Source organism: Sporofaciens sp. St.21A7 (assembly GCF_059728535.1).
The window spans coordinates 4,255,478-4,310,027 of sequence record NZ_BAAGFN010000001.1 but is presented as its reverse complement, the minus strand read 5'-3'; the positions used below and the strand labels follow the sequence as shown (position 1 = coordinate 4,310,027).

General features: G+C 45.9%; 66 protein-coding genes and 2 tRNA genes (2 of these 68 cut by a window edge). 40 read left to right on the top strand and 28 right to left on the bottom strand.

The genetic code is table 11. The features are described 5' to 3' along the window. The 4 genes from AC6I3O_RS21265 to AC6I3O_RS21250 form a co-directional block, all read left to right on the top strand. Positions 1-368 carry the 3' portion of a DNA-directed RNA polymerase subunit alpha gene (locus tag AC6I3O_RS21265; RefSeq protein WP_497852586.1) on the top strand. The gene continues 592 nt to the left of window position 1, outside the view, so 368 of the gene's 960 nt are visible here — the last part of the coding sequence; its start codon lies beyond the left edge, outside the window; the stop codon is at positions 366-368. A 92-nt stretch (positions 369-460) separates the two neighbouring features. Next, positions 461-997: a bL17 family ribosomal protein gene (locus AC6I3O_RS21260; protein WP_497852585.1), complete on the top strand. Its 537-nt coding sequence runs from the start codon at positions 461-463 to the stop codon at positions 995-997. Between the two features lie 194 nt (positions 998-1,191). Next, positions 1,192-3,024 (top strand): NAD(P)-binding protein, encoded by a 1,833-nt coding sequence (locus AC6I3O_RS21255; protein ID WP_497852584.1) that lies wholly within the window; start codon positions 1,192-1,194, stop codon positions 3,022-3,024. Next, positions 3,018-4,748 carry a [FeFe] hydrogenase, group A gene (locus tag AC6I3O_RS21250; protein WP_497852583.1) on the top strand — a complete coding sequence of 577 codons (1,731 nt, stop codon included), beginning with the start codon at positions 3,018-3,020 and terminating at the stop codon, positions 4,746-4,748. Before AC6I3O_RS21255 ends, AC6I3O_RS21250 begins: the two co-directional genes overlap by 7 nt. Positions 4,749-4,942: 194 nt before the next feature. Here AC6I3O_RS21250 and AC6I3O_RS21245 read toward each other — a convergent pair whose 3' ends face one another. Continuing rightward, complete coding sequence (locus AC6I3O_RS21245) at positions 4,943-6,073, bottom strand: coiled-coil domain-containing protein (RefSeq protein WP_497852582.1); 1,131 nt, start codon at positions 6,071-6,073, stop codon at positions 4,943-4,945. Positions 6,074-6,258: 185 nt separating this feature from the next. Here AC6I3O_RS21245 and AC6I3O_RS21240 point away from each other — a divergent pair, with 185 nt between their 5' ends. The 7 genes from AC6I3O_RS21240 to pepI all read left to right on the top strand — a co-directional run bounded on the left by AC6I3O_RS21240 (position 6,259) and on the right by pepI (position 12,244). Further along, positions 6,259-6,828, top strand: coding sequence for a hypothetical protein (locus AC6I3O_RS21240; protein WP_497852581.1), 570 nt, complete (start codon positions 6,259-6,261; stop codon positions 6,826-6,828). Then, positions 6,812-7,642, top strand: coding sequence for a Cof-type HAD-IIB family hydrolase (locus AC6I3O_RS21235; protein ID WP_497852580.1), 831 nt, complete (start codon positions 6,812-6,814; stop codon positions 7,640-7,642). Before AC6I3O_RS21240 ends, AC6I3O_RS21235 begins: the two co-directional genes overlap by 17 nt. Positions 7,643-7,666: 24 nt before the next feature. Beyond that, positions 7,667-8,494, top strand: a complete 828-nt coding sequence (locus AC6I3O_RS21230) for an undecaprenyl-diphosphate phosphatase (RefSeq protein WP_497852579.1) — start codon at positions 7,667-7,669, stop codon at positions 8,492-8,494. A 183-nt stretch (positions 8,495-8,677) separates the two neighbouring features. Continuing rightward, positions 8,678-9,583, top strand: a complete 906-nt coding sequence (locus tag AC6I3O_RS21225; protein ID WP_497852578.1) for an ABC transporter substrate-binding protein — start codon at positions 8,678-8,680, stop codon at positions 9,581-9,583. Between the two features lie 13 nt (positions 9,584-9,596). After that, positions 9,597-10,307: an amino acid ABC transporter permease gene (locus AC6I3O_RS21220; protein ID WP_497852577.1), complete on the top strand. Its 711-nt coding sequence runs from the start codon at positions 9,597-9,599 to the stop codon at positions 10,305-10,307. Next, positions 10,291-11,118, top strand: a complete 828-nt coding sequence (locus AC6I3O_RS21215; RefSeq protein ID WP_497852576.1) for an amino acid ABC transporter ATP-binding protein — start codon at positions 10,291-10,293, stop codon at positions 11,116-11,118. The genes AC6I3O_RS21220 and AC6I3O_RS21215 overlap by 17 nt, the downstream gene beginning before the upstream one ends. 238 nt (positions 11,119-11,356) lie before the next feature. Then, positions 11,357-12,244: a proline iminopeptidase gene (gene pepI, locus AC6I3O_RS21210; RefSeq protein ID WP_497853553.1), complete on the top strand. Its 888-nt coding sequence runs from the start codon at positions 11,357-11,359 to the stop codon at positions 12,242-12,244. Positions 12,245-12,391: 147 nt separating this feature from the next. On the opposite strand, the gene AC6I3O_RS21205 is transcribed toward pepI, so the two are convergent. Continuing rightward, positions 12,392-13,111, bottom strand: coding sequence for a response regulator (locus tag AC6I3O_RS21205; RefSeq protein WP_497852575.1), 720 nt, complete (start codon positions 13,109-13,111; stop codon positions 12,392-12,394). A 24-nt stretch (positions 13,112-13,135) separates the two neighbouring features. Further along, on the bottom strand, positions 13,136-14,188 hold the full coding sequence (locus AC6I3O_RS21200; RefSeq protein ID WP_497852574.1) for a sensor histidine kinase: 1,053 nt from the start codon (positions 14,186-14,188) through the stop codon (positions 13,136-13,138). A gap of 212 nt (positions 14,189-14,400) precedes the next feature. On the opposite strand from AC6I3O_RS21200, the gene AC6I3O_RS21195 reads away from it, so the two are divergent. Next, positions 14,401-15,183, top strand: coding sequence for a polysaccharide deacetylase family protein (locus AC6I3O_RS21195; protein ID WP_497852573.1), 783 nt, complete (start codon positions 14,401-14,403; stop codon positions 15,181-15,183). Positions 15,184-15,214: 31 nt separating this feature from the next. Next, positions 15,215-15,463 (top strand): TM1266 family iron-only hydrogenase system putative regulator, encoded by a 249-nt coding sequence (locus tag AC6I3O_RS21190; RefSeq protein ID WP_497852572.1) that lies wholly within the window; start codon positions 15,215-15,217, stop codon positions 15,461-15,463. A gap of 17 nt (positions 15,464-15,480) precedes the next feature. Here the strand turns inward: AC6I3O_RS21190 and pduL are convergent, their stop codons facing one another. After that, a complete protein-coding gene (pduL, locus tag AC6I3O_RS21185; RefSeq protein ID WP_497852571.1) occupies positions 15,481-16,125 on the bottom strand; it encodes a phosphate propanoyltransferase in 645 nt (214 codons plus the stop codon). Between the two features lie 152 nt (positions 16,126-16,277). On the opposite strand from pduL, the gene AC6I3O_RS21180 reads away from it, so the two are divergent. The 7 genes from AC6I3O_RS21180 (at position 16,278) to AC6I3O_RS21150 (ending at position 21,169) form a co-directional block, all read left to right on the top strand. Then, the gene (locus AC6I3O_RS21180) at positions 16,278-16,490 is read left to right on the top strand and encodes a hypothetical protein (protein ID WP_497852570.1); all 213 of its coding nucleotides are present in this window, start codon (positions 16,278-16,280) and stop codon (positions 16,488-16,490) included. Between the two features lie 265 nt (positions 16,491-16,755). Next, the gene (glnA, locus tag AC6I3O_RS21175) at positions 16,756-18,087 is read left to right on the top strand and encodes a type I glutamate--ammonia ligase (protein ID WP_497852569.1); all 1,332 of its coding nucleotides are present in this window, start codon (positions 16,756-16,758) and stop codon (positions 18,085-18,087) included. Positions 18,088-18,106: 19 nt separating this feature from the next. Then, positions 18,107-18,655 carry an ANTAR domain-containing response regulator gene (locus AC6I3O_RS21170; protein ID WP_497852568.1) on the top strand — a complete coding sequence of 183 codons (549 nt, stop codon included), beginning with the start codon at positions 18,107-18,109 and terminating at the stop codon, positions 18,653-18,655. Between the two features lie 39 nt (positions 18,656-18,694). Continuing rightward, positions 18,695-19,609, top strand: coding sequence for a diaminopimelate epimerase (gene dapF, locus AC6I3O_RS21165; protein ID WP_497852567.1), 915 nt, complete (start codon positions 18,695-18,697; stop codon positions 19,607-19,609). Next, the gene (locus AC6I3O_RS21160) at positions 19,602-20,816 is read left to right on the top strand and encodes an LL-diaminopimelate aminotransferase (protein WP_497852566.1); all 1,215 of its coding nucleotides are present in this window, start codon (positions 19,602-19,604) and stop codon (positions 20,814-20,816) included. The genes dapF and AC6I3O_RS21160 overlap by 8 nt, the downstream gene beginning before the upstream one ends. 146 nt (positions 20,817-20,962) lie before the next feature. Further along, positions 20,963-21,033: transfer RNA gene (locus AC6I3O_RS21155), tRNA-Gln, on the top strand. Positions 21,034-21,095: 62 nt separating this feature from the next. Continuing rightward, positions 21,096-21,169 (top strand) — tRNA-Pro (locus AC6I3O_RS21150). A gap of 169 nt (positions 21,170-21,338) precedes the next feature. Here AC6I3O_RS21150 and AC6I3O_RS21145 read toward each other — a convergent pair. The 3 genes from AC6I3O_RS21145 to AC6I3O_RS21135 all read right to left on the bottom strand — a co-directional run bounded on the left by AC6I3O_RS21145 (position 21,339) and on the right by AC6I3O_RS21135 (position 23,504). After that, positions 21,339-22,574 carry a tyrosine-type recombinase/integrase gene (locus tag AC6I3O_RS21145; RefSeq protein WP_286153033.1) on the bottom strand — a complete coding sequence of 412 codons (1,236 nt, stop codon included), beginning with the start codon at positions 22,572-22,574 and terminating at the stop codon, positions 21,339-21,341. A 71-nt stretch (positions 22,575-22,645) separates the two neighbouring features. Beyond that, entirely contained in the window at positions 22,646-22,822 is a 177-nt protein-coding gene (locus tag AC6I3O_RS21140) for a helix-turn-helix domain-containing protein (protein WP_286153034.1), read from the bottom strand. Between the two features lie 364 nt (positions 22,823-23,186). Further along, positions 23,187-23,504: a helix-turn-helix domain-containing protein gene (locus tag AC6I3O_RS21135; protein ID WP_497852565.1), complete on the bottom strand. Its 318-nt coding sequence runs from the start codon at positions 23,502-23,504 to the stop codon at positions 23,187-23,189. Between the two features lie 273 nt (positions 23,505-23,777). On the opposite strand from AC6I3O_RS21135, the gene AC6I3O_RS21130 reads away from it, so the two are divergent. The 13 genes from AC6I3O_RS21130 to AC6I3O_RS21070 all read left to right on the top strand — a co-directional run bounded on the left by AC6I3O_RS21130 (position 23,778) and on the right by AC6I3O_RS21070 (position 36,233). Further along, positions 23,778-23,963: a 2-ketoisovalerate ferredoxin oxidoreductase gene (locus tag AC6I3O_RS21130; RefSeq protein ID WP_286153036.1), complete on the top strand. Its 186-nt coding sequence runs from the start codon at positions 23,778-23,780 to the stop codon at positions 23,961-23,963. Between the two features lie 453 nt (positions 23,964-24,416). Continuing rightward, complete coding sequence (locus AC6I3O_RS21125) at positions 24,417-25,559, top strand: transposase (protein WP_497852564.1); 1,143 nt, start codon at positions 24,417-24,419, stop codon at positions 25,557-25,559. Between the two features lie 61 nt (positions 25,560-25,620). After that, positions 25,621-26,664: a YqaJ viral recombinase family nuclease gene (locus AC6I3O_RS21120; protein ID WP_497852563.1), complete on the top strand. Its 1,044-nt coding sequence runs from the start codon at positions 25,621-25,623 to the stop codon at positions 26,662-26,664. After that, complete coding sequence (locus AC6I3O_RS21115; protein WP_286153039.1) at positions 26,664-27,065, top strand: DUF7768 domain-containing protein; 402 nt, start codon at positions 26,664-26,666, stop codon at positions 27,063-27,065. The genes AC6I3O_RS21120 and AC6I3O_RS21115 overlap by 1 nt, the downstream gene beginning before the upstream one ends. Beyond that, positions 27,043-29,277, top strand: a complete 2,235-nt coding sequence (recD2, locus tag AC6I3O_RS21110; RefSeq protein WP_497852562.1) for an SF1B family DNA helicase RecD2 — start codon at positions 27,043-27,045, stop codon at positions 29,275-29,277. The genes AC6I3O_RS21115 and recD2 overlap by 23 nt, the downstream gene beginning before the upstream one ends. Positions 29,278-29,415: 138 nt before the next feature. Then, positions 29,416-29,706: a PLC family EF-hand domain-containing protein gene (locus tag AC6I3O_RS21105; protein ID WP_497852561.1), complete on the top strand. Its 291-nt coding sequence runs from the start codon at positions 29,416-29,418 to the stop codon at positions 29,704-29,706. Positions 29,707-29,953: 247 nt separating this feature from the next. Beyond that, positions 29,954-31,060: a hypothetical protein gene (locus AC6I3O_RS21100; RefSeq protein ID WP_497852560.1), complete on the top strand. Its 1,107-nt coding sequence runs from the start codon at positions 29,954-29,956 to the stop codon at positions 31,058-31,060. A 159-nt stretch (positions 31,061-31,219) separates the two neighbouring features. Next, entirely contained in the window at positions 31,220-32,443 is a 1,224-nt protein-coding gene (locus AC6I3O_RS21095) for a CHC2 zinc finger domain-containing protein (RefSeq protein ID WP_497852559.1), read from the top strand. An 88-nt stretch (positions 32,444-32,531) separates the two neighbouring features. Then, a complete protein-coding gene (gene srtB / locus AC6I3O_RS21090) occupies positions 32,532-33,326 on the top strand; it encodes a class B sortase (RefSeq protein ID WP_497852558.1) in 795 nt (264 codons plus the stop codon). 16 nt (positions 33,327-33,342) lie between these two features. Beyond that, on the top strand, positions 33,343-33,756 hold the full coding sequence (locus AC6I3O_RS21085) for a hypothetical protein (protein ID WP_497852557.1): 414 nt from the start codon (positions 33,343-33,345) through the stop codon (positions 33,754-33,756). Positions 33,757-33,814: 58 nt separating this feature from the next. Then, positions 33,815-34,699, top strand: a complete 885-nt coding sequence (locus AC6I3O_RS21080) for an RpnC/YadD family protein (protein ID WP_497852556.1) — start codon at positions 33,815-33,817, stop codon at positions 34,697-34,699. A gap of 224 nt (positions 34,700-34,923) precedes the next feature. Continuing rightward, a complete protein-coding gene (locus tag AC6I3O_RS21075) occupies positions 34,924-35,856 on the top strand; it encodes a ParM/StbA family protein (RefSeq protein ID WP_289302200.1) in 933 nt (310 codons plus the stop codon). Between the two features lie 5 nt (positions 35,857-35,861). Beyond that, positions 35,862-36,233 (top strand): hypothetical protein, encoded by a 372-nt coding sequence (locus AC6I3O_RS21070; protein ID WP_289302201.1) that lies wholly within the window; start codon positions 35,862-35,864, stop codon positions 36,231-36,233. A gap of 165 nt (positions 36,234-36,398) precedes the next feature. On the opposite strand, the gene AC6I3O_RS21065 is transcribed toward AC6I3O_RS21070, so the two are convergent. Continuing rightward, the gene (locus AC6I3O_RS21065; protein ID WP_289302203.1) at positions 36,399-36,728 is read right to left on the bottom strand and encodes a helix-turn-helix transcriptional regulator; all 330 of its coding nucleotides are present in this window, start codon (positions 36,726-36,728) and stop codon (positions 36,399-36,401) included. Positions 36,729-37,126: 398 nt separating this feature from the next. Between AC6I3O_RS21065 and AC6I3O_RS21060 the strand changes: the two genes are divergently transcribed. The 5 genes from AC6I3O_RS21060 (at position 37,127) to AC6I3O_RS21040 (ending at position 39,264) form a co-directional block, all read left to right on the top strand. Beyond that, entirely contained in the window at positions 37,127-37,564 is a 438-nt protein-coding gene (locus tag AC6I3O_RS21060; protein WP_289302204.1) for a sigma factor-like helix-turn-helix DNA-binding protein, read from the top strand. Continuing rightward, positions 37,564-37,752, top strand: coding sequence for a helix-turn-helix domain-containing protein (locus tag AC6I3O_RS21055; RefSeq protein WP_497852555.1), 189 nt, complete (start codon positions 37,564-37,566; stop codon positions 37,750-37,752). The genes AC6I3O_RS21060 and AC6I3O_RS21055 overlap by 1 nt, the downstream gene beginning before the upstream one ends. 237 nt (positions 37,753-37,989) lie before the next feature. Further along, positions 37,990-38,652, top strand: coding sequence for a recombinase family protein (locus AC6I3O_RS21050; protein WP_497852554.1), 663 nt, complete (start codon positions 37,990-37,992; stop codon positions 38,650-38,652). 49 nt (positions 38,653-38,701) lie between these two features. Then, positions 38,702-38,923, top strand: coding sequence for a DUF5348 domain-containing protein (locus AC6I3O_RS21045; RefSeq protein WP_497852553.1), 222 nt, complete (start codon positions 38,702-38,704; stop codon positions 38,921-38,923). 35 nt (positions 38,924-38,958) lie between these two features. Beyond that, positions 38,959-39,264 (top strand): hypothetical protein, encoded by a 306-nt coding sequence (locus AC6I3O_RS21040; RefSeq protein WP_160278525.1) that lies wholly within the window; start codon positions 38,959-38,961, stop codon positions 39,262-39,264. Positions 39,265-39,465: 201 nt separating this feature from the next. On the opposite strand, the gene AC6I3O_RS21035 is transcribed toward AC6I3O_RS21040, so the two are convergent. The 9 genes from AC6I3O_RS21035 to AC6I3O_RS20995 form a co-directional block, all read right to left on the bottom strand. Further along, on the bottom strand, positions 39,466-39,663 hold the full coding sequence (locus tag AC6I3O_RS21035) for a hypothetical protein (RefSeq protein WP_497852552.1): 198 nt from the start codon (positions 39,661-39,663) through the stop codon (positions 39,466-39,468). A gap of 147 nt (positions 39,664-39,810) precedes the next feature. After that, positions 39,811-40,521 (bottom strand): YkgJ family cysteine cluster protein, encoded by a 711-nt coding sequence (locus AC6I3O_RS21030; protein ID WP_497852551.1) that lies wholly within the window; start codon positions 40,519-40,521, stop codon positions 39,811-39,813. Between the two features lie 16 nt (positions 40,522-40,537). Continuing rightward, a complete protein-coding gene (locus AC6I3O_RS21025) occupies positions 40,538-41,209 on the bottom strand; it encodes a YkgJ family cysteine cluster protein (RefSeq protein WP_497852550.1) in 672 nt (223 codons plus the stop codon). Positions 41,210-41,251: 42 nt separating this feature from the next. After that, the gene (locus AC6I3O_RS21020; protein ID WP_497852549.1) at positions 41,252-41,956 is read right to left on the bottom strand and encodes a phosphoadenosine phosphosulfate reductase; all 705 of its coding nucleotides are present in this window, start codon (positions 41,954-41,956) and stop codon (positions 41,252-41,254) included. Between the two features lie 221 nt (positions 41,957-42,177). Then, positions 42,178-42,633: an LPD11 domain-containing protein gene (locus tag AC6I3O_RS21015; protein WP_497852548.1), complete on the bottom strand. Its 456-nt coding sequence runs from the start codon at positions 42,631-42,633 to the stop codon at positions 42,178-42,180. Beyond that, on the bottom strand, positions 42,630-43,334 hold the full coding sequence (locus tag AC6I3O_RS21010; protein ID WP_497852547.1) for a hypothetical protein: 705 nt from the start codon (positions 43,332-43,334) through the stop codon (positions 42,630-42,632). Before AC6I3O_RS21010 ends, AC6I3O_RS21015 begins: the two co-directional genes overlap by 4 nt. A gap of 62 nt (positions 43,335-43,396) precedes the next feature. Next, a complete protein-coding gene (locus AC6I3O_RS21005) occupies positions 43,397-43,780 on the bottom strand; it encodes a hypothetical protein (RefSeq protein ID WP_497852546.1) in 384 nt (127 codons plus the stop codon). A gap of 32 nt (positions 43,781-43,812) precedes the next feature. Next, the gene (ligA, locus tag AC6I3O_RS21000; RefSeq protein ID WP_497852545.1) at positions 43,813-45,813 is read right to left on the bottom strand and encodes an NAD-dependent DNA ligase LigA; all 2,001 of its coding nucleotides are present in this window, start codon (positions 45,811-45,813) and stop codon (positions 43,813-43,815) included. Between the two features lie 36 nt (positions 45,814-45,849). After that, positions 45,850-46,791: a DUF5688 family protein gene (locus AC6I3O_RS20995; RefSeq protein ID WP_497852544.1), complete on the bottom strand. Its 942-nt coding sequence runs from the start codon at positions 46,789-46,791 to the stop codon at positions 45,850-45,852. Between the two features lie 412 nt (positions 46,792-47,203). Between AC6I3O_RS20995 and AC6I3O_RS20990 the strand changes: the two genes are divergently transcribed. Further along, entirely contained in the window at positions 47,204-47,845 is a 642-nt protein-coding gene (locus AC6I3O_RS20990) for a GNAT family N-acetyltransferase (protein WP_497852543.1), read from the top strand. Between the two features lie 59 nt (positions 47,846-47,904). After that, positions 47,905-48,519 (top strand): GNAT family N-acetyltransferase, encoded by a 615-nt coding sequence (locus AC6I3O_RS20985; protein ID WP_497852542.1) that lies wholly within the window; start codon positions 47,905-47,907, stop codon positions 48,517-48,519. A gap of 29 nt (positions 48,520-48,548) precedes the next feature. Here AC6I3O_RS20985 and AC6I3O_RS20980 read toward each other — a convergent pair whose 3' ends face one another. From AC6I3O_RS20980 to AC6I3O_RS20930, 11 genes are all read right to left on the bottom strand, one after another. Continuing rightward, positions 48,549-48,740: a PIN domain-containing protein gene (locus AC6I3O_RS20980; protein WP_497852541.1), complete on the bottom strand. Its 192-nt coding sequence runs from the start codon at positions 48,738-48,740 to the stop codon at positions 48,549-48,551. An 84-nt stretch (positions 48,741-48,824) separates the two neighbouring features. Beyond that, on the bottom strand, positions 48,825-49,076 hold the full coding sequence (locus AC6I3O_RS20975) for a hypothetical protein (protein ID WP_497852540.1): 252 nt from the start codon (positions 49,074-49,076) through the stop codon (positions 48,825-48,827). Between the two features lie 19 nt (positions 49,077-49,095). Further along, positions 49,096-49,686: a hypothetical protein gene (locus AC6I3O_RS20970; RefSeq protein WP_497852539.1), complete on the bottom strand. Its 591-nt coding sequence runs from the start codon at positions 49,684-49,686 to the stop codon at positions 49,096-49,098. Beyond that, positions 49,686-50,186, bottom strand: coding sequence for a hypothetical protein (locus tag AC6I3O_RS20965; RefSeq protein WP_497852538.1), 501 nt, complete (start codon positions 50,184-50,186; stop codon positions 49,686-49,688). The genes AC6I3O_RS20970 and AC6I3O_RS20965 overlap by 1 nt, the downstream gene beginning before the upstream one ends. Then, positions 50,140-50,802, bottom strand: coding sequence for a hypothetical protein (locus AC6I3O_RS20960; protein WP_497852537.1), 663 nt, complete (start codon positions 50,800-50,802; stop codon positions 50,140-50,142). The genes AC6I3O_RS20965 and AC6I3O_RS20960 overlap by 47 nt, the downstream gene beginning before the upstream one ends. After that, positions 50,799-51,050 carry a hypothetical protein gene (locus AC6I3O_RS20955; protein WP_497852536.1) on the bottom strand — a complete coding sequence of 84 codons (252 nt, stop codon included), beginning with the start codon at positions 51,048-51,050 and terminating at the stop codon, positions 50,799-50,801. Before AC6I3O_RS20955 ends, AC6I3O_RS20960 begins: the two co-directional genes overlap by 4 nt. 63 nt (positions 51,051-51,113) lie before the next feature. Next, positions 51,114-52,169, bottom strand: a complete 1,056-nt coding sequence (locus AC6I3O_RS20950) for an SAM-dependent methyltransferase (RefSeq protein ID WP_497852535.1) — start codon at positions 52,167-52,169, stop codon at positions 51,114-51,116. A 12-nt stretch (positions 52,170-52,181) separates the two neighbouring features. Next, positions 52,182-52,712 (bottom strand): sigma-70 family RNA polymerase sigma factor, encoded by a 531-nt coding sequence (locus AC6I3O_RS20945; RefSeq protein WP_497852534.1) that lies wholly within the window; start codon positions 52,710-52,712, stop codon positions 52,182-52,184. Between the two features lie 20 nt (positions 52,713-52,732). After that, entirely contained in the window at positions 52,733-53,257 is a 525-nt protein-coding gene (locus tag AC6I3O_RS20940) for an AbrB/MazE/SpoVT family DNA-binding domain-containing protein (RefSeq protein WP_497852533.1), read from the bottom strand. A gap of 75 nt (positions 53,258-53,332) precedes the next feature. Next, entirely contained in the window at positions 53,333-54,235 is a 903-nt protein-coding gene (locus tag AC6I3O_RS20935) for a hypothetical protein (protein WP_497852532.1), read from the bottom strand. Positions 54,236-54,283: 48 nt separating this feature from the next. Next, positions 54,284-54,550, bottom strand: the 3' portion of a protein-coding gene (locus tag AC6I3O_RS20930) for a vWA domain-containing protein (protein ID WP_497852531.1). The gene runs 1,842 nt beyond the window's last position; only the last 267 of its 2,109 coding nucleotides appear in the window; its start codon lies off the right edge, out of view; it ends in the stop codon at positions 54,284-54,286.

The following is a 54,550-nucleotide window of genomic DNA, read 5'->3' as shown; positions in this document are numbered from 1 at the left end:
TGACATTAGACGTATATACCAATGGGACATTGCTTCCGGACGAGGCGGTCAGCCTTGCGGCTAAAGTATTGAGCGAGCATCTGAAGCTCTTTATCGACCTTTCAGAGGTGGCTCAGGCTGCGGAGGTCATGATTGAGAAAGAGGACGATGAGAAAGAGAAAGTCCTTGAGATGAGTATCGACGAGCTGGAATTGTCTGTCCGTTCCTTCAACTGTTTGAAGAGGGCAGGAATCAATACGGTAGAAGAGCTGACCAACAGGACGCCGGAAGATATGATGAAAGTGCGGAATCTTGGACGGAAGTCGTTAGAGGAAGTGCTTGCGAAGTTAGATGAGTTGGGATTAGGGTTGAGCAGAGGCGAAGAGTAAGTTTCACCGGTAAATCCGAAGTGTGCGGTGGAAGCATTTGGCTAGTAAGCCCGAAGAAGCGTAACCAAGTGTAGAAATGGAGGAAAAGAAAGATGGCTAAGTATAGAAAGCTGGGCAGGACGTCCAGCCAGAGAAAAGCATTGCTGAGAAATCAGGTAACAGCTTTGATTAACCATGGAAGGATTGTGACTACCGAAGCAAAGGCAAAAGAAATCCGTAAGATTGCGGAAGGCCTGATTGCAATGGCAGTAAGAGAGAGAGACAATTACGAGGAAGTTACCGTAAAGGCTAAGGTTGCCCGCAAGGACAAGGACGGCAAGAGAGTAAAAGAAGTTGTGGACGGCAAGAAGGTTACGGTTTACGACGAAGTAGACAAGAAGATTAAGAAGGATAAGCCAAGCAGGCTGCACGCACGCCGTCAGATGCTGAAAGTCCTGTATCCTGTAAAGGATGTGCCGCAGAAGGCAGCGGGAAGAAAGAGGAACACCAAGCAGGTAGACCTTGTAGCGAAGCTCTTTGATGAGATTGCTCCAAAGTATGAGAACCGTCACGGCGGATATACAAGAATCGTTAAGATTGGCCAGCGTAAGGGCGATGCTGCTATGGAAGTTCTGATTGAGCTTGTATAAGATTAAAAATATGAAAAAGACGAGCAAGAAAGATGTTCTTGTTCGTCTTTTTTTGCCCTATTCTATGTTAAATTTATATCGCTGCCGTTAAATAATCTACTTATGCCCAACCTGCTTACAACCGCTTCCAAAGGTGATATAATGTCTGTAACTGCAAAAAATGTAGAAATAAGTAAGAGAAGAGAGGTTTAGTCATGAGCAGACTAGAGATTGACTCGCCCAAAAGAGCCAGGATAGTTATGGAAGAGCTATACAAGGATTTGGAGCGGAGAATTGAGTCCAGCCCGCCGGGACTCTGTCCTGTGGAGATGTCCCGTGCGTTTCTGGAATTGTGCCATGCGCAGACTTGCGGCAAGTGCGTTCCCTGCCGTATCGGTCTGGGGCAGTTGAGTTATCTGATTAAGGACGTCCTTGATGGGAAGGCGACCATGGAGACTTTGGACATTATGGAGCAGACGGCTCTTTCTATCATGGAATCGGCAGACTGCGCCATCGGATACGAGGCGGCGCACATGGTATATAAAGGCTTAATCGGATACCGTGACGATTATGAGGAGCATATCCGGAATGGAAGGTGTACCTGTACCTACAGCCAGCCGGTGCCTTGTGTATCCCTGTGTCCGGCACATGTGGATATCCCGGGATATATTGCGTTGGTGAGAGAAGGGAGATATGCGGATGCAATCCGGCTCATCCGGAAGGACAATCCGTTCCCGACTACCTGTGGTTTCATCTGTGAGCATCCCTGCGAGGCGCGGTGCAGAAGGAACATGGTGGATGATGCGATCAATATACGCGGGCTCAAGCGTGTAGCGGCTGATTTCGCTGGGGAAGTAGACCCGCCGGCATGCGCACCTTCAACCGGAAAGAAGATTGCGGTACTCGGAGGCGGTCCGGGAGGATTGAGCGCGGCATATTATCTCCAGTTGATGGGGCATCAGGCGACGGTCTATGAGATGCTGCCGAAATTGGGCGGAATGCTGCGTTATGGAATTCCAAACTATCGTCTGCCTAAGGAACGGTTAGAGGAAGATATCAACAGCATTTTAAAGACCGGCGTGGAAGTGAAGTATGGCCTGAAGATTGGGCAGGATATCACGATTCAGGATTTGCGGAAAGAGTATGACGCTGTACTGATTACCATCGGTGCCAGTACGGATAAGAAACTTGGGCTTGAGGGGGAAGACGCGGACGGCGTATTATCCGCAGTACAGTTCTTGCGAAATGTGGGAAGAAACGAGATTATGGATTTGACTGGCAAGGAGGTTGCGGTCATCGGCGGCGGCAACGTTTCCATGGACGCTGTCCGTACGGCAAAACGTCTTGGGGCGAAAAAGGTAAGTATTGTCTACCGGAGAAGAGTTGCAGATATGACGGCGCTTCCGGGAGAGATTGAGGGGGCAGTGGCAGAAGGAATTGAACTCCAGACGTTGAAGGCGCCTTCGTCACTCAAAATCAATGGGGATAACCATATTGAAGGAATCTATGTCAAACCGCAGATGGTCAGTGCAATCCGGGATGGAAGAGCGAGCATCAAGCCTACCGGGGAAGATGATATATACATACCATGCGATATATTAATTGTAGCAATTGGACAGAATATTGAGACGCGTCATTTTGAAGAGGCAGGAATCCCGGTTGAGCGGGGTAAGATTCTTACCAAGAGTACGGGAACATTCGAGAATATGCCTGGCGTATTCGCAGGAGGAGACTGTGCCAGCGGCCCGGCTTCCGTCATCAAGGCGATTGCGGCGGCGAAGGTGGTAGCGGCGAATATTGACGAGTATCTGGGATACCGCCATGAGATTTCCTGTGATGTGGAGATTCCGGAGGCACGCCTAGACGACCGTACGCCATGCGGAAGAGTGAACTTGACGGAGCGCGAAGCTTGCGAGAGAGTCTGTGATTTTGAAGGCGTGGAGAACTGCATGACCGAGAAGGAAGCGAAGCAGGAGGCAGGCAGGTGTCTGCGCTGCGACCACTTTGGTTACGGTATATTTAAAGGAGGCAGAGAGAAATTATGGTAAATCTTATGATTGATGGAAAGCAGATATCCGTAAAAGAAAATACTACCATTATGGAGGCTGCCGCCCAGAATGGGATTCCAATCCCTAAGTTATGTTATCTGAAAGGAATTAATGAAATTGCCGCCTGCCGTGTGTGTGTGGTTGAGCTGGAAGGCAAGGAGAAGCTGATTACTTCCTGCAATAATGTGGCGGAAGAGGGCATGGTTATCTACACCAACAGCCCTAAGGTGCGCCGTCACAGGAGGACGAATGTGGAATTGATTCTGTCCCAGCACGACTGCCAGTGCGTAAGCTGTGCAAGAAGCGGCAACTGCAGCCTGCAGGCTGTGGCAAATGACTTGAATATTCTGGATATCCCTTATAAGAAGGTGCTGGAAAACCAGCCTTGGGACCAGTCCTTCCCGCTGATACGTGATTCTTCCAAGTGTATCAAATGTATGCGCTGCGTCCAGGTCTGTGAGAAGATCCAGGGACTCGGTGTGTGGGATGTGGAAGGTACGGGTTCCCGTACGACCGTGAATGTGTCCGGACACAGAAGTATCCATGAGGCGGACTGTGCGCTTTGCGGCCAGTGTATCACCCACTGTCCGGTAGGGGCGCTCAGGGAGCGTGACGATACGGAGAAGGTATGGAATGCCATTGCGGATAAGAATAAGACGGTGGTGGTTCAGGTTGCTCCGGCGGTACGTACAGCCTGGGGAGAGGAACTTGGCATGAAGCCTGAGGAGGCGACGGTAGGCAAGATATTGGATGCATGTAAGCGGATGGGCGCTGATTATGTGTTTGACACTACATTTTCCGCGGACCTTACGATTATGGAAGAGGGGACGGAATTCCTGAAACGGTTTACCGAGGGAGAGTTAAAGGAACGACCGATGTTCACGTCATGCTGTCCGGGATGGATTCGTTTCATCAAGTCCCAGTTCCCTCATCTGGTAAAACAGCTCTCAACGGCAAAGTCTCCGCAGCAGATGTTTGGGGCGGCAATGAAAACTTATTTTGCCGAAAAGATAGGGGTAGCCCCGGAGCAGATTTATACCGTGTCCGTGATGCCTTGTGTTGCGAAGAAGGGCGAGCGTGAGATGGAACTGTTCCACGGGGAGTATGCTGGGCACGATATCGACGCGGTCATCACGACGAGGGAGCTTGTCAAGATGATTCGTTCCGCACATATCAGCCCGGATACGTTAGAAGACCGCGCAAGCGACCGTCCGATGCAGCAGGGTTCTGGTGCGGGCGTTATCTTTGGAGTAACCGGCGGAGTGATGGAGGCGGCGCTTCGTTCCGCATATTATCTGCTCAAGAAGGAGAATCCTCCGGCAGATGCGTTTAAGGCAGTCAGAAGCCCTGAATTTCAGGCAAACGACGGAGTGATGGAGGCAGAATTTTCCATTGACGATGTGAAAGTACGTACGGCGGTAGTCAGCGGCCTCGGGAATACAAGGGCGTTGCTGAATAAGATTGAGCGAGGAGAGGTGCATTATGATTTCGTAGAAGTCATGGCATGTCCCGGCGGATGCGTCGGAGGAGGCGGACAGCCGATTCATGACGGTGAGGAGCTTGCTTTTGACCGCGGACGTAACCTCTATCATTTGGACGATGAGTCGCAGATCCGTTTCTCCCACGAGAATGAGGACGTACTTGCGATGTATGAGGAGTATTTCGAGAAGCCGATGTCCCATAAGGCGCATATGCTGCTGCATACGGAGCATGTGAGTGCATAGTGACGATGAGGTAGAGAGTTATTTAGCTGTAAGGCGCATATGCTGCTGCATACGGAGCATGTGCGCGCATAGTGATGGAGTGGTATAAAGCCAGGTCCTTGTCGGATGGGCATTTTTAAAGAGAAGAAAATAAAAAACAGCGCCTTCACAGGATAAATTATGCTAAATGCTGTGAAGACGCTGTTCTATTATATCTAAAAGAATATATTTCCTCCGATATTAATACCGGAAACACCGGTCCAGGCTGACCGGAACTGATAACAATTAATCACGGAGGCATGTCTGGAACCTCCAAGCGCAGCCTGAGCCACAGAGTATGCAGTCGAAGAAGGACCTCTTGCAAGGACTTTCTCAAGGCTTCCGTTCCATGTAGGTGCAAACTGACCGGATTGATAGATGACCCCGCGCAGAGAACCCGGATAATTAGGGCTTGCAACACGGTTCATTACTACGGTGGCAACCGCAAGCATAGGGTCATAGCCGGTTGCTTCACATTCAAGCAGCGCCGCAAACAGAGCAACATCTGAGACATTCGCCTCGGTCGGAGGCGCCGTCGTCGTACCGCCGGAAGAGTTGTTATTCGACGAATTCGTATTCGACGGATTGTTATTGGTCTGACCATTGCCATTGTTATTGGGACGTTCACTCGGTGGGACAATGGAACCGGAAATCGCATTATTCTGGGCAAGCCTGAGCGCTTCTTCCGCTGCCCTGGCACGTTCTAGCTGTGCCGTATAATCTTCCAACTGGCTGGAAGTGGAGGAAATCTTGGAAGTAAGTGCATCCTTCTTGGCGTTCAAATCTACCTGCATCGCCGCAAGTTCATCCTGCTTGGCTTTAAGTTCATCCTGCTTTTTCTCTACGCCGGCACAAACTTCACCCAACGCTTCAAGCATGTCCCTGTCATACTCGCTTATGGTCGTCACGTATTCCGCCTTATTCAGGAAATCCCCCATATTGTCGGAGGAAAATAATATCTCCAGCAGCGAGAGGCTTCCGCCTTCATACATGAACTTGATACGGTTCTTCATAGCGGCATATTGGGATTCTTCGTTCAGTTGTGCCGCAGCCAGATCAAGCTTTGCCTTCTCTACCTCGGCGGCAAGCTGTTCAATCTGCGCCGAAGCATTGTCCAATTCAGCACTTAAAGATGACAACTGGCTGTTCAGGTCATTCAAATCATCCTTCAAGTTAGAGGTAGTAATCTCTAATTCTTCTGCCGAAGGTGCGGAATAGGCCGGGACAGTCACAGAAGCTATTGTTACGGCAGAAATGGCAGCCGCCAGAGCTGACCGTAATATACGTTTCTTTTCTTTGGTTATCATATAGTTTTCCTTTCATATTAGCGTGTGCTCAATATATTATACAACAAATTGCAATATAAAGCAAACTTTGTTATGATAGAATATATAAAAATATTGGAAACTGGCAGCCCGTTGCGCCTCCGACGGCGCATTTTGGCTGTAAAAAGGGCAAAGATTAGAAAAGTGAGAGGAAAATGAGGCAGAATATGAACAGATACGACGAAGAAGAGTACAAGCTCGAGAACATTAGGGAACGGATTTATCCGTGGGTCCGAAAGGATTTGGGAGAAATTTCTGAAAAAGATGCGCCGGTGGTGTCATTTATCAATGACCTGAGGATTATATTTGTTATAAAACGTGAGGAAGAAGTATTCGAGATATTGATGGATGATATGCTTCCGCCGGACTGTGACGTGGAGGCTTTGTATTATGCATCCTGTGAGAATCTGGTCAGGGATGTGGAGTTTGTGATTGCAAATACCTGGTACGGAGGGTTCGCGATGCTGGCAGATGGGTGGCATGAGGCAAGTTCTCTGTGTTTCAAGCATATCTGGCAAGTGTGTGTGGATAAATTGGAGGACGATTTGGTCATCATGGCGCCTACAAGGGAAACCGTATTGTTTGCCCCGGCGTCGCAGAACACGGTCATTGACAAGATGACAGAGCACGGAACACAGGCATACAGACAGGCCAGGGACATCGATAAAATCAGTACAGGGCTGATGTTGTTTTCAAAAGACAGAAAGGAATTAGGTGCATATGAAAGGGAAAATTAAGATGATCGGGATGGATTTAGACGGAACGCTTCTGACCTCCCAAAAAGAGTTGACGGCATATACAAGAGACGTCTTGAGGCGCGCCGTAGAACAGGGAATTGTGGCGCTGCCTGCCACGGGAAGGCCTCTGAGCGGAATCCCAGGGGAACTGCTGCGGTTTCCGGGCTTCCGGTATGCGGTTACGGCCAACGGCGGAAGGGTAGTGGATTTCCGCTCAGGAGAAATCTTGTATGAAGAGCTGGTGCCTGTGGAATATGCGAGGAAGGTCCTGGAGGTCTTTTACCGCCATGATGCCTTCCGGGAGATATATTTTGACGGAACTGGATATGCACAGGAAGACGCCCTGCAGAATGTGGACCGTTATATAGAAGAGCCGCCTATGAGGGAGTATCTGCTGCGGACGCGTATTCCCGTGGCGAATCTATGGGAAAAGTTCGAGGAGGAGAACCGTGGTTCAGATAAGGTGCAGGGGTTGTTCGTCACGCTGGAAGAGCGTGATTTGGCGCTTGAGGAGCTTAGGGAGATTCCGGGCATTGAGATTACGGGAGCGTTGAAGAGGAATATAGAGGTAAACGCGGCAGGAGTTAATAAGGGCAGGGCTTTGGTAAGGCTCGGGGAGAGACTGGGCATCCGGCGGGAGGAAATCATGGCGTTCGGAGACGGCTCTAACGATTTAAAGATGCTGAAAGAAGTGGGGACGGGGGTCGCCATGGAAAATGCGAAGGATGAAGTCAAAGAAGCGGCGGATTACATAGCCGGATTGAATGATGAAGACGGAGTGGCAAAATTTATCGAGGCATATGTGCTGAACTGATAGAAAATCAGGAGGGGAAAAGAAATGTTAGATATCATAAAAGTAATTATACTTGGAATTGTGGAGGGTATTACCGAGTGGCTTCCGGTCAGCAGTACGGGGCATTTGATTCTGGTAGGGGATTTGCTGAAGCCTAGCATGAGCGATGCATTCATGGAGATGTTCAATGTGGTAATCCAGCTTGGGGCGATTATGGCTGTGGTAGTACTATATTTTCATAAACTAAACCCATTTTCCCCGACAAAGACGCAGAAACAGAAGATGCTGACCTGGCAGATGTGGATTAAGGTGGTGATTGCGTCCGTCCCGGCGGCGTTGATTGGCCTGCCTTTCAATGACCTTCTGGATAAACTGTTCTATAAGCCTCTGCCGGTGGCAATCATGCTGATTGTGTATGGCGTGCTCTTTATAATAGTAGAAAACCGAAATGTAGGGCGAAGGCCTAAGGTGAAGAGGATTTCGGAGTTGACGGTGCCGATGCTGCTGATTATCGGGGTGTTCCAGATGCTTGCGCTGATTCCGGGTACGTCCCGGTCGGGCGCGACCATTGTCGGGGCGCTGCTGATTGGCATTTCAAGGGAAGTGGCGGCGGAGTTTACCTTTTTCCTTGCTATCCCTGCAATGTTTGGGGCGAGCCTGTTGAAGCTGGTGAAATTTGGGTTTCATTTTACCAGCAAGGAGTTAGGGCTTCTGATTCTGGGCTGTGTGGTATCCTTCGGGCTGTCCGTTGCAGCAATCCGTTTCCTGATGGGATATATTAAGAAGCATGACTTTAAGATATTTGGTTATTACCGTATTGTCCTTGGAGGAATTATTGTGGCCGTGACGGTGGTTCAGCTTCTCCTTGCATAAAACTTGCATAAAAAATGACTGGAAATGCTTGCTTTTTTCCGATAAAGTGGTAAAATACAAGATGTGCATTTTTATGCATGAAAATTTATACACATAAGGACACACCGTAATGCATGTCCCATGCGGGGCGGGCATGTATTACGGTGTGCCCTTGGGTATAAAATGTATAGGAGGATATGGAAAATGAAATTCAGGAAATTTACAGGTATATTATTGGCTGCGGCATGTGTCATGTCCATGGCGGCATGCGGCTCTAAAGGGGATTCGGACAGTGGTTCCGGAAGCGACTCCAAGGGTGGGGAGGACGCAGGTTCTTCCGCGGTAACTGCAAAGGTGATTGAGATTGATTTGACGGACGAGGAGTATGCGTTCGGCGTGGACAAGTCCCAGCCGGAGTTATTAGAGCAGGTCAATGCATTTGTAGGCAAAATCAAAGGAGACGGTACGCTGGAAGAAATCTGTGACAAGTATTTCGGCGACGGGGAGCCACAGGCGGTAGAGTCCGCAGAGCTTGACGACTCTAAGGACCAGTTGGTGGTAGCTACGAACGCTGCATTTGAGCCATTTGAGTATACCAAAGGGGACAGCTACTATGGGATTGACATGGAGATTGCTTCTTTGCTTGCAGAAGAGCTGGATAAGGAGTTAGTCATCCAGAACATGGATTTTGACGCGGTCTGCCTGTCCGTCAGCCAGCAGAAATGTGATATTGCTATGGCGGGACTGACGATTAACGAAGAGCGGGAAGAGTATGTGACGTTCACGGATGCTTACTATTCTGCATCCCAGAGATTGATTGTACCGGACAGTGATACGGCGTTTGATGACTGCAAGGATGCAGATGCCGTGGCGGAGCTTCTTGGAAAGCTTGGCGGCGGGGATTCCATCGGCGTACAGGCGGGAACTACCGGCCAGTATTACGTGGAAGGCGACGAGGACTGGGGATTTGACGGTCTTCCGGCAAAATGCGTGACTTATAAGAGTGGTTCTCTTGCCGTGCAGGATATGCTGAATGGGAATATTAAGTATGTGATTATTGATGCTGCGCCTGCGGCGGCGATTACGGAAGCAATCAATGAGATGCAGTAGGATATCGTAAATTATGGGGAATTTTGATCAGAAAGTAAATAAGTTTTTAGAGATTTTTCTGGAAGAAGGCGGCTATGTCAAGGTTCTCGAAGGGTTACAGAATACGTTGCTGATTGCCGTGGCAGGCCTGCTCATCGGTATCCTGATTGGGACGGTGATTGCAACTGTGCGGGTCTTGCCTAAGTATAAAGTGCTTCCAAGGATTTTGAATGGAATCTGCAGCTTCTATGTAGCGCTGTTCCGCGGGACGCCCATTGTTGTCCAGCTGCTTGTGTTCTACTATGTGCTTCTTCCGATTATCGGATGGAAGATTACGGGCGTCCAGGTCGCTATGTTGGTGTTCGGGCTGAACAGCGGCGCGTACATATCCGAAATCATGCGCAGCGGGATTCAGTCGGTTGACCCGGGACAGATGGAGGCGGGCCGGGCCGTTGGACTGAGCTTCGGCGTGAGTATGACGAAAATCGTTATTCCGCAGGCGGTCAAGAATATTCTCCCTACATTGGGAAATGAGTTCATTTCCCTGATTAAGGAGACGTCGGTCGTTAGTTTTGTGGGGGCGGCGGATTTGTACGTGGCGTTTAACTATATTGGAAGCAACAGTTATGAGTTCATGGTTCCTTATCTGGTGATGGCGCTGATTTATATCGTGCTGGTGCTGTTTATTTCGCTGCTTGTGAAATTGATGGAAAGGAGCTTGAAGAAGAGTGATAGACGTAATTAATCTCAGGAAGAGCTTTGGGGATATGGAGGTTCTCAAGGGAATCGACATTACCATCAATAAGGGTGATATTGTGGCGGTAATCGGGCCTTCCGGGTCTGGAAAGAGTACGTTTTTGCGTTGTCTGAACTGTATGGAGGACCCGACCGGAGGCAGTATTGTGTTCAATGGTGTGGATATTGCGGATATGAGCGTGGATATCAATGTACACCGCAGGCATATGGGCATGGTGTTCCAGCATTTTAACCTGTTTAACAATAAGACTGTGCTGCAGAATATTATGATGGCTCCGGTATATTTACGGTGCCAGGATTTGAAAAAGGTGAAACGGAAGAATAGCCTGACTCGTTTTGGCAATCTGTTCCGGGGCAGCAGTAAGAAGGAGCTGCTTCCTGTCACCCAGAACAGTGAGCAGATTAAGCGTGAAGTAAGGGAGAAGGCCATGGCGCTGTTACAGAGGATTGGCCTGGAGGATAAGGCAGACGTCTATCCGTCTACACTGTCCGGCGGGCAGAAGCAGAGGATTGCCATTGTGCGTTCCCTCGCCATGGACCCGGATGTGATTCTGTTTGACGAGCCGACGTCCGCGTTGGACCCGGAGATGGTAGGCGAGGTGTTAGAGCTGATGAAACAGCTTGCCGGCGACGGGATGACCATGGTGGTGGTCACTCATGAGATGGGGTTTGCAAGGGAAGTGGCGAACCGGGTGGTATTCATGGACGAAGGGCAGATTAAGGAGGAAGGATGCCCGGAGGAGTTCTTCGGAAACCCTAAGGAGCCGAGGCTTCAAGATTTCTTATCGAAAATATTATAAATAAAGCGGCATCCTTTTTAGGGTGCCGCAAACTTTTCTGTGAATGGTTTGCCTATGCATAGTGGTACTGCTTTCTGCGGTTTGCCAGTCTGATTTCGTACTCGATGTGGCATAGTTGATAGTATAGTCTGATTTCGTACTTGTGTCAAGCATAAATTGCAGAATTTCATATATTGATAATTGTCTAAATATTCTTTATAATGGAGGAAAATACATAAAGTCAAAAGGAGGCTTTAGGATTATGGAGATTAGAGAAGGATATATGCCTTATCTGGAGTATAAGACATATTATCGTATTGTGGGGAAGACGACAGGCAATAAGAAACCGCTGGTGCTGCTGCACGGCGGGCCGGGGTCAACACACAATTATTTTGAGGTGCTTGACCGTCTTGCAGAGGAAGACGGGCGCGAACTCATCATGTATGACCAGATTGGCTGCGGGGAATCCTATGTTGAGAACCGGCCTGACCTGTGGAATGCGAAGACTTGGATTGACGAGCTGGTTGCGCTGAGGGAGCATCTTGGGCTTGACGAGATTCATCTTCTGGGGCAGTCTTGGGGCGGAATGCAGCTTTTGGACTATGTCTGCAACCGGAAACCGGAAGGGTTAAAGAGCCTGATTCTGTCCAGTACGCTTCCCGCGTCCTGGATGTGGGGGATTGAGCAGCATAGAATGATTAAGGAGTTGCCTCAGGAGATGCAGGATGCGATTGAGAAAGCGACCTCTTCCAACGATTACAGTGACCCGGCTTATGTTGCGGCAGAGACTGAGTACATGCTTCGCCATGCTGCAGGGGCGGTTACGGAAGAGTCGCCGGAATGCCTGAGGCGTCCTGTGAAAAAGGGCGGCGAGTCCTATGTTGTTGGCTGGGGGCCCAATGAGTATACGCCGCTGGGGACATTGAAGGATTATGATGTGACGGAGCAGTTAAAGGATATTAAAGAGCCGACGCTGGTGATTAACGGGGGCAATGATCTGTGTACGCCTTATATTGCAAAATATATGTATGACAGGATACCCAATTCCAGATGGGAGCTGTTCCGCACCTGCAGACATATGTGTTTCGTGGAAGATACGGACAGGTATGTGGAATTGATGAAGGAGTGGCTGAATGCCAACGATTAATTTGTTAAAAAGAGGATGCGCCTTGGGAGAGACGCATCCTCTTTTGAGAGAATAATGAATGAGGCTTATACGATATGCCACCTTCCTGTATATTCTAACAGATAACGGGCTGATGATACAGTGTATAGATAAACTTTTAACAAAAAATTAGCATAACTCATTTTCATCCTCCCGCATCCGGTATCCGACGCCCACTTCCGTGAACAGAAATTGAGGCTTTGAAGGGTTCTGTTCAATTTTACGGCGTATGTTCGCCATATTGACCCGCAGGATCCGATTGTTATCTCCGGTAAATGGTCCCCATACATTTGACATGATTGCGGAGTACGTCATGACTTTGCCTGAATTTCGGGCAAGAAAGGCGACGATTTTGTACTCAATCTGTGTCAGGTGAATCTCTTTGCCGTCCACGGTAAGCATCCGTTTATCGAAATCCAGCAGAAGCCCCCGGCAGCGGTAGGGGCGGATGTACAGGGCGGAATTGGAGTCCATCCGGTTGCTGTGGCGCAGGGAGGCACGGATTCTTGCCAGCATCTCGGGCGTGCCGAAGGGCTTGGTGATGTAATCGTCTGCGCCCAGGTCCAGGGCGGAAACTTTGTCCCGTTCGCCTGTCCGGGCAGAGACCACGATGATTGGGCAGCTCGTCCATTTGCGCACGGAAGTAATCACGTCATTTCCTTCGATGTCAGGAAGCCCTAAGTCAAGAAGTATGATATCCGGACATTGGGAGCTGATGAGGGACAGCCCCGCTTTTCCGGAAACGGCAGTGATGACCCGGTAGCCGTTGGATTTTAATGCTTTTGACATGAAGTCAGAGATGTTTTTTTCGTCTTCGATGATTAATACGGTATAGTTTGGAGTTGCCATAAATTGTTCTCCTTTGTCCTTACTTTACATGATTGGAAGGGAAAATGCAAATTCAGCGCCGTTTTCATGATTGTGGGCCGTAATCGTCCCGCCGTGTGCCTGTACGATGGTGCGGCAGATGGATAAGCCAATGCCCATGCCCCGCTTGGTATCCGAGGCAAGGGAACTGTCGTATTTACCGCTGAAAATGTCTGGCAGCGCGGAGGTTTTAATCCCTTTTCCATGGTCGATAACGTGAAATGTTACGGTAGGCCCGTCGTTTGTAATGATTAGTTCCGCCGGCTGGGTGCTTTCAGAATGAACTAAGGCATTTTCCAGAAGGTTAATCAGGACTTGCTCGATGAGAAGGAAGTCCATGGGAATCATCAGCATTTCGTCGGGCGCCGATACGTTGATGGCGGCGCCTGGCAGCCGTTTTTCTAGCCTGTCGATTGCTTCGGAAACCACTTCTTCCACCAGCTCCGGCTCTTTAGTGACCTTGTGCCCGTCGTTTTGGATACGTGTGACGGACAGAAGGTTTTCTACCATGTTCAGAAGCCAGTTTGCGTCGTCGTGGATGGTGGTAATCAGCTCTAGCTTTTCGGAGGAATCCAGTTCGTCGTGGTTTTCAATGTAAGATGCGGAAGAGCCGATAATGCTTGTCAGCGGGGTACGCAGGTCATGGGAGATGGCCCGCAGGAGGTTTGCCCGGATCCGCTCTTTTTCTGCTTCGTTCAGTTTCCGTTCCCGCTCGGCAATCATTTCATCCTGCCGGGTGAGCTTCGTGGTCATGGCGCTGGTGGTGATGGTGATGATCAGCATGCAGACGAATGTAACCGGGTATCCGCTCATGGTAAAGTTAATCTCGAAGAACGGATAGGTGAAGCATCCGTTGATAAAGACTACGCAGAACAGGGAAGAGAGGATGCCGTACAGGTATCCGGTGGTCCATCTGGCAATCAGGATGAGGGCGAGGATGTAGACAAATGCAATATTGGCGGTATTATCCTGGCCAAAATGAAAGAATAGGAAAGCAAGCCCGGTTGCCAGGGCAAGCATGATAAGTGTGTACGAGATGTTGCGAAGGAAGTTTTTCATAGGTATTTGTCATGAAAGGGAAACGAATCCCCGGCTCCTTTATTTTGTATTGGTAATAATATTAGTATACCACAAATATCTGTGGAGAGAATAGGGATAATGTAGTATAATTTTGATAGCGCCGTACGGCAGCACCCGGTCCGGATGAAAAGTATTTCTTCCCCCGCCCCGGCATATACTGTCTGTAAAGACGTATATCCGGAGTTGTGTCTATGAATGTAGAAAAAAGGAAAAAGTGGAGAAATCGCGGGATTTTCCTGCTGGCCCTGGTTGCTGCCCTTGTTGGTTCATTTCAATATATTTCCAGCTACTCCACGGTTTCCGGCAATGTCAACGGAAAAGAGATGCCCATCTGTTCCGTGGAAATGAAGGAAAAGAAGGTGGCGCTGACCTTTGACGCTGCCTGGGGCAACGAGGATACCGCAAGAATTCTGGAGATTTTAGAGAAGCATCATGTGCGGGCGACCTTTTTCATGACGGGCGGCTGGGTGGGAAAATATCCGGAGGATGTCCGGGCAATCAAAGAGGCGGGGCATGACCTTGCCAACCACAGTGAGACCCATAGGAGCATGATCGGGCTTGGGAAGGAAGAGGTAAAGCAGGAGGTGTTGTCTGTCCATGAGAAGGTTCTGGAACTGGCTGAGGTGGAGATGCGGCTGTTCCGCGTACCATATGACAATTATGACGACGACGTAATCCGCGGCATACAGGCGTGCGGGTATTATCCGATCCAGTGGTCGGTCAATAGCCTGGACTGGAAGGAGTATGGTGTAGAAAATATCATCGAGACCGTCTTGGGATGCAAGGATCTAAAGAACGGGGCGATTATCCTTCTGCACAACGGAGCGAAGTATACGGCGGACGCGCTGGACGGACTGCTGACAGAGCTTGAAAAGAAAGGATATGAGATGGTTCCGGTGTCGGAATTGATTTATAAGAAAGGGTATTATCTGGACGCAGCGGGGCGTCAGTTAAAGAAGAAGCAGAGACGATAGAAAAAGCATTAGGCAAGAAAGGATAAAGGAAATGGAAAGCAGGGTATCAGTCATCAGTATCATGGTCAAAGACGAAGAAGCGGCAGGGGAGGTAAACGGGCTGCTCCACGAATACCGACAGTATGTCATCGGGCGCATGGGAATTCCCTACAGAGAGCGTGGAATATCCATCATCAGCGTAGTCTTGGATGCGCCTGGGGATGCCACCAGCTCTTTGTCGGGGAAATTAGGGATGTTAAAAGGGGTCGGCGCAAAGACCTTGACCGCAAAAGAGCCGTAATCTGCGGCTCTTTTGGGTTAAAACCGATGAATCCCGCTCTGCAGTTCTTCTGCCCATTTTTGCAGATTGTAGGTTCGTCCTCCGAACAGCTTGAGGAGCGCGCCTGTGGGATTATTTTCATTGGCAAATGCATTCGCCTCATCGGTATCGACATGCATTGCCAAGGCGAAATCCGGATGGACACGGACGACCACGTCGGCAAAAATCAGGGAGCGTTCATAACTCTCCATAATCACGAACACCTCGTCATTGTCTTTGACGTTCAACTGGATTGCCTGGACCGGAGTCATGTGGATATGGCGCTTGGCGACGATAACGCCGTGGCTTAGTTCGATGCTTCCGTTAGGGCCTTCTAAGATACAGCCGGGGGTATCCGCCGTGTCCCCGGACTGGCGGATAACGCCGGGGATTCCCAGCTTCCTTGAGTCTGTCATGGATATCTCTACCTGAGTCTCTTTTCGGAAAGGCCCTAAGACAGCAACATTTTCAAAGGAAGACTTAGGTCCTCTCACGGCAAGGCGTTCCTCGCAGACGTATTGTCCCGGCTGGCTTAAAGAAGCCTTGAAGGTCAGTTCTTTCCCCTCTCCGAACAGAATATCAAAATCTTCGCGGCACAGGTGGATGTGGCGCGCGCTTGTCTCGATTGGGATTGCAAGTCCCATAATTCAATCACCTCATTCGTAAATAATCAAAACCGTAACTTATTTTAGCAAACATGAAGCGTTTTTTCAACGCATGGCTTCCATTTTGACGGAAAATGACATATAATAGGTGTCAGGAACTGTATGCAGAATAAAACAGACAGGAGGATTTGATGATGAGAGACATATGGGAAGGTATTAAGGATTTTTTTGCAAGGGACTGGACGCCTGCGGAGAAGGCGCTGGTGATTCTGTGCTGCATCCTTTTTGGGGTAATCAAGGGATTCTTCCTTGCTCCGATTAAGAGAGGCATCAACTGCGGCAATAATAACGGGAATTCTTATGTCCAGTCTGAGGACGGATGCTGGACGGAGGAAGATGCGTAAGGTTTTCTACCGTAGGTGTGAACAGTGATCATAGGCAGATATCTATGAAACTTGGGCATTTTGTCACGTTGACAAAGTGCCTGTCTTTATTTTATAATGAACAAAGAAGAGACAAGGGCGTTTTCATCAAGGCATGAGAACGCCCATTTTTATGCACAGCCCTGTGCAGAGGAAATATGTCGCTAAGGCGGCGCACGGGGCGCGCGGTGAGTAGGGGATAGGCTTTTCCCTACTCGATATATGCCGATTTAGGAGGAAGAATAGGATGAATCATTTTACAAAGCGGGATATTTTGAAAATGGCAAAGGAAGAGGATGTTGAGTTTATCCGCTTGCAGTTCACGGATATCTTCGGGACAATGAAGAATGTTGCCGTCACTACCAGCCAGTTAGAGAAGGCTCTGGATAATCAGGTCATGTTTGACGGCTCTTCCATTGAAGGGTTTGCCAGAGCCGAGGAGTCGGATATGTATTTGTACCCGGATACGGATACATTTGCCATATTCCCGTGGCGGCCGCAGCAAGGGAAGGTTGCGCGGCTGATCTGCGATGTATATAAGCCAGACGGGACGGTCTTTGAGAGTGACCCGCGGTATATCCTGAAAAAGGTGCTGTCGGAGGCAAAGGCTATGGGATATGATTTCCAGGTAGGGCCAGAATGCGAGTTCTTCCTGTTCCATACGGATGAGGACGGCAGGCCCACCACCCTTTCCCATGAGAGCGCTACGTATTTTGATTTGGGACCGCTGGATCTGGGGGAGAATGCACGCCGGGATATGGTGCTGACGCTGGAGGACATGGGATTCGTGATTGAGGCGTCCCATCACGAGGTGGCTCCTGCGCAGCATGAGATTGATTTCCAGTACGACGAGGCGCTAAAGACGGCGGATAATATCATGACGTTTAAACTGGTGGTGAAAACGATTGCGAAGCGCCACGGCCTTCACGCTACGTTTATGCCCAAGCCTAAGTTTGGGGTCAGCGGCTCGGGGATGCATATCAATATGTCCCTTAGCAGGGACGGGCTGAATGTGTTTTCGGACGGGGCGGATGAGAAGGGGCTGAGCCGGGAGGCGTACTATTTCATCGGCGGTTTGGTGAAACATATGAAAGCGATTAGTTTTATCACAAACCCTATTGTGAATTCATATAAAAGGCTGATACCGGGGTATGAGGCTCCCGTCTATATTGCATGGTCGGCCAAAAACCGCACGCCGCTGCTTAGAGTCCCGGCGGCGAGGGGGCTTGGTGCGCGGGTGGAACTTAGAAGCCCGGACCCGGCGGCGAATCCCTATCTTGCATTGGCGGTATGTCTGGCGGCGGGGCTTGACGGTATCAGGAATGAGATTGTGCCGCCTAAGAGTATTGACTGCAACATTTTTGAGATGACAGAGGAACAGCGCCGGGAGGCAGGAATCGAGGCGCTTCCGGGAAGCCTGCGGGAAGCGTCGGAGGAATTTGCCAAAGATGGCTATATCCAGGCCGTGTTGGGGGAGGATTTAGCGAGAAAATATATTCAGGCAAAAGAGAAGGAGTATGCGGATTACCGTACACAGGTCACAGATTGGGAAATCGGCAGATACCTGCATCGGATGTAGATGGTCAGGAGGGGTGAGCTTGGTTGGGATTATCGTTGTATTTCCCAGTAGAGAGAATGCGATTAGCATCCGTAACCTATTGGTGCGGTATGGGACAGATGTCACGGGAGTCTGCACGACGGGCGCTAAGGCTTTACAGTACGCCGATGCAGTGGATGAAGGAGTCGTGGTGTGCGGATATAAGATGAAGGATATGATGTTTACGGAACTGCGGGAATATTTGCCGGAAGAGTTTGAGATGCTTCTGATTGCCTCACCGGAGAAATGGACAGGGGAGGAGGCGGACGGGATGGTCTGTCTGCCTGTGCCCCTTAAAGTGTACGATCTTATCAATACGATGGAGATGCTGCTCAAATCTATTGAGCGAAGGCGCAGGAAGCGGAAAATGGAGAGGAAGGACCGCGGCCCGAAGCAGAGGGAAGTAATTGCCAAGGCAAAGAGGCTTTTGATGGATAGAAACCATATGTCGGAGGAGGAGGCGCACAGGTATTTACAGAAGTGCAGCATGGAAAGCGGGACGAATATGGCGGAGACCGCAGAAATGGTGTTGAGCGTGATGTCGGAGTAAGGTTTGCCGGATAAAAGCGTGTAGAAAAGGAGATAGGAAATGAAATTTACGAAAATGCAGGGATTGGGAAATGATTATGTGTATGTGAACTGTCTGGAGGAGCAGCTCGAAAATCCGTCGGAGATGGCAAAGTTTGTCAGTGACAGGCATTTCGGGATTGGTTCGGACGGGCTGATATTGATTCGTCCGTCTGATGCGGCTGATTTTGAGATGGAGATGTATAATGCAGATGGCTCTAGAGGCGAGATGTGCGGAAACGGAATCCGGTGTGTGGCAAAGTACGTCTACGATTATGGGCTGACCGATAAGACCAGTATTTCCGTGGAAACCCTTGGGGGAATTAAGTATCTTGAGCTGACGGTGGAGGATGGAATGGTTTCCCTTGTGCGGGTGGACATGGGAAGGCCAAAACTTGAAGCTGCTGAGGTTCCGATTCTCTGTGAGGCAGTGACAGAAGAGTGTGTCGTGGATGAGGACAGCGTACTTGGCGGCGGATATGCCGAGGATATCGTCAAAATTGGGGACTGCCGTAAGGTAATCAACGAGCCGATTGTGGTTGACGGGATGGAGTACCGGATTACGGGCGTTTCCATGGGAAATCCTCATGCGGTGGTCTTTCTGGAAGATGTGGAGGGACTGGAAATCGAGAAAATAGGCCCGAAGTTCGAGAATCATGAGAGATTTCCGAAACGCATCAATACAGAGTTTGTCCGGGTGATTGACCGGGAAACCATTGAGATGCGCGTGTGGGAGCGGGGATCCGGCGAGACGCTTGCATGCGGGACCGGTGCCTGCGCTGCGGCAGTGGCAAGCATCTTGAATGGGCTGGCAGAACGTAAGGTCACTGTGAAGCTGAGGGGCGGAGATTTGTTGGTGGAATGGGAAGAAGAGACGGGAAAAGTTTATATGACAGGACCGGCGGTCACGGTGTTTGAAGGAGAGTTGTATGTTTAAGATTAATGAAGATTATTTAAAATTACCGGGAAGTTATCTGTTTTCAACGATTGGAAGAAAGGTGGCAGCTTATCAGGAAGCGAATCCGGATAAGAGTATCATACGGCTTGGAATCGGGGATGTGACGCAGCCCTTGGCTCCGGCGATTATCGAAGCGCTACATGGCGCTGTGGATGAAATGGCGCACGCGGAGACATTTCACGGCTACGCGCCGGATTTGGGGTATGATTTTTTGCGAAATGCCATGGCAAAAAATGATTATCAGGACAGAGGGTGTGAGATAGGCGCGGATGAGATTTTTATTTCCGACGGGGCGAAATGCGACTCGGGAAATATTCAGGAAATTTTTGCCCGGGACAGTAAGATTGCGGTTTGCGACCCGGTGTATCCGGTGTATGTGGACACGAATGTAATGGCGGGGCGTACCGGGACATACGATGCTAAGCTGGGGACGTGGAGCGGCGTGATTTATATGCCGTGTACGAAGGAGACGGATTTTGCGCCAGAGCTTCCTAAGGAGACACCGGATATTATTTATCTGTGTTTTCCGAATAATCCCACCGGCTCTACGATTACAAAAAGCCAGCTTCAGGCGTGGGTGGATTATGCGAATCAATATGGGGCAGTCATTATCTATGATGCTGCCTATGAAGCTTATATTTCTGAGGAGGATGTGCCTCACAGTATCTATGAGTGCGACGGGGCGAGGACGTGTGCGGTGGAGCTGCGCAGTTTTTCCAAGAATGCCGGGTTTACGGGGGTACGTCTGGGGGCGACAGTTATTCCCAAGGATGTGAAGTGCGGGGATGTTACGCTGCATTCTCTCTGGGCAAGGCGGCATGGCACGAAGTATAACGGCGCACCTTACATCGTGCAGAAGGCGGGGGAGGCTGTGTATTCCCAAGCCGGGAAGGCGCAGTTAAAGAAGCAGGTGGATTATTATATGCAAAATGCCAGAGTAATCTATGAGGGGCTTAGGGACGCTGGGTATCATGTGTCCGGCGGTGTGAATGCGCCGTATATCTGGTTGGAGATTCCTAAGGGCATGACTTCGTGGGAGTTTTTTGACTGTCTGTTGGAGCGCGCCAATGTGGTAGGGACGCCGGGCTCTGGGTTTGGCCCTAATGGGGAAGGATACTTCCGTCTGACGGCATTTGGGTCTTATGAAAATACGGTGGCGGCGATTGAGCGGATACGGAAGATGTAGGAAAAAGAGTGGATGCAGCGGCTGCGGTCACAAAACAGACGGGAAGGGGTGGAAATGGGAAATTTAGAAAAAATTGAAAAAAAATAAAAAAAAGGGTTGATTTTTGGAAAAAACCTGATATAATATAATTTGTTCGCAGGAAGTGATGCGGATTGGTGTAACGGCAGCACAGCAGACTCTGACTCTGTTAGTAGAGGTTCAAATCCTCTATCCGTAGTTCCTTGGCAGGGGCGCTGGATGTCTTGTCGGACAAGGCATCCAGACACAAATTTATATTATCGGAGTGTGGCTCAGCTTGGTAGAGCGCTACGTTCGGGACGTAGAGGTCGCGTGTTCGAATCACGTCACTCCGATTTTTAGGTAGGATACCTCAAAGCCTTATATTTACTGGCTTTGAGGTGTTTTTATATTTTCAAAGTATATCCGAAAACTCTTTAAAATCTTCTATATTTTACCCGGTACTAAAAATGTTACTAAAAATCACTCAGCAAGCAATCTACCGGATGACTTTCCCGCAAACCCTTATGCAAACAGGTCTGCAGCGGCCAGGGATATCTGGCTTAAGTCATTATCACTTGCATTTAACCTCTGTCGTATAAAGTGGGAATATATATTCAAGGTCGTCTGGGCATCTGTGTGCCCCAACCAGTATTGAAGTTTCTTGATGTCCCACCCTTTGTTGATCAGTATGGATGCACAGCTATGTCTGAGATTGTGCAAAGTGATTTCTGGTCTGCCAAAAGCCTTCATTGCCTTTTTAAATAATTTGGATATGTAATCCGGGTTGTAGGTACGCCCGTCTTCCCAGGTAAAAACATAACCATCATAATTCTGATAATCAGACTGAAAGAACTCTTTATTTCGTAATTGTTCCTTTTCAATCTGACGAAGGCAGCTCTCTGCAGTGCCAAATAAGTTCAGAACACGTTTCCCGGCAACTGTTTTTGTCTCATCCTCGGCATTTACAGTTTTTACACGTACCACTGTATGTTTGATGCTGAGAGTCTTTTTCTCAAAATCAACAGCCGACCATTTTAATCCTAATATCTCAGAGCGTCTGAGACCATAATAGGCTCCCATAAAAGTAATTCCTAATAATCTGGGATAATTCTTTGAGATAAAATGCAAAAGCTCCGCGATCTCATCTTCTGTCATGAAATAAAATTCTTCACTGTATTCTTTATTCTTCCGACCATGAACATGAACGTCGTTGACCGGATTCACTCTTAATATCCCGTCAATTGTTGCCTGGGCAAATACAGCATAGAGGATATTCCGGTAATCCCTGACTGATCTGACTGATAAGGGCTCTGGCTCCTTTGTCTTTTGATTTATCTTTCCGTATTGCAGACAGTATTTAAAATATGTATCAAGGACTTTAGGCGTAATATCCAATAATTTGTAATGTTTCTCCTCAAAATACCTCTTAATGGCATGAATACGGAAAGTATATACCTCAAAAGTGGAATTCTTAATCTCAAATTTTCTGCCGGCAAGCCATATATCCAAGTAATCACAGAAGGATATATCAGGATTTACTGGAGAATCGTAGCCAAGCGGTAAATCTTCAAGATAAGCGTATTGTTCTAAAATCTGCTTTATCATTGCTTCTGCTTTTCGCTTATTATTCTTTACTTCAATCCCTGTTGAAATTGTTTTGGCTTTCCATTTGTTTGTTCTGGGATCCTTATAGCTTAAATTGATGTAATAAAAGGATTTCCCGGAGGATAAAGTTCTGGTTCTTAATGTCCCCGTCATTTATCTACGCTCCTTTCGTAAGACGGGTAGCTATTAGCTGTGTCTTATTATATCTGATAATACGGATGACTTCAATTACTTCCTTCAAGATAAGCAATAAGTGCATCTTTTCTGATTTTATAATTCCGGCCAACCTTACGGTACGGGATCTGGCCGCTCTGCAAAAGCTTGTAAGCAGTTTTACGCCCTATTCGCAAAACGGCGCATATGTCTTTGATTTCTAAGATATCTTGGTAGTTCTCTAGCATAAATACTCCCCTTTCAAAATGTGTATATAGTAGTTTTACATTTTTCCTGTTGAATCTCCAATCTTCCAAAAGCCAGTTCCTATGCCCTTTCCGGCCACGTAGCAGGCGTTACTCTGTAATCTTTAAGCTGCAGGCGCGCGTCCATGCACACTATCTACAGCACCTGGTATCAATCTCCTGAAAGATGTATGAAATTGTCAAGGTATGTGAAAGCACAAATAGGTCTTGATTATTTGTTTCTTCACTATAGTAATAGGGGATAAATTAGGAAGGTTGGAAAATTTTTGAAAAAAGTTAAAATAAATCAAGAAAAGATAAAAAGTCAAGAAAAACGGATTGCATGAAAGCAACCCGGTAAAATCCCTTATTTTTCTTTGTTAGATAATCGTTTTAAGAGAGGAATTATCGTCATCATATCATCTTCGTCTAACTGCTTTAGAAGGTAACAGGCTTTCTGGTACAGCGGAAGGTTGTGCAAATCCTCGTCAAAGAACTGGTGCGGTGTAATATCGAAGTACTGGCAGATTTCATAAAACTGGCTCATGGATGGCAGGGAACGGCCGGGGCTGATATTCTGGATATAGCTTTTGTTCTTCCCAAGATCCAGGCTCATCTGATATTCTGATACATTTTTCTTGATCCGCAGCTCTGTGATGCGGTCTGCCACATACTTTTTATCCATCTTCTACACCTCACAAATTCATTTTATCCTATTTGCTTATATAGAATTGCGGAATATAATAGTTATAAATGATATAATACAAGATATATGATTGATTATATCCGTACAGTATGGATATAATACATTTTGAGAAGAACTGGCGGAGAATGTTTATTTTTATAATTATCGGGGATATATTTGTTTAACGGATGGAGTTCCTGTAAAAGTTATATGATAGATTCTTTGTGATAAATCGTATGGTATGGATATAAAAGATGGAAGGAGTAGGAATTAATGAAGGTGATCGGAACTGTAAAAGAAATTGAGTGGTTAAAGCAAGCTGTACAGAATAACTGCGACCAATGCCCTTATCTGGAATTCTGCAGTGAGTCTGCAAAGCAGGATGACCGGCTGCATGGGAAGGTCCGGCATACATGTAAGGAATTTCTGGGGGAGACCATAGAATTTATTATAGAATAATATGTAGCACTGTATATTGTATATGTATAAGCAGACAAAACAATATATAGTTTAAATGAAATTGACATCATCTATATCTTGTGTTACTATACTGGTATAGTTGATTTTATGCATGCCCCTTGTGGGAACGCTTTTGGATTGTTAGAAATCCAAAAAGCACAGGACAGAAGAAAAGAAAATCTGTCTGGCATAAGCTGTTTATGTTTGTAAGGAGTGTCACCATACGCTGTTTCCGGCTTGTAGTGGCACTTTTTGTTTTTTAGGCTGGATTTGTCTCATTAACATATCAGCCAGTCAGTGTGGAATGAATGGAGAATATATCTCTGTTTCATTCCTTTTTTATTGCAATCATCCCTAAAAATGTCATAGACAAATTCTACGGATGAAGTTGCCAAAACTGGCCAGCGTGCCGTTTATGGATAAAAAATTAATTTAAGAAAGGTGGAAGAACACATGAATGACACAAGAATCTATGCGGACGCGTTTGAAACGACGTTTGCAAACCCAAAGGAAATGCTGGATTTTCTGGCAGAAAGAGCAAAGGCAGCCACATGGATTAGAAAGCCTACCAGGTCTCTCAGGCTGGTTCCAATCAGCCAGGAGGCAGAACGTATGGAGGCTTCTTCTACGGCAGACTGGGAGGAGATCCTGAAAGATACGGAAAAGAATACCCAACTGGCATTAAAAGTCAGAGGGGAAACTTACCCGGTACGGGACTGTGCCATTAAAACTATCCTGGATCGTGCAGGTATCTCCGGTGCTGGATTGCGGAAACTGGAAAAATCCAACTATGCAAAGGTAGTCAACCATTGTCTGAGAGTTGCAAAGGGAGATGCGCTGATCAAGATTGCGGATGGAAAGGTATCTGCCGTACACGGCGGGGACAGCCATGATTACAGCATCCTTGATATGCGCGCAGTCTTTGAGACTACCATGCAGTATCTCGACACAAATTTCAAAGGAAGCGCTTATATGGAAGGCTCCGGTGCCTTTGACCATTCCATCGTATCGGCGATGTGGGAGCTTGGGGGGAACCAGGAACTTCTGGATACTTACCGGACTGCCCTTGCCGACCATGGTATGACCAACAAGGTGATTGCGCCTGCAGTAAGGCTTACAACGTCAGATGTGGCGGCCAGCGGTGCGAACCTGTACCCGATGCTGTTATGCGACAGCGGGAACCGGACTATCAGCCTTGGAAGTCCGATCAAGCTGGCCCATACCGGAGGCGCAGACTTGGTACAATTTATGAACAATCTTCATATGCTTTGTTCTAGATATCAGAATGCAATTACGGATATGACGAAGCTAATGGATATTGAGATTCGGAATCCATTAAACTGTCTGAAACTTACAATGAAGCGTATCGGTGTTCGGAAGAAGCTGATCAATGAAGTGGCAGAAATGTTTGAGAGCCAAAACGGGACAGATCCCTGTACCGCCCATGACCTTTATTTTGCAATCAACGAGGCTTGCTTTTTCGCAGCCTGTGAAGGGATGCAGGGGTCTGGGATTATCAGCTTGGAGGAACAGGTTACCCGCGCACTGGCGCTGAACTGGAAAGAATATGACGTCAGCGGCGCAATTAAGTGGTAGTGCAGGTTTTAACAGCGGGCTCTAAACAGGTTACTGGCAAATAGTTTTGAGGAGGATTAAGATGAGCGAAACAAGTTTGAATATGAATTACGAACCAGAGGTTATTGTTGATACGGACACTCTCTCCCGTGAAGACTGGCTGTCTTACCGGAAGATTGGAATCGGGGGAAGTGATGTTGCTGCTATTATGGGGATTTCACCCTTTGCAACTATCCGCGACCTTTATAATGATAAACTCGGAATCGAACCTTTGATTGAGGAAGAAAGCAACTGGGTGGCAAAGGAAGTCGGGCACCGGCTGGAGGATCTGGTGGCGGAGATCTTCGCAAAGAAGACCGGGCTTACAGTATTTCCGGTGCGGAAGATGTTCCGGCATCCACTGTATCCGTTTATGTTGGCAGACGTGGATTTCTTTATTATCTTCCCGGATGGCTCGTATGGCATTTTAGAGTGTAAGACCTGCAATTACAATGCAAGGACCAAGTGGGAGGACGGAGGAATCCCGGATCATTACGTCCTACAGGTAAGGCATTACCTGTCCGTAATGAACATGGAGAAAGCCTATATTGCCTGCCTCTATGGAAACAATGAGAATGAATTTATCGTCCGTCCGATTGAGCGGGATATGATGGAGGAGGAAGAGATTATTGCGCAGGAAGAATATTTCTGGAAGGAATATGTGGAAAAGCAGGCAGAACCACCATATAATGGCAAGCCGGATTTGATCCTGGCGAGTATCCGGAAATACGGCGGATATGCCGACAAGGATCTTCCTGAGATTGAGATTCCAATGCATCATTCTGTTTATCTTGAAAAGTATCTTATCTTATCAGAAGAAAAATCCCAGCTGGAAAAACGGAAAAAGGAAATCGAGGCGATGCAGAGGGAGCTTAGTGTGCCGTTTGTCGAGCAGCTTGGCGCTTCCTGCAAGGCAGTCTTATCCGATGGTGTCAGGCGTTACCGGATTACTTACAATCCCACCAGGCGCACCCAGATTGGGAAGGACGCCATGGAAAAGCTGAAGGTCCAACATCCGGATATTTTTGAGGAATATACCAAAACCACAGAGAGCCGGACATTCCGGGTAAAGAAGGAGGCGGCATGATGTTAAGCGGGAAAAAAGCATATATCTGCTCTCCGCTTTCTGCCCCTGATGCGAAGGGAATCAGCCACAACATGGATATGGCAAGGTTTTATATGGAACGGATGCATGACCTTTACCATTGCCGATCCTTTGCCTCTCACGCGTATCTGCCCCTGATGTTAGATGATTCGATTCCGGAGGAACGGGAAATAGCCCTCCGGATCGGAATGGAGCTGATGGGTTTATGCGATATATTGATTATATGCGGCCGGCGTGTCAGTTCCGGCATGGCAGGGGAAGTCAGGGAAGCATTTGCGAAAGGGATGGCGGTTTACTGGTATGACAGTGAGAAGAAGCCTTTTGAACTCAGAGCCATAGAGAGTTGGAGGGAGGAATGGGATGCGGTGCAGGTTTGTAAATAAAATCTTCCAAAGTGAAGAGAACGGATTTACGGTCGCTGTTTATTCTACCCACGATGAGTCCGTCCCCCTTTTCGCCAGAAATAAATACCTGGAAAGCAGAAATATCATTGGTTTTACGGCGGTAGGTTACAACCTGCCGCTGACCAATACGATTGAACTGGAAATGGAAGGCGACTGGGAGAACGGAAGCCATGGACTGCAGCTGAAGGTGGATTCCTTTATGGAGATCGTGCCGCGGACAAAAGCAGGGATCATCGGATACCTTTCTTCCGGAGCCATCAAAGGCGTAAAGCAGAGAACGGCGGAGGCAATTTACCAGCAGTTCGGGCTGCAGACACTGGATGTAATAGAAAAATCTCCGGAAAAGCTTTTGGCTATCCGAGGAATTTCTGAACGGAAGTTAAGAGAAATCGTGGAATCTTATGGGCAGAACCAGGTATTTCGGGAGCTGATGACCTTTCTCGCTCCCTATAAGGTAACGCCGAAAAAGGTGAACATGATCCTGAAAACTTTCCATGAGGAATCTGTCCGTATCATCCAGAGCCGTCCCTATATGCTATGTGCAGTAAAAGGATTCGGATTTTTGACAGTGGATGCGATTGGCAGGCAATTATGCAGGGCATTGAATGATCCAATGCGTATTTCAGGATGTATCAGTTATATCCTGCATGAGGCTATAAAAGAAGGGCATCTGTATCTGAATCAGGAGACGCTTATGGATAAGACACTGACGTTACTGAATCAGGATCTGACGATTTCTGCCGTAACAGAACAGGATGTAAGCCGTGTGCTCTATCAACTTGTCATGCAGCAGAGCATCGTTATGGATAATGAGAAGGTATATATTTTCCAGCAATATGAGGAAGAACGCCTGACTGCGGTGATGATTGCAAAAAAGCTGCAGATGCCAAGACAGCCATTTCCGATTGAGTCTGAGCTTGATCAGGCGCAGCAGGTCTTAGGCATCACGCTGTCAGAACGCCAGAAACAGGCGGTAAGGATGGTATTTGAAAGTCCTTTAAGCATCATTACAGGCGGGCCCGGCACAGGAAAGACGACGGTTCTTAAGGTCATTCTTTATATCCATGGGCTAAAATGTAAGACTACGTTACAGCTGATGGCGCCTACCGGACGTGCGGCCAGGAGGATGGCGGAAAGCACCGGGAATGACGAGGCTTCTACTATGCATATGGCATTGGGGCTGCTGGGAGGAAGCGACTATAATCTGGGATTCCAGTATTTAGAAGCAGAATTCCTGAATGTGGACGAGGTGTCCATGGTGGACATGCATCTTGCCTATGAGTTCTTCAGCAGAGTAAAAGACCGTGCAAGGATACTTCTGTTAGGGGATGTAGACCAGCTTCCGTCTGTAGGAGCCGGGGATGTGTTCCGGCAGTTGATCGGCTGCGGTTTAATCCCGGTAACGGTACTGGATATGGTCTACCGGCAGGGCGCGTCAAGCAATATCCCGGTGAACGCAAAGCTGATCCAGCAGAACCGGACAAACCTGTATATGGGGGAAGATTTTGTATTTGTCCCATGTCAAGGAACAGAGCCGGCCGCAGAGATGGTAAAGAAGCTGTATCTGGAGGAAGTCGGAAAATATGGATTAGAGCAGGTGCAGATCCTGACCTCTTATCGTGTAAAGACTGCCGCTGGCGTGGTGGAATTAAACCGGACGCTGGAGGATCTGATCAATCCGCCTGGAGTTGGAAAGAATGAACTGACGATAGGAAAAGATGTGTTCCGAGTCGGTGATAAGATCCTGCAGAATAAGAATACGGAGCTGGTGAGCAATGGAGATATGGGAATTATCCAGGATATTTATGAAGATCAGGATAGGAACCCAAAGGTGCAGATTCAATTCTCGGAAAATCGGATGGTCCGATATGAAAGGGAACAGATGGAGATGGTAGAGCATGCAAATGCAATCACGATCCATAAATCCCAGGGTTCCGAATATCCGGTGGTGATCATTCCATGTATCAAGGCGTTTTACACCATGCTGAAGCGGAATATCCTCTACACAGCGATTACCAGGGCAAAATATAAGGTATATCTGGTAGGGGACTGGAACGCAGTGTGCCAGTCTATCCATACGGATGACAGCGGAAAACGCAACACGGTGCTGGGACAGAGGATTCAGGGATTTTATTATGTAGAACAGAAGCGGAAAGCAGAAGAAATGGAACAGCTGAAACTGGCTGTTTAGGGTAAGAGCAGAAAATTATTTTGAGAAAGCATTTGCTTTTGATCATGCTGATCTTACCAGCGGAGGCAGCTGCTGATCCTATGAATGCCGTAAATGTGGCTGGCAAAGTGACCTTTTTACAGAGTAAGGAGAATGAAAATGGAACAGAAAGAATTAGAATTTACAAAAGAAATGTTAGAACGCAATGACGTTTTAGATAATGCAGTATATAAGATGTGTCTTACATTTTTGCAATTTGAAGATGGTGAAAACTTAGATGTGAAATTTCCATGGGATATATCCATCCTGGGAGAGATAAGGGATTTGACCGTCGAGCTGTTGCGGGAAAAAGGGTATCCTGTGTGTGACCCTTGCATTGTATGTGATGAACCGAACCGATATTGCAACCTTGAGGAATGTTATATGCATAGTTGTAATTTACATCCATAGGAGGTACGAATGAAACTGATGATTTCTCTCATTTTAGGGATATATCTTATGAGGAAACACGGGATTGTGGAGATGATCTTGGTATCGTTAGGCATATTCCTGATCTTAGGTATGATATTCCGGTAATTATTAAAAAAGTATAAAAAACAAAAGAATTTTCCAATCTCACAGAAATGCAGACTATTACTCTTATGAAAGGGTATTGTCTGCATTTCGTTTCAACAAGGGAAATGAAAGGAGCAAACGAATGAAAGAAAAGTTATATGACCGCTCAGAGGCAGTTGCGGCATTGAACCGTGTGGAAGGTTTTAACCCGATGGAGCTTGCGAGGACACTCACAAAAGAGGGACAGGAGGATCAGTTATATCTGGATGTGAAATATCGGAAGCTGTGGTTCCGCCTTGTGCATCCATTGGGAAAGATTGTCAGCAGTATCCGAAGCTTTACGGAGAATATGGCAATCGTGGAAGCCAGGATCTATCTGGATAAATGTGACGCAGAGGAGAATTATATCGCCAATGCCTTTTCCCAGAAGTTCCGGACCAATGATCCGAATTTCGGAGATAAATTTCTGGAGATGGCGGAGACGGCTGCTGTAGGGCGTGCGCTCTCTGATGCCGGATTTGGTCTTCAGTTTGCCGATGTTGGGGAAGCCGATGATCCCATGCAGGTAGATGCGGGGATTCAGATTCCGGGAACGACGGCACAATCTCAGGGACAGGGAAATGATACTCCGCAGGGAGAAATGCCGTGGACCCCACAGATGCAGTCTGATATGCAGGGAGGACAGAATCCTCTGTCTGCTATGACAGGAAGTCCGAATATGCCGCGTGTTATGACAGGAAATCAAGGGCCAAGTGCAAACGCACAGAATCAGGGCGTACAGTCACAGCCTATGCCGCAGGGAAATGGCAATCCACAGTCCAGGGTGCCTGCACAATCAAACAATATGATGAACCAGTTTTACCAGCAGGCACAGGAAAAAGGAGCGACCATAGGGCAGAATCCTGCCGGGACACCTCAGATGCAGAATGGTTTTGTAAGCCAGAACCAACAGGCAAACCAGATGCCGCAAACACAGGGCAGTCCTCAGAATCCCAGTCAGTATTCTCCCGCTGCTTCCTTGGATGAATCACTTCCGGTAGATGAACTGGTGCAGCGCATGACGTATGAACAGGCTGCACAGGTAGTGATTAACGGGAACGGGAAGTTTGGCGGTAAGACGATGGGACAGGTTGCGGTGGAAAGTCCGAAGAATCTGGAATGGTTCGCACAGAGTTATTCCGGGAAAAACCATCTGATTCCAGCTGCGGCCAGAGTCCTTTTAAATGCGGCTATGCAAATGGCTGGTTAGCCAGAAAAACGATACCTTTCTAAATTGAAAAACAGTTATCAGAGTGATTCCGAAAAGTTCTATTTAATGACAGCTTGTTCTATTAGGGTAACTTTATCTGTTGAAGCTGAGTTTAGAACTTCCGGAAAGCTCTGGTAACGAGAGGAGGCGTGTTTATGCATGTATGATATGTCTGGGTTTGGCTATGACATCCGGGATGTGGTGCGGGTGCTGAATCTTACCGTCCGTCGCAAAAATGGACGGTCTTATGATGTGGACTGTCCATTTTGCAACCACAAGACGGGGAAGCTGAACATCAATATTGAAAAAAATGTTTTCCGTTGTAATTATTGCGATGCGCGCGGCGGGATGCTGGATCTGTATTCCAAGTTGTATAACATCACAAAGACGGAGGCAAACCAGCAGATCCGTGAGGCATTGAATCTCGGACAGTATCGGGATGATTACCAAAGGCTGGTAAAACAGGAAAGAGATTTGGAACCACCAGCACCGGTAAACAGCGAACGGGCTTCAGATGTGGAAATCGACCAGACCTATTCCCAGATGCTTTCCATGCTTACATTATCGCGGAAGCATCAGGAAGATCTGCAAAGACGCGGATTAACACCGGAGCAGATTGTAGCCCAGAGATATCGGAGTGTTCCGTTATTTGGAATCAAAAAGCTGGTGGAACGGTTGGCAGACAAGGGATGTACGCTGAAAGGAGTGCCTGGTTTCTATCAAGGTGAAGATGGAGCTTGTATCCATTTTTCAGCCAAAAACTCTGGAATTCTAATCCCAATCCTGTCTATAAAAGGATTGATACAGGGATTCCAGATCCGGCTTGATTTTGTGACGGATTCCAGGAAATATATCTGGCTTTCCAGCTCAAACTATCAGATGGGCGTCTCTTCTGGCAGCCCAGTGCATGTGATTGGAAATCTGGATGCCGAAACAATGTATGTGACGGAAGGGGCATTGAAAGGAACGATTGCCCACTATCTGTCAGGGGATACATTCTTATGTGCGCCGGGTGTCAATCAGTACCGGAGCCTTCATCCTGTGTTGAAAAGTATTTCAAAGAGAAATCTGAAGCTAGTTTGTGAGGCTTACGACATGGATAAGAAGATGCGGGTGAACTGTGACGGACATCATAAAAAATGCGGGGAATGCCTGGATGCCGGTGTACATGACTACTGCCCTTTTAAGGCGAAAAAGAGGGAAATCATACAGAATGGCTGTAAGAAACTCTACGAAGGCTGCAGAAGCCTCTCCCTGCCGGTCCAGAGGATGATCTGGGATATGGATGAAAGGGGTGAATGGCGCGGCAGGATAAAAGGAATTGATGATTTTTATTATGCCACCAGAAGAAATGTGGCGAAACAACTAAACAGGAGTATTTGAAAATTACATAAGCCAGAGGATACAACACTCTGGCTTTTCCGTAGAAAATATAGGAAAGCGCGCTTTTAGAAGCAGGAGGAAATAATACATGAGAAAAAAGAAAGATTATGCATCTTTGATTTTACTGTTTACTTCGCTTGCAGTCTTTGTATTTGCAGCATGGAAATTGTTTGGCATTTATGCAGAATATCATCAAGGAACGGAAACATATGAGGAATTACAGGATTATGTGCAAGAGCCAAAGGAAAAAGACAATCCTTCAACATCAAGAGATAACTCTTCAGAAGACGAGACAGCGGATGCCGGAAACGGCTATCTGCAAGTAGATTTTGCAGGGCTTAAGAAAGTGAACCCGGATGTCATAGCATGGATTCAGATTCCGGCGTTGGATATCAGTTATCCAGTAGTACAGGGGAAGGACAATTACTATTATCTGCACCATATGTTTGACGGTCAGGAAAATAAAAATGGGAGTATCTTTGCGGATTATCATAATCAGCCGGACTTTTCAGACAGCAATACCATTGTTTATGGCCATAATCTGCAAAACGGCAGTATGTTCGGTACGCTTGACCGTTATCAGGAGAAAAGCCTGTACCAAGAGTATCCATGCTTTTATATCTATATTCCGGGATCTGTACTGGAATATCAGGTTATATCCTGTTATGCAGGCCGGAACGGAAGCGCCGGATATACCTATTCATTTCCAGAACCGGGGGATTTTCAGAAGTTCGTGGATAAGGTACTCTCCTATTCTGGATATGATACGGGAGCAGCGGTAACAGATTCAGACCATATCGTGACACTTTCGACCTGTGTGAATACAGATCGGAATTACCGTTATCTGGTCCATGGGAAACTGGTACAGAAAATCCAGAATTAAAAAGGAGAATCAAGAAATGATAGATTTGGAATACAGCTGTTATATTACAGAATTATTAATGGATCATACGCTGAATGAGGAACTGCGGTCCAGAAGGTTTGACGCAATAAGAAGGGTGAGGGGGCTTGTAGCCAGATATGAGGAAGACGGATTTCTGCCGGAACTGGTTGAGACAGTATTTTGCAAAAAGACAGATTTTATTATGAAAGCAAAGACAAAAGCTGAATTGGAAGAAATCGTAAAACCGAGTAGACCAAGATATTCCGGTGGGATTTTTTATCCGGGCAATCTATATCACGTAGAGGAGGAAGAACTGATCCTGTGGTCAAAAACTTCTCTGAAGGTACCGTTAATTCCACAAGGATATGTGCGATATCAGGAATTATTTGAGAAATATGTTAAGGATGAAGCAAGGAATGAAGCAGCATAAAAGCATAATTGAAACAAAAAATGAAATGTGGTAGTATAAGAGAAAGGAAATGCGGTATATGATAATGGAGAAGGAGAACCGTGAACATAAGGACAGTCTCTTCGTAGATCTGTTTTATCAGGATGAGACAGCAAAAAAGAATCTGCTGAGTTTATATAATGCATTGCATGATACAGAGTATCAGGATGAGAATGTCATTCGGAAAGTGAAGATAGAGGATGTTCTGTATAAGAATTTTAAAAATGATATTTCCTTTGAAGTAGATGGGCAGGTGCTTGTTCTGGGAGAACACCAGAGTACTGTGAACCCGAACATTCCGCTTAGATGCCTGTTATATGTGGGAAGGGCGTATGAACAGCTGATCGATAAGAAAGCCCGTTACAGGACAACGCTGGTAAAAATACCTACGCCAGAATTTTACACTTTTTACAATGGACAAAAAGATCAGCCATTAGAGCAGGAATTGAAACTGTCAGACGCATTTATAAATCCAGTAGGGAACAATTCCGCAGAATTAAAGGTGAAAGTTATCAATATTAATTCTGATAAGGCTCATGAACTCCTGAAGAAATGTGACATATTGAGGGAATACAGCCAGTTTATTGATACGGTAAGAGCGCATTCTGGTGAAGAAAGCGCAATTAAGAAGGCAATCAGGGAATGTATTGACCGTGGAATACTGTCGGAATATCTGAAGCGGAAAGGAAGCGAGGTTGAGAATATGTTGATTGCAGAGTACAGTTACGAAGAAGATATCCAGGTGAAGCAGCAGGAGGCGGAACAGCAGGGAAGAACAAAAGGAAGACAAGAGGGATTGATTCTGTCGGGAAGAATCTTTCAGACAGTGAAAAGCAATCCGAATCTTACAAATGAGCAGATCGCGGCGGATGTCGGCTGCGAGCCGGAAGAGGTAGAAAGCACAAGAAAAATGTTTGGACTATAAAGTGTGTGAAAATTAATGTGTTGCGCAAGGCAGTGAAGATTCAGGAAAACAGGGTGGGCATCGGCATTTGGCCGGTGCCTTTTTCCGTGTTATATTCAGAATAATACTAACAGGACATGATCTGAAATAAAAACTTATCTGAGAATGAATTTATAAGAATCGGTTGCGCTTTACATATCTCGCACGTACAGAGTATGTATCAATGACAAAGGAGTGGATAATATATGATTAAGAAACTAAGAGTTGCGGTAGATCATGGTAACCGGAATATGAAGACCTGTCATTTTATTTTCACAAGCGGTCTGAATGTGTTGGATAAGAAGCCTGCCAGGGGGGAGCAGTATCTTCAGTATGAAGGAAAGTATTATACTCTCCGTGAGCAGCGGATTCCTTACCAAAGAGATAAAACTTTAGACTTCCGGTTCTTTATTCTCACATTGTTTGCGATTGCAATGGAATTAGAGGGGAAAGAACAGATTCAGCCGGAGGATGTGCTGCAGATTCAGCTTCCTATCGGACTGCCACCGAAGCATTTTGCGGAACTCTATGAAAAGTATGAGCTATTTTTTAAGGCTAAAGGTAAAGTATTAGATTTGAATTTTAATGAAAGGATCTATCACATCTGCATCCAGGAGGTTCGGGCTTTTGTACAGGACTTTGCGGCCATGATGACGATAGGACAGGACATTATGCAAGTCCCGAAGGCAGTGGGCATTGATATCGGAGGCTTTACAACTGACTATCTTCTGATGAGGAATGGGCGGCCGGATATGGGATATTGCGATTCCTTGGAAAAAGGTGTGATCACTATGTATAACCAGATTATCTCCAGTGTCAATAGTGAGTATGATATGTTGTTGGAGGATGCGGACATTGACAGTATTCTTGCTGGGAATACACAGTATTATGATAACAGCGTGGTACGACTGGCAGAGAGTATAGTGCAGGATTTTGTGACAGATCTGCTGAACAGTATCCGGGAGCGAGGGGTTGATACAAAATCATCCTATACAGTATTTATCGGCGGTGGCGCAGTTCTTTTGAAGCAGTTTCTGGAAAAATCAGGCCGTTTAGGAAAATATCGGTTTATTGAGGATTTGAAGGCAAATGCTAGGGGATATGATTTATTATACCGTGCTTATGAGAATGGGAAGTGATTAACATGGTAAAGAAAAATCCGTATGTATTTACCATTGGATTTGATGAAACAAATCCAGGGCATGTTCGGGCTGTGGAGATTTTGAATGGGACTAAGAAGAAGGCGCAGTTGATTGCATCCTCTGTCTTAAGCTATGTAGATGGTGTGGATTCTAAACGTCCTGATCCGTTTCTTACGGAAACACTCCAGCCACTTTTGGAAAAGATTGTGCAAAAGGAATTAGAAAAGGTAATGAGTATTCAGCCTGTTTCTGGAAATGGAGTAGGTTTAGAGCAGAGTGAAAATCTTTCACCAGAGGAAGGAGAACTGCCGATGGATGAATACATGACGCAGAGTATCATAAACGCTATGGACGCATTTAGAAGAAATGAATAGACCTATTAGATACTGATTTTCATATGAAAGGTAAAAGCAGTCCCATCACAAACGGGGCTGCTTTTATCATACTTGAAAGTTCATATTTTTCTCACAGTTTTTTCATAAATTCTTCTTTATTATTGGTAATTAAGGTTAATCCAATAGAGATATGTAAAGAAGTTACTATTTTTCAGATGCAGCCGAGATAATACCACGCAGCGCACCAAGAGCCAAACGTTTTGTTTCTTCAGAACATTGACCAAGTTCCACAATAATTTGCTTCATAGTAGGATCTATAGGTTCTATCCTGCCAGGAATCATTGCATCTATGGACAGATTCAGAAAGGAAGCCAACAAGAGCAGATTTTCAAAGCAGGGGTTTCCATTATAATTCTCAATATCAGAAATAGTACGAAGAGAAACATGCACCAGTTCAGCCAATGTATTTTGGGACAAGTTCCGTCTTAAACGTTCTTCCTTTACCGCATCTCCTAGCAATTTTTTAGTCATCATTTGTATCACCTCACTTATTTTTTATATTTTACATGAGATATGCACTATATGAAACGCGTTAAAATGTCTGCTTATGTGTATTATATTACACTATTGATCTGTCAAAGACAGGAAAACAAGGGACTAGATTTTGTATATGGCAGAATAAGAAAGAGTATCATTAGTTTGTTAAAAAAAATTTAGCTGCATGGTGGGGGCATGGGGCTTACATACATGCAATGTATGAGTCGTTTGCACTTCATATGTTACGTATGTTTTTATATGCTGTCAGATCGGTAATATGCTGGTCTGGCAGTATTTTTTTTGTAATACAGAAACGCTATGGTAGAGTTCATTGCCGTTCTCCACCTTCAGAAACTTTGGATCGACTTAACTTTTAAAGTTTCTGGAGGCAAAATATGGATAAATATGATTATACTGGAGATAGGACAAAGAATTATTTTACTGCATATCTACAGAAGTGTATTCGGTGGAAACGACAGAATTATTTGAAGAAAAAAGAAATCATTAGTAATACAGAGATATTTTTTGATGGAAATATACCATCAGCTTGTGACACGACGAACGAACTTCTGGAGATGTATCACAGAGAAGAACTACTTATAAAAGAACGGAAAGGCACATATCCAGCGTGGGATGAATTATCGGATCAAAGGCTTATAAGCGTTCTTATGCTGCTCCGTGAAGAGGAGAGGAGAATAATTTATCAATATGTGTTTGAAGAACGGACTTTTGAAGAAATAGGGTATCTGAATAAACTTGATGTGAAGCGGGTGAAAGGAATCTACTACTATGCCATTCAGAAAATCCGTATGTGGATGCGAGGTGAAAGATAATGGATTTTGAAGAAATGATATTTAGGGCAAAAATGGATGATAAGCAGGCGAAAGAGCAAATAATAGAGATGTATCGTCCATTGCTGATTAAAAATTCACTGGTAGATGGTATTTTTGACGAGGAGCTATATCATGAACTGATCATAGAGACTCTAAAATGTATACAGTATTTTAGAAAACCAGAATAAATATGATAGTTACTATGCGGGGCGGTCAGTGTGACTGTCCCTATATTTTAATTTTCTGGTTGCGCACTCAGATGCTAAATCGTACAGAATAGATGTAGGTATTTCAAAAAGTACACTTTTTGGCATAGTCGAAAACAGGAAAAAAACCTATACCAAAATGTATGCATAACCACTTTTGGCATATGCCAGAAAAAGTGTGGACATTTTGGTACGTTTTGCAGAGGGAGGATGGCGGATATGGCTGTATATGGTTATCACAGGACGAGCACACGAGATCAGCATCTTGACAGGGGGATTCATGAGATTCAGGTGTTTTGCAAGGAGCATGATTTGGAACTGGAGAATATTTTTACAGACCAGCAGACGGGAAAGAATTTTAACAGGCCGAGGTATATGGTTCTGGTAGAAGATGTTCTTCGGGAGGGAGATGTCCTGCTTGTAACAGAGCTGGACCGGTTAGGCCGGAATAAACGGGATACGATGGAGCAGATCCGAAAACTACAGAGCAGGGATGTTAGGCTGATGGTACTGGAACTTCCCACAACACTAATGGATCTGTCAAAGATGGACAATTCCATGGCACGTCTGATGATGGAGACGATCAACAACATGATGCTGGAGCTTTACGCCTCCATCAGCGAATCTGAGATTCAGAAGAAAGAAAAACGCCAGCGTGAAGGAATTGCCATGAAGAAGCTCCGTGGAGAATGGGATGACTATGGACGGCCGCCAGCAATCAAAGAAGAGGAATTTTCTGAAGCCTACCAGAGAGTGACTGCAGGTGAGATCTCACAGGCAGAGTTGAAACGGGAGTTAGGATTATCTCACACTACTTTTTACCGCTATCGGAAAAAATATTTTGAAAAAAATGCAGAAATTTTCCAATCTCAGAAAAAATGACACTATTACTTATTATGAAAGATAAATTTTTAGAGGAGGTAATAGCGTTATGAGTGAAAAAAGAGAAGGAGCATTGTTCTATGATAAGGAAAGCGGACGGTATGATATCCGGTTCGGTCTGGATTCGTATTACGGCGGGCTGCACTGTGGGGACTGCTTTGACCTGATGGTGGACAATGCCTGGGTTCCGACCAGGATTGAGATGGGTGACGAATGGTATCTGGTTGGACTGCCTCGAATGAGCCTTGACGGGCTGATTGTACGGATGTAAAGGGGCGACCGGATATTTGCGAAATGGAGAGATCAATGGATCAGGTGCTTATGAGGTTTGAGGCAGATTATGATGTTGTGCTGGAGTGCATCCAGGAGGTATATGGTCTGGAAGGCGACAACCTGCGTCAGGGAAAAGATTTCCGTAAGACAATGGTGCTTCCCTTTATGAAAATGTTAGAGAGACATTGTTATGGAACTCGGATGGAGAATCTACATAAAGTATTGTGGGAGGTCTATCAGGAAAGCATAGGTGAAAGCGATTTTCTGGAGAAGGCGGAAATCATTCTGAAACCGTATTACAGGGAAGTACAGCAACTGGAACAAAATGTATGCATCTGACGGAACTGCTAAAGAGCGTAGAACTGTAAAAGTAAAATTCCGGCCGGGGTGAATCCTCTGCCGGAATTTTTACTTGCTATGCTCAATTCTAATCTGATATTGTTTTCCCGGTATGGCATATCAAGAGCTACGGAATCATTAAAAAGCCACCTGTTAAGATCAGATGGCTCGGAAATCCAGTCTGTTTTGGCATCCTGCTGTTTATACTGTCTGAAGATTCGCAAGCTGTTCTACCTCTGCCACACTAAGGGCAGAGTATTCCGCAATCTCTTCGACTGTCAGCTTTCCCATTTTCAGCATCCTAAGTGCCGTTTCTTTTTTTGTTTCACTAATGCCCTGGCTAATGCCCCGGTTTAAAATGGTTCTTGCTTCTGTTTGAATCAATGTTCCTCTCATCATAGCACCTTTTCTACGCTCCGCTTCGGTTCGCGCAATGCAGAGGTCCGCTGGACCTCTTGCACCCTTTCTGGTTGGTGATTTTATCATATCATTTTTTACCTTTAAATTCAAGTATAGACGCCTTTGCAGTATAGCCTGCAGCGTTCCCTATGTTGTTTTTGTGCCTGCTATCATCTGTAATCCTCGCAGCAGTTTTTCGGCATTTTCCCGGAACTGTGGCAGGAATTCCTTTTCCAAATCATAGCAGAGATAGAGGATGCCATAGATCGGGCTCCATACTTGCCGCATAGCTGCTTCGTCCAGGAATTTTTCTGCTTCTCTAATGAGGATTACAAAATTCTTCTGGAATGTCGCCCACTCAATAAAGAAGTCATCATCAAGCGGAATACCAAAAGAATCAAACCATTCACGTATAGTCTGCGTCCTGGTATTGTTCCCACATCCTGGATTCATATAAAAGTATTCAATCACTGGTGCGTTAGAAGAAGTTCCATCTTCCGGAAACGCAATGACACGTCCGATTGGAAACATGGCGCACATAGCAGGTTTTGCTTTGTGGATGGAGCATCTGCAATTTTTTAGCAGAGGGCATCGCTTGACAGAACCCCTGGGGTTCAGCCGGATGAGCGGAAAGTGCGAATCCGGTCCGATATATAATTCACAGTCTCGACCGATGAAATCTTTTAAGGACAGCTTTAGTTCGTTTGCAATCCGGAAGAGATCCAGTGGTGTCAGCAGGATATCCTCCCGGTTAATGCAGCATTTTCCGCACTGTGTACAGTGAAAACAAAACAGATCATCGGCAGACAGTTTGTTATGTTCAATAGCATTCATGATTTCTTTCATTCTTGTATTCATATGTAGTTCTCCTTGCTTATGAGAGCATTGCCTCTAAAGAAATAATTAGTCTTTTGTTATTTTGTTCATATTGTTCCTGAAATGGCTGATCTAGGTTAAAGTCTGTATACTTGCATAACAGAAAAAAATATAACGCCCTGTGCTTGTATTTCTCTGGCATCTGCTTAAGCAGCCGTGCGATCTCTAAGGTTGTTGAAATATCTTCATTGACAAAAGCCCGGTCTTCTTGGGTGAAATATTGGTTCATCCAGTCCCTTGCTTTGAATTTCCTGCCGATGAAATGGTGTTTCTTCTCCATACTGAGATAATAATGGAATGAAGAAGCACCGTCTGGTTCTGCCACCAGTGGATAGATACGGCAGGCCCTCGGCTTTGCGGTTTGGATCATACATCGGTTATCCTTTAGGAAAATGCAGGCATCGTCTGCACCAACTGTCTTTAGTGTGTAAATAAAGTAACCGCATTCATGAAGCGGGACCGGCTCTGCGTACCGGGACAGCATGTAGTCTATGGAATCAAAAGATTTATCCTGGCTCCGTAGGAACCGGGCTATCCGGTAGACATCCAGGCTCTCCAGCGGGATGCTGTCCTTTACATGGCGGCAGCATGCGCCGCAATGGTGACATTCAAAGTGTATCCGTTCATTCCACGCAATGGGAGTGACGTTTTCCATTAATGATTTTTTCATTTTGTTTTTCCTTTCGTATTTTTTGTGAAATTGTTTCTTTGCTTACATTGTTAATAACTGGCAGAAGATGGTGCAGTCCTCCATGATCTCCATGTTCATATTTCCACGGTCTGGTTCCAGCTCATCTAAAAATATCCCTTTGATGCAGCTATGCCCGATCAACCGTTCCTGTTTTGCACGCCGTTTAAAGACTTCCGGGAAATCAACGCGGATCTTATTCCAGTAGCCCATACCGCCTTTGACGCATCCGATACAGTTATTGTTCGGATAGCCCAGGTCATACATAACCGGCCGTTTTAACCCCAGCTTGTCCGCAATGCCGTGGCACTCCTCTTTCGAAAGAGAATTATCAATCAGCGGGAACTCATGGTCATAGTCTCTCATGGTCTCCGAGAGTCTTTCCGCCCTTGCCTTCTCATTTACATCAAATCCCCATACATAAGTATGATGTTCATAATGCTTCAGTTCCCAGTCCCTGCGGACCTGTTTCTTCAGCCATTTTGTACAGGGTGCGCCGTAGGCGGTATTGATGCATCTTGTCCGTTCTATGACATCATCAACGCTGTCATATTTATCCGATTGCAGAATTTGGATCTTCCGTCCGAGCAGCTTTTCACAGTCATGTAAAAAGCGCAGGCTGTCCTCGTGCTGGTTGGCAACATGTGTGTAAATGATCTCATCCACATCCTTTGCCAGATAGCACGCTACAAAGCTTGAAATTCCACAACTGAACCAACATATTTTCATACCAACCACTTACCATGCGGCAAATGGCTACCAGCCTGTCCTCCCATGCTACTTGCAGAGCTTTCACGCTGTTATGGCTGGTTTTATGTATTTCTTAGCAACCTGAATACAACCGGTTTCACCGGATAGGTATTACTCCCTTCTGTAAATTTTAAACATTATTTTTCCTTTCCTATCCGTAAAGATTAAAGCGAGCCATTCCGGATGGAATGGCCCTGGTTTTAATCTTTGATGCACATTGCTTTTTCATATTCAAGAATCTGATTCCATGTTAGCCATTCGGGTTTTTCTCCTTCTGGAAAACTAAGCCACATTCTTTTCATGGATTCTATGTGTTCCCTTTCATCTTTTGATGATAAGATGTCAGGATTCCGGTTACCGTATCCAAGGTAATAGTCGCAATCGCATCTGTATCTGTCCAGCATCTGATATTGAAATCTTTTATCCTCGTTAATCTGCTCTTTGTCTGATAAAATGATAAATGGTCTCCGAATCGGCAGATCCGGTTCGCCGTCAAATGCATTATATAGTGCAGAACATAGCTTTGGGTTGTTACGGCCTAATGTAATATCCTTCCATAAATGCCCATACTGGTCTTCATAGACGGGGCGTGACCATGAGTCTGTGCCAATCGGTTTCAGTTTTAAAGTGTCATTGTTGTTTTCAGGTTTATTCATATAGATTCTCCCTTCATTGAAAAAATGTCTTTGAAAAAGCTTAATGCATCAAAAAAACCTTGCTGGTAAGCAGCCCTTCCATATTCAGAAGCGCTTGCATTGCTATCTTCCAGCGCAGCATTAATCAGCTCCCATTGTTCTAATGTGAATGTATCTTTCGCCAACCTGTCAGCCTTTCCCTTGGCTTTTACTTTTGATTTTTGATATTTTTGGTCTTTTCGCAGGGTATCTTCCAAAGCTGTATCCAGCCTGTTTCGAATAAATTGCTGCAGGACCTTGTGCCTGCCCTCCGGCTCCGTACCTGTATCTATATCAGATCTTATATTCGTATCTTCAGTAGGTTTTGTATCCGGATTCTGTTCTTCCTGTGCCTTATACCCATTGGAAACCTTGCTGTTTATAGTCGTGTTCTTTTCCCGGCAGATATTTCGGAACAGATCAGCGGCTAACAGGAAGCCTGCCTGCAGTCCCAGTTCCATGTACACGCTGGCATTTTCATTTACCAGCTCATTTGCCGCGGATAACAGCATGGAAGCTCCGTCTTCATCATATTGTTTGGCAACCTTCTCGTAAGCCAGATCTGCTTCATCCAGGCGTGTCTCGTAGCTTCGGTTATCCTGGTCTGGAACCATGCCATACAGCAGATAATCTGCAACACCTTTTACGGTTGACCTCTCAAATATTTTCTCTGCAAATTTCATTATGTTTTCCTTTCCGAAAAGAAAGGTACGGCAATCAGCCATACCTTCCCATTCTCATTATTTTATTCTTTTCGTAATCCATACAGTAAATATGCCACGCCCTTCGGATGGTGGTTATCGAACCAGCGCCAGAGTTCTGTCCGCGTGATTCCGGCTGGAAATGAGAACCCCTGCAGCGTAAATGATTCTGCAAAGAATTCGTCTCCGGAATCCGGAACCTCCAGAGGTATATCCGAAAGCTCTTTCCACATGGCTTCTACCACCCGTCTGCATAGATCAGATTCCTGGTCATAGTCACAGCCGACACGGTTTACACATTCACTGCAGAGCAGTAAGCGCTTGCCGCAAGCGGGACATCTTGTCAGATATCCTTGTGATGCTGTATCCCATAAGACCGAGACCTCCGCATTACAGTGCGGGCATAGTTCGTAGATCTTTTCTTTCATGGCTGTTTCCCTTATTGTGTGATAAGCGGAGATTACGCAATCATCTCCAGGAACTGTTCTTCGGTCAGAACCGGGATGTTCAGCTCCTGAGCCTTTTTCAGCTTGCTTCCTGCCTTCTCCCCGCAGATCAGGTAATCGGTCTTTTTCGTTACGGAGCTTCCGGGTTTTCCTCCAAGCTCCAGGATCTTTGTGTTGATACCGTCACGGGTGAAATGCGTAAGCTTTCCTGTCGCAACAACTGTTCGTCCCATAAATGGATTCTCTTTTACTTCTCTCATGATGTGTTCCTCCTTTGATTTGAATGTAAGTTCTTTCTGTAATTCTTTCCATAAACACAAGTTTTCTTCGTTGGAAAACCATGTGTGAATGTTGTGGTTCAGTGTCTCTCCGAAGTCCTCCAGTGCCGTGAAGTCATAACTGCCGACAGCAGCGGCTTCAAAGTCATGAAGGTTTCCGGAAAATACGGTATTTAAAATACGGCTTTTGGTACGCCCCACCATGGGGATGTCCATTGCTACCAGGAAATGCACGAAGTCTGTCTCCCGGCTTCTGGTAATGGCGCTCCAGAGGCGTTCATAGGATTTCTCGCCAAATCCGTCCAGTGCAAGGATATCCTCGCGGTACAGATCCAGATGATACAGATCCTGAAAGGAATCCAGATAGCCTAGCTCTAAGAACCTCTCCAACGTAGCTGAAGAGAGACCTTCGATATCCATAGCCTTCTTACCCACGAAATGCTCAAACTTCCGCAGGATCTGGCTGTCACATGCCGAATTGTTGCAGTGGACAGTCTCCACGATTCTGCCATCGCCGGTTTTCCTGCGTTTAATCCAGGTAGCCGACTGGCAGCATGGACAAAGCGGCGGGACAATATCCCGGTATCTTCCACGATCCAGATTTTCCTCAATGTGGGGAATAATCATGTTCCGTTTGGAGATCAGTATCCTGCATTCCGGAACCAGCTCCAGGTTTTTAATGAAGCTTAAATTATGCAGAGATGCTCTTGACACTTCACAGCCGTCAATTTCAACCGTATCGAAAATGCCGACGGGAGCAATCTCTCCGAAGCGGGTAGGCGTCCATTCTATCTTCCGTAAAATGGTCTCATACTGCTCATCTTCAAACTTATAAGCAAGCCCATCCTTGTAATGGTGTCCCGTTTTTCCACAGCTTTTGGAGTAACTGAGGCTGTCGAAGATTGCAACGATGCCATCAATCGGGATGTGACGTCTTGAAGCTTCTGTTACCAGCATGTCAATACTAGAGGCAACCAGTTCTTCGGATGGTGCCGTACCCTCTATGGAAATATAGGGGCAGGTGTCAAAGCCGAGTTCTTTCAAAAGAGAAAGCCGTATCTGCCTGCTGTCGCTGTAGGGACTCTCATCCAGTCCTTCTAATACATTGAATGGAGAAAAATAAACGCAGCGTTTTGCGCAGGTTTCCGGATTCAGGCTCCGTACTGTGCCTGAGACGAGGTTGCGCGCATTGCGGAATTTCTTCCCATCGCTGTCTACGAGTGTTTCTTTGAGACGTTCAAAGTCATTGATGTGGATGTAGGATTCCCCGGTGATAACCAGACGTTTCTCATAGGGGATTGATAAGGGGACATTCTGATAGGCAGGGAGATTATGGGTGATTTCTTCTCCGATTTCTCCATTTCCACGGGTGGAAGCCTGCATCAGATGCCCGTCCTCATACACCAGCTTGGTAGTAAGCCCGTCCAGCTTCAACATCAGTAAGGCCGGGTTCCTGGCAAGAAGCGCTGTGATCTCCGTTACCTGCTTAGTCTTATCTAAGGAAAGCAAAGGGAGGGGATGCTGCACTTTTGAAAGGCGGCTGACCGGGTAATAGCCGACTGTCTGTGTCGGGGAATTGGAGAGGATGAATCCAGTCTCCGTTTCCAGCTGTTGAAGCTCATCGAATAGCTGGTCATATTCTTTGTCTGTGATCGTCGGTGCGTTTAAGTTATAATAAGCATGTCTGTGCTCATTTAATTCCTGCACCAGAGAAGTGATTTTCTGAATCTGGTTCATAGTATTCGTCCTTTCTTTTGTTGATTTTGGATAATTCTAAGATATGCTTTTAGGTGAATGTTGGAACAGGCTTTGAATATAGTAAGCATTTGAATCCTGTCCGGATCTGCTGTAATAATAAGCATGGTCGGAAAGATAATCCTTCGGTTCCAGGTAGTCCCGATTGATTTCCTGTATCATCTTGTCCAGCTTCTCTTTGGGAGGTGCTTTGGATTCTGGAAACAGGAGTAATTCATTGACGCTGCTTGGGAGAATATAGAAATCCTCTTTAAAAAAATCTGCAATCTCGTCCATCAGATTTTTACAGGTCATTAAGACAGCGCCGCCTGTTAAAAATTCATTTGATAAAAAATACAGTTCTTCACTTCCGTTATTGTCAGATATCGCAGCGTAATATTCCTTTTCTGGAGAACCGTTCTCCAGAAGGAACTGATTTAGATTACCGAATTTTACCGGCAGCAAACGGTTATAATTTACCACCGCCTGCTGATGCAGTGTCAGGGTATCAACGCCCCATTTCTTTAACAGCCTGTCATCAACCGGCATATCCAGGATTATGCCGTCTGAATTACTGATGAGATAGTAATAAACAATAGACAGATCCTGAAATGGGATATGTGGAGCTGTTTCTAATAATATGCGGTTTTTGTCTGTGTTGACCAGTTTCATGATGATCCTGCTTTTGGCTGTAGAGAAATCAAAAAATTTCTTTTTATCCAATTGTATTACAGGCAAAGTACGATACAAGTCTGCGAGCATGTCAATGACTGTATCAAGATCCCGCGTTATTTGATAAAATTCATAGTATTCTTCCAGATAGACCGCGGGAGATGTATTCGTAGTTGGATTGTTGAAAACTACTCCGTACTTCATCTGTCCATTGGATTTCAGTCTTTTTGTAAGGCTGAGACTGACATTACCGATTTCTCTGCACTGTAAACCCTGTAAAACTTCATTCCTAAAAGTTTCGTATGTCATTTGAGACCTCCTTTTCTTATGGTGTCATCCGGAAGGATCGTTGTTCTTCCGCCTCCTTCCATCTGCGTTCAGGCAAAAAAAGAGAACGTACACTATAAGCGTCCATTCTCCTATTACTGCAGAAAAACTGCAAAATGCAGAAGCGGCATCTGCCCTTCTACAAACAAAAAAGCCAGAAGTTCCTATGCCGGGCATAGTAATTCTTCTGACTTGATATACAAACCTAAACTGCGTGTGAAATCCTTTCCGGACTGACACAAAAATAATTACAATAATATATTACCACTATATACTGGGTGTGTCAAATGATAATATACTAAATACAGTGATTTTCATGAATATAAAACTAGATGTAGGGAATACTATATACAAATCCTTCCAAAATATGGAAAAAATAAATGGAAATATCTGCTTGATAAAGGAACGTAAGTTCTATATAATGAAATATAGTGTCAGAAACGAATTGACAAAATACGAGAAGATAAGAAGAATTGAGGGGAAGAGCATGGATGTATTTACCGTATGCCCGGAATATGAAACTGAGCATTTTAAAATAAGGAAACTGAAGGCAGAGGATACAGAGAGGCTGTTCCCCTGTTACTCAGATCCGGAAGCAGCACGCTTTTTCAATGGGGACTGCTGTGGGGATGATTTCTATTATACGGATAAAGATAAGTTCCGGGAATGTGTGGAATACTGGCTGAGCCGGTATAATGCACGGGATTTTGTCAGGTGGAGTATTTTGGATAAAAGGACGGGGTTACTGATTGGAACGATTGAAGTATGTCCGTCTCTGAAGTATACAGTTGATGGAAAGCAGATGGGGATTCTCAGAGTAGATTTAAAATCAGAGCATGAACGATGGGGGGTATTAAAAGAACTGATGGATGTATTAGTCTGCCACATTTATGAGGACTTTGAGATTACCTCTATTATCATGAAAATTCAGAAGGATGCCTCAGAGAGGCAGAGACTGATAACGGAATACCAGTTTGTAACCGCTAAAGAAGAATGCAACATCTCTTTGGAGGACTATTATATTAGATATTGTTAGTAAAAAATTTTTTTGCCGATGTATTTAATATAGCAACCAGAAGTTATAGGAGATATGTTTTGAAGATAGAGATAAAGGATATTGAAAAAAAGGATCATAAAAAAGCAATTCAATTTGCAATTAAAGGCATGCATTTTGACTGGTATCTGGATAATAAGTTTTTGCTCAATGCGTATGGCAGATACTTTTGGTATCTTGAACTCAATCGTGCCACACAGGTTCTTGCAGCATATGCAGATAATAAATTTGTAGGCATTTTACTGGCCGAGATTAAGGGAGAGAGAAAGAAATATCAGTGTTTTTTACAGCAAATTTACGTTAAGTCTGTTGATATGATACAGAAATATTTTTTTAAGAATGGTGCAGGACTTTATGAAAATACCACAAAAGAACAATTAAAACACTATTTAAAATCTGAAGCTCCTGATGGGGAAATAATATTTCTTGCGGCTGATCCAGATTGTAAGATCAGGGGAATTGGAACTGCTTTATTAAATGCCTTTGAAGAAAAGGAAAAAGGGAAGACGGTTTACCTGCATACGGATGATGCCTGCACATATCAGTTTTATGAGCACAGAGGGTTTCAAAAGGCAGAGGAAACCGATGTTGTTTTAGAAATGCCCAAAGGCAGAGTTCCGTTAAAATGTTTACTATATCGTAAAAGAATTGGATAAACAAGAGGAATAAGAGCATTGGAGGGAAACTATGCGGCAACCTCCCGTTCGGTGGCTCCATCCATGAGAAGCAATGAAGCGGGAATAGAATCTGATAATATGATAGCTTCACTTTCTTCAGCATCTAATCGCGTAGAACGTCGGAGTAAAATTACGATGTTTGTGTCAGTGACATTTATTTTTTTGATAAAAGGACATTCTTTGATAATGTCTGCTTTCATCCGGGAATCTCGGATTTGATATGACTGGATTTTTAAAAAGAGCCACCCATAAAAAGTGGCTCAGATAATGGTAATGTTACGCAATCATTTCGTTTTAGTGTTCGGATTTGGAAGTTCCAGTTCTGTAATGGACCATTCAATCCAGTCTCCATGTATGACAGCTCTGGCGCTGTATTCGCTCAGATAGGTGTTTTCCTGTTCTTCTTCTGTCTCGGAAAAGTGATCCAGCGTCATTCGGTAGCTTTTCTCCATCTTTTCATAGAGTTCCTGATAATCTGTGGAGACATCGGGATCGTTCAACCCGTCTCCATAACTGCATAATACGTATATTTTCATACATCATGCTCCTCGTCTGTCAGTCATTCAGGGAATAAGGATTTTCAAAGCTGTGAACCTCAATTCCTGTATCTTCTAAAAGCGTATCCAGCATTTCCAGTGTATTCGCAGGATATCCCAGTTCGGCAAAGCGTTCCAGCAAAGCAGCCTCCGTAGTAAACAGTTCTCCATATTCCAGTTTTTCACCCACTGGAATACCTGCCGGCGTCAGGAAAGCTTCGTCTTCCATAGATACAGCATAGAGGTCTGTGAAATACTGGCTGGAATGATCGGTATTGATATAAATATTACATCCCGGCTCGATGCTCTGCATGACAAAATCTACCTGATAAGCTTCGGCAATCGCATGGTATGCTTCGTAAAGCGGAGACCATGCTGCAGAGGTGCTGAGAAGGATGTTGTCCGGATTCCGTTCTATATAGATGACCGTTCCCCGGAGGGAGATGCCTTCTGTGGGGATATCCTTTAATTCAAACAGGTTTCCAATCCACGCAAGGTCTTCATTGCGGCAGAAGACAATGGATGTCTCCAGGTCTTCCCATAGTGCATCCAGATGTTCCGGATTGGATTGTGAATAGAAATAGACGTCATCACAGCAGATATTTGCCATTACTCATCCACCTCCGTTTCTATTTCCAACTCATAACCAGGTATATAGGTTGAATAATCGCAGATTTGTAAGTCAGGATTATATATTAAAGCATCGAAAGCGGCGGAGCGCAGATCAGTATTCGCATAGTTGCGATCTAAGTCTGTAATATTTACCCGGATATCCGGATCTGTTGCAAAAACAGTAGTGATAATGCCGTCTTCCATTACAACGACCACTCTTGGATTTCCGTCAGATTCCGCAGTAGCGTCAATCTGGTTATCCCTAATCCAGCGCTCAATCTCATCAATGACAAGATCAAGGGTTATATTATAGGCTGTGTTGGAATCTTCCTTATTGTTATATAGTTTATAGGCCAGATTAAGGAGCTTTTTCTCATCCGGAAGCGTTTTGTAAGGAAGATTGCATAAGCCGGTTTCCTCCTGTTTACGCTCTTCGCAGCGGCTGATAAAATCAGTTTCCCAGTAAAGGCGCTGCTGTATGCGGTAGATATCTTCCATTTCCTGACCTGACAGGTGTATCGTTGTTTTTGGTGCTATATGAGTTTTCATAGCCATTCTTCTCCTTTTCTTCTTTGTCCGGTTCATTGCCTGAATAAGCCCTTGCATTTGGATAAAATAAAAATTTCCACTGAAGATCTAACTCCTGATTCTCCCAGATTCCATCTCTGCAGATTTGTCTCGTCAAGGTATTATAGGTGACAGGTTCCACATCCGGATTGTCCAGATCAAACACAAGACAGGTTTTCAGGTCGATGTATGGCCATAAGGCACATTCAATCTTCCGCCGAAGCCCCAATGCCATCTGATAAAGCTGCTCAACATTATAGGTTCTGGAAATACAGGAACTCATTTGCCGATCCATGCCGGAATCTGCAATCACTTGGTTGATGACAGCCGCCTGCTCATCTAAAGAGATATCTGGGTTTAGGATAAGGTGATTGATAAGGACCGCTTTTACAAATGCAGATGCAGTTTTGTTAATCTCCCGGATCAGAGCGTAATAAGGCTGTTGGTAATGGGATTTCAGGACTTCAAGAGGGATCATTTCACGGTTTTTCTTTAGGGTGGAAAGCAGCTTTTGGAGGCTGCTTCCCAGTTCTTGGATCTTTGTCAAGCGCACATCACCCCGCTCTCGGCAGAAACGGTTTCATATCTGAGGTGGTAGATTGTGTTACAGGTCTCAAACTTTATACCGTCTTCTGCCACTTCCATAATCTTTAGGATCATAGAAGTTGTAAAGAGCTGATGACGGGTACGGATCCATGCGTTTTCTCCGATACGGAGAGGCAGAGACAGAGTGCCGGTCATGGTGACGGTTGCTTTCTTAACATTCTGCAGTTCTTGTTTTCGGTGTCTTTTCATAGTAGTTGTCTTCCTTTCTTAAAATTGTGGATTTGTTGTCAGTTCTGTGTTGGGTTTGTTTTTTTATGCCACGGCATAATTTAAGCGGTAGCACCCCTGGGCTGTCCGAAGATACTGATCCGGGTGCTCGTAGATGGTTGCCCGGATCCGATCCTCATAGTGCGGATTCTTCCGTGCTTTGGGATGGCCCCGCAGCAGATCGTATAAATCTGATAATGCCGCCGTCCCTCCAATGCTTTCCATGGTCATCCGGATCAGATGGTGCCAGGTAATAGTCTGGAGGTCTGTCCGGCTTACCGACAGGCAGCCTTCCTTCCTGCAGGAAAAGGGGAATGTCAGGGAATCGGCTTTCTTTAATATCAGCACATATTCCGTGACGACGGGGATAAACGGCTTCTTATATCTGCGGTTATCTGACACGCAGTTGAACTGCCCCTTTACAAGAAAAGATTCAAATTCACCCATGCGCATTATGTCGTTCTGCATGCTGTAAAAATGGCCGTCTTTCCGGATATCCCCCACCAGTACCGCGAGTCTGCCGTCCTTGCGTAACGCAAAGAAAAACTTCCGGATACAGTAATTCAATTTCTCCAGAAAGTCCTGATAGTTCTCACATCTCGACAGGTCATCTGGGTGAGGCTGTCCCCACATATTTCCACTGTATTTGATGATGTCGTGATACGGCGGATGAAAGAAGATCAGGTCTGCTGAGTCCTCCACATCATTTCTTAATGCATTCCAGTTGCCGTATCCGTAAGCCGGAGACGGGTTTAGGTCATAAAGTAATGACCGTACCTGAAACTGGTCTGCCACGGCCTGGGAAGTTCCGGAACCGCTCATGGGATCCATCAGGGTAAATTGGCTTACATCTTTGCCGTAGTAACGCTTGCAGTCCAGAACATAGCGCAGGATGGAAGCAACCACTTCCGGAGAGCAGTTCCCTCTCCAGTGGTTATCTCCGCCATTTCCGCGCTCTGGAAACGCCATAAAGGATGTGAGTTCTTTGCCTACCCGTTTCCGTAGTCCTTCTGTGCCGAGCATTCCGGCAATGGTCTGCCATTCCGGGCCAAATTCATTCTGAAGAAGCTCTGCCGCCCGTTGTATTTGCAAATCGTTCATAGGAATCCTCCTCTACATCAGGGCAAGACTTCGCAACCGCCGACGCATCCGGCTGAAACGGCTTTCCACGCCATATACGGTGAGGCTGCATTTCTCTGCAATCTCCTGATAGGTGTAGCCGTCCGCTTTCAGGCGGACCACCTCCTGTTCTTTCGGGGTGATATAGGCAAGCAGCTTGACCAGCAGTTTCTGGTTATCCAGAGTTTCTGCCGCCCTCTGCATCCGGTTGGGGAGAAGCGTGTCAATGGACAGATATTCCTCCTCTAAGGGACCCGTATCAGCCGCCCGCTTCCCGCGGTTCCAGTAGATATATTCATTGATGAGGCAGTCATTCATATTCCGCCATGCAATGGTACTGAAGGCGTAATCGGCTAATCTGGGTTTCTCCAGATATTCCTGTACGGCTAATAGATAGCCGAAGATGACGACATCATAAAATTCTTCCGCAACCAACCTCTTTCTGGAGAGAAAGCAGTCTACGATCTGATGGTTCTGTTCTGCAAACTTTTGCTGCTCTGGAGTTAATAAATGTATTTTTTTCATAGTATTTTTATCCTTTCTTTTTATAAATGAGATTTTTTGTAATCAAATTCATGTGCGATTGTGGCTGCAACTAATCTTGCACATCCAATTTCCACCTCAGTAAGCGGCTTTGCAGAAAGCACTGCTAATGCCAGAGGCTTTTCGGCGTGGACAGGGAAAAGTGCAGCGACTGGTGTTCCTGGACAGGAGGTAAGATAGATTGGTCTGCTCATGTCCGGGAGATATTCTTTTTCAGCCTGGATGCAGGCAGAGAGTTCCTTGGAGACAGGGGTTCTGTCCGGAAGAAAACTTCCTACCGCGCTAACGACCTGCGTATCGGAGCAGAGGGCAACGGTGTGCCGGCTGCTGTTGTACAGGATGGTAAGGAAGGATGCGAGCATGTGTGTATCTATTGGCAGCTGCCCGCATTTCCTAAGATGGATCTCCTGGCCGGAAAGCTCCGCTTCCAGAGAATCCTGATTCACAAGGTTTAAAATCTTACGCATCTTGGTTGGGATCACGATCCGCCCCTGTGCATCCAATGTGCAGATATCGGTATATTTCATAGATTCACCTTCTTTCTAACGGAAAAGAAGCCGCCAAATGGCCGCTTCCTTTCCTGAAATGATCGTGCCTGAAATCTAAGCGGCATAGGTGTTTCCCTGCCCTTGATTTTGGTACTGGTTATTCTGTGTATTATTTTGCATATAGTCCGGAGCCGGGGGTACGTACTGTCCGTTTGGTGTATAATCCGGAGATTGGCCTGGATATCCCCCGTTCTGGGAATAATCCTGGGATTGACCTGGATATTGCCCATTAGAGGAATAATCCGGATGCTGCCCCTGATATTGCCCATTATGTGGATAACTTTGATCCTGACTCTGGCTCTGTGACTGCCAGTCCTGCTGCTGTTTCTCATACGCCTGCTTTCCGTTTGTAATCAGTGCCGGTGCCATACATGCTTCCCAGTTGGTGATGTAGGAATCTGTGCGCTTTAAGAGCGTATAGAAATCCATATCCGTCAGCTGGATAAACGCATTTTTCTCCGAGAAAAAGCTTCCGGATTTCATATAGGAACCGCCCTTCTGGTTTTGGACTTTCACGCCTTTCCCATTTACGATCTGGATCCGCCACGGGCTCTTCATCGGCCGCCCGCTGGAATCATTAATATGGCGCGAAATGGAAAACTGCTGTGCTGTAGAATACCCCTGCGCATCGGGAGAGCCGTAAATCTTGCTCTGGGACCATTCAAATTCCTGGAATCCGGCAGTGATCCGGGTTAAGATAAACTGGATCTGTTCGGGTGCCAGGTTGAACTGGGCGATCACATTCTTATCGCCAGTGCCGTTGGAATAGTCCTGGATGGTGACCTTGATCAGGGAATTTGCCTTATGGTCATTCTCCTTATATTCACCTTTGGCATGGATCTGTGCATAATGTGTCAGCGCAGCGCATTTCAACTGGTCATAGACGGCAATCAGTTTCCGGTCGGTCTGTACTTTGCAGATCTGAGGGGAAATCCTCGTCTGATAATTCTGATTCATGAATCAATGTCCCTTCTTTCTAAATGTTGTACAAATTCCAACGTGTCATTATTTCAAATACTGCTTTACGAGAAACGCCATGTTTTTTGGCAATTCTTCAAGTCTGGTGATATCCAGGAATCCATCCTGATAGATCCGCTTGATGTTCTCTTTATCTGAGCCGATAGCTGCAGCAAATAGGATGATTCCCTTCTTTGAATATTCCTTCTTAATCCCGCGCAGGTCTGCTTCCGCCTCGGTGCCACTGTATCCATAATCCGCTGGCTGTCCGTCGGAAATGATGATGAGCAGCTTCTGGTTTTCCGAACGTTTGCT

Excerpts from the sequence above, each read along its gene's own strand:
- ligA (WP_497852545.1), bottom strand. The coding sequence starts at position 45,813 with ATGAACCAGATTCAGAAAATCACTTCTCTGGTGCAGGAATTAAATGAG.
- srtB (WP_497852558.1), top strand. The coding sequence starts at position 32,532 with ATGAGAAAAAAGAAAGATTATGCATCTTTGATTTTACTGTTTACTTCG.
- AC6I3O_RS21095 (WP_497852559.1), top strand. The coding sequence starts at position 31,220 with ATGTATGATATGTCTGGGTTTGGCTATGACATCCGGGATGTGGTGCGG.
- AC6I3O_RS21230 (WP_497852579.1), top strand. The coding sequence starts at position 7,667 with ATGTTAGATATCATAAAAGTAATTATACTTGGAATTGTGGAGGGTATT.
- AC6I3O_RS21025 (WP_497852550.1), bottom strand. The coding sequence starts at position 41,209 with ATGAAAAAATCATTAATGGAAAACGTCACTCCCATTGCGTGGAATGAA.
- AC6I3O_RS21075 (WP_289302200.1), top strand. The coding sequence starts at position 34,924 with ATGATTAAGAAACTAAGAGTTGCGGTAGATCATGGTAACCGGAATATG.
- AC6I3O_RS21205 (WP_497852575.1), bottom strand. The coding sequence starts at position 13,111 with ATGGCAACTCCAAACTATACCGTATTAATCATCGAAGACGAAAAAAAC.
- AC6I3O_RS21120 (WP_497852563.1), top strand. The coding sequence starts at position 25,621 with ATGAGCGAAACAAGTTTGAATATGAATTACGAACCAGAGGTTATTGTT.
- AC6I3O_RS21140 (WP_286153034.1), bottom strand. The coding sequence starts at position 22,822 with ATGCTAGAGAACTACCAAGATATCTTAGAAATCAAAGACATATGCGCC.
- AC6I3O_RS20975 (WP_497852540.1), bottom strand. The coding sequence starts at position 49,076 with ATGAAAATATACGTATTATGCAGTTATGGAGACGGGTTGAACGATCCC.
- AC6I3O_RS20995 (WP_497852544.1), bottom strand. The coding sequence starts at position 46,791 with ATGACATACGAAACTTTTAGGAATGAAGTTTTACAGGGTTTACAGTGC.
- AC6I3O_RS21135 (WP_497852565.1), bottom strand. The coding sequence starts at position 23,504 with ATGGATAAAAAGTATGTGGCAGACCGCATCACAGAGCTGCGGATCAAG.
- AC6I3O_RS21145 (WP_286153033.1), bottom strand. The coding sequence starts at position 22,574 with ATGACGGGGACATTAAGAACCAGAACTTTATCCTCCGGGAAATCCTTT.
- AC6I3O_RS21115 (WP_286153039.1), top strand. The coding sequence starts at position 26,664 with ATGTTAAGCGGGAAAAAAGCATATATCTGCTCTCCGCTTTCTGCCCCT.
- AC6I3O_RS20980 (WP_497852541.1), bottom strand. The coding sequence starts at position 48,740 with ATGAAAGCAGACATTATCAAAGAATGTCCTTTTATCAAAAAAATAAAT.
- AC6I3O_RS20945 (WP_497852534.1), bottom strand. The coding sequence starts at position 52,712 with ATGAAAAAAATACATTTATTAACTCCAGAGCAGCAAAAGTTTGCAGAA.
- AC6I3O_RS21040 (WP_160278525.1), top strand. The coding sequence starts at position 38,959 with ATGGATCAGGTGCTTATGAGGTTTGAGGCAGATTATGATGTTGTGCTG.
- AC6I3O_RS21015 (WP_497852548.1), bottom strand. The coding sequence starts at position 42,633 with ATGAATAAACCTGAAAACAACAATGACACTTTAAAACTGAAACCGATT.
- AC6I3O_RS21020 (WP_497852549.1), bottom strand. The coding sequence starts at position 41,956 with ATGAAAATATGTTGGTTCAGTTGTGGAATTTCAAGCTTTGTAGCGTGC.
- AC6I3O_RS21005 (WP_497852546.1), bottom strand. The coding sequence starts at position 43,780 with ATGAAAGAAAAGATCTACGAACTATGCCCGCACTGTAATGCGGAGGTC.
- AC6I3O_RS21190 (WP_497852572.1), top strand. The coding sequence starts at position 15,215 with ATGGAAAGCAGGGTATCAGTCATCAGTATCATGGTCAAAGACGAAGAA.
- AC6I3O_RS21245 (WP_497852582.1), bottom strand. The coding sequence starts at position 6,073 with ATGATAACCAAAGAAAAGAAACGTATATTACGGTCAGCTCTGGCGGCT.
- AC6I3O_RS21250 (WP_497852583.1), top strand. The coding sequence starts at position 3,018 with ATGGTAAATCTTATGATTGATGGAAAGCAGATATCCGTAAAAGAAAAT.
- AC6I3O_RS21100 (WP_497852560.1), top strand. The coding sequence starts at position 29,954 with ATGAAAGAAAAGTTATATGACCGCTCAGAGGCAGTTGCGGCATTGAAC.
- AC6I3O_RS20965 (WP_497852538.1), bottom strand. The coding sequence starts at position 50,186 with ATGGAAGATATCTACCGCATACAGCAGCGCCTTTACTGGGAAACTGAT.
- AC6I3O_RS21045 (WP_497852553.1), top strand. The coding sequence starts at position 38,702 with ATGAGTGAAAAAAGAGAAGGAGCATTGTTCTATGATAAGGAAAGCGGA.
- pduL (WP_497852571.1), bottom strand. The coding sequence starts at position 16,125 with ATGGGACTTGCAATCCCAATCGAGACAAGCGCGCGCCACATCCACCTG.
- AC6I3O_RS21200 (WP_497852574.1), bottom strand. The coding sequence starts at position 14,188 with ATGAAAAACTTCCTTCGCAACATCTCGTACACACTTATCATGCTTGCC.
- dapF (WP_497852567.1), top strand. The coding sequence starts at position 18,695 with ATGAAATTTACGAAAATGCAGGGATTGGGAAATGATTATGTGTATGTG.
- AC6I3O_RS21010 (WP_497852547.1), bottom strand. The coding sequence starts at position 43,334 with ATGAAATTTGCAGAGAAAATATTTGAGAGGTCAACCGTAAAAGGTGTT.
- AC6I3O_RS21105 (WP_497852561.1), top strand. The coding sequence starts at position 29,416 with ATGGAACAGAAAGAATTAGAATTTACAAAAGAAATGTTAGAACGCAAT.
- AC6I3O_RS20935 (WP_497852532.1), bottom strand. The coding sequence starts at position 54,235 with ATGAATCAGAATTATCAGACGAGGATTTCCCCTCAGATCTGCAAAGTA.
- AC6I3O_RS21225 (WP_497852578.1), top strand. The coding sequence starts at position 8,678 with ATGAAATTCAGGAAATTTACAGGTATATTATTGGCTGCGGCATGTGTC.
- AC6I3O_RS21180 (WP_497852570.1), top strand. The coding sequence starts at position 16,278 with ATGATGAGAGACATATGGGAAGGTATTAAGGATTTTTTTGCAAGGGAC.
- AC6I3O_RS20950 (WP_497852535.1), bottom strand. The coding sequence starts at position 52,169 with ATGAACGATTTGCAAATACAACGGGCGGCAGAGCTTCTTCAGAATGAA.
- AC6I3O_RS21070 (WP_289302201.1), top strand. The coding sequence starts at position 35,862 with ATGGTAAAGAAAAATCCGTATGTATTTACCATTGGATTTGATGAAACA.
- AC6I3O_RS21085 (WP_497852557.1), top strand. The coding sequence starts at position 33,343 with ATGATAGATTTGGAATACAGCTGTTATATTACAGAATTATTAATGGAT.
- AC6I3O_RS21065 (WP_289302203.1), bottom strand. The coding sequence starts at position 36,728 with ATGATGACTAAAAAATTGCTAGGAGATGCGGTAAAGGAAGAACGTTTA.
- AC6I3O_RS21035 (WP_497852552.1), bottom strand. The coding sequence starts at position 39,663 with ATGATGAGAGGAACATTGATTCAAACAGAAGCAAGAACCATTTTAAAC.
- AC6I3O_RS21255 (WP_497852584.1), top strand. The coding sequence starts at position 1,192 with ATGAGCAGACTAGAGATTGACTCGCCCAAAAGAGCCAGGATAGTTATG.
- AC6I3O_RS20955 (WP_497852536.1), bottom strand. The coding sequence starts at position 51,050 with ATGAAAAGACACCGAAAACAAGAACTGCAGAATGTTAAGAAAGCAACC.
- AC6I3O_RS21080 (WP_497852556.1), top strand. The coding sequence starts at position 33,815 with ATGATAATGGAGAAGGAGAACCGTGAACATAAGGACAGTCTCTTCGTA.
- AC6I3O_RS21050 (WP_497852554.1), top strand. The coding sequence starts at position 37,990 with ATGGCTGTATATGGTTATCACAGGACGAGCACACGAGATCAGCATCTT.
- AC6I3O_RS21160 (WP_497852566.1), top strand. The coding sequence starts at position 19,602 with ATGTTTAAGATTAATGAAGATTATTTAAAATTACCGGGAAGTTATCTG.
- glnA (WP_497852569.1), top strand. The coding sequence starts at position 16,756 with ATGAATCATTTTACAAAGCGGGATATTTTGAAAATGGCAAAGGAAGAG.
- AC6I3O_RS21130 (WP_286153036.1), top strand. The coding sequence starts at position 23,778 with ATGAAGGTGATCGGAACTGTAAAAGAAATTGAGTGGTTAAAGCAAGCT.
- AC6I3O_RS21030 (WP_497852551.1), bottom strand. The coding sequence starts at position 40,521 with ATGAATACAAGAATGAAAGAAATCATGAATGCTATTGAACATAACAAA.
- AC6I3O_RS21220 (WP_497852577.1), top strand. The coding sequence starts at position 9,597 with ATGGGGAATTTTGATCAGAAAGTAAATAAGTTTTTAGAGATTTTTCTG.
- AC6I3O_RS21240 (WP_497852581.1), top strand. The coding sequence starts at position 6,259 with ATGAACAGATACGACGAAGAAGAGTACAAGCTCGAGAACATTAGGGAA.
- AC6I3O_RS20970 (WP_497852539.1), bottom strand. The coding sequence starts at position 49,686 with ATGGCAAATATCTGCTGTGATGACGTCTATTTCTATTCACAATCCAAT.
- AC6I3O_RS21195 (WP_497852573.1), top strand. The coding sequence starts at position 14,401 with ATGAATGTAGAAAAAAGGAAAAAGTGGAGAAATCGCGGGATTTTCCTG.
- recD2 (WP_497852562.1), top strand. The coding sequence starts at position 27,043 with ATGCGGTGCAGGTTTGTAAATAAAATCTTCCAAAGTGAAGAGAACGGA.
- AC6I3O_RS21260 (WP_497852585.1), top strand. The coding sequence starts at position 461 with ATGGCTAAGTATAGAAAGCTGGGCAGGACGTCCAGCCAGAGAAAAGCA.
- AC6I3O_RS21125 (WP_497852564.1), top strand. The coding sequence starts at position 24,417 with ATGAATGACACAAGAATCTATGCGGACGCGTTTGAAACGACGTTTGCA.
- AC6I3O_RS21060 (WP_289302204.1), top strand. The coding sequence starts at position 37,127 with ATGGATAAATATGATTATACTGGAGATAGGACAAAGAATTATTTTACT.
- AC6I3O_RS21235 (WP_497852580.1), top strand. The coding sequence starts at position 6,812 with ATGAAAGGGAAAATTAAGATGATCGGGATGGATTTAGACGGAACGCTT.
- AC6I3O_RS20940 (WP_497852533.1), bottom strand. The coding sequence starts at position 53,257 with ATGAAATATACCGATATCTGCACATTGGATGCACAGGGGCGGATCGTG.
- AC6I3O_RS21055 (WP_497852555.1), top strand. The coding sequence starts at position 37,564 with ATGGATTTTGAAGAAATGATATTTAGGGCAAAAATGGATGATAAGCAG.